Here is a 57,330-nt window from a genome sequence, read left to right on the forward strand (position 1 = left end):
GTAAGCCTAAGACTAAAGAGGGCAAGAATCTCGATAGAAATTGGTGGAGTGGGTTACAAAATACTTATAAGATACTTTGTCAAACTGGGGATAGAGTCAAAGAAGGTGTTAATAAAGGACTTGATAAAATTGACTGGGGAGGTATCCTAAACAAAGCATTAGGACCTATTAAGACAGTGGGCGCGTTTGGAACAGGTTTCTCAATTCAGGTTTTTGAAAACAATGGACTGGTTGCAGAAGAAGGGTCTAGATTTAGAGACTTTTCTGAACAAGGCTGGATTCAAAATAATCCAGGATATAACTTTGGCGTCTTTGCTGGTAAACTGTCTGGTATAATTCAAGCAGGTGGGGAATACTTTGCTTCAGCAACCATATTTACTGGAGGTAACGGACTTAGCATAGCGGCTTCCCCAGCAACAGGAGGAGCCAGTCTTGCAGGTTCTCCAGCAGCTACGGCGACAGCAGCAGCTGTTGCAGTTCATGGGACATTAGTATGGCAATCGAGCATACAAAGTTTTGCGACTGGGAGTAATTACGGGACTTCAAGTAATTCTCCTTGGGAAATTGATAACAGGCTTCCATTTGATAGAGAAACTGTATTAAGTGATAATACTTTTAAAAAGACTTCAAAAAATGTAAAAGGTGCTACAGTATACAAAAAAAATGGCAAGCAATATCACAGAGATACTCTACATAAAGGAAAAGGGAGCCACCTAGAAGTATATGATAAAACCGGGAAACACTTAGGTGAGGGAGATCTACTAACTGGTGAAATCAAGCCAAATACTGCTGATCCAAGAAAGAAATTGCCTAAATAAAATTGATTAAGACTAAGGAAACCATAGCAGGAGTAAATAAATAAGATGATAAAGAAAAAAATTAGATATAGAGATAATGATATTTACTCATTATCTGAAAGTAAACGTTTTTTCATTATTAATGATAATTATAAGGGTTTAGTTTTATATGATTTAAATTTTAACTTCATAAAAAAAATAAGTATTTCTGAAGAGTTATTGATTTATGAATTATATACTTCAAAAATTGATGACAAGATTGTCATTTTTGATGGGGAACATCAAAAATTATATATTTTAGATTTATACCTAGAATCTAATATCGTTTCAATTGATAGAGATGAAATATTCTTGAATTACTTTAAATCTTGTAAGAATTCATTTATGTTAAGAGATAATAAGTTTGAATATCAATTTTCTTTTGATACTGGCCAGGAAGTTTCTCGAATTCAATATAAATATGAACATATTTTATCGATGAATGAAAATAAAATTCTTATAGAAAAAAATAATAAACTGTATATAATAAAGGATAAAAGTGAGTCTTACTTAGATAAAATCTATATTGATGATGTTTTTTATATTATCTCTAAAAATTATCTAATAACTTTTAATGAAGAATGTTTGTTTGTTGAATTAAAAAAGTTTAGAAAACAAATAATTTCAATTAATCCAAACTATTTGTTACGAAAAGTCCTAATTAATGATGATATATTAACTATACTAATGGATAGTAAAAATAATGAAAAAAGCGTTATATTTCAGTTAGATTTATTTGAAATTTTAACAAACAAAAAAACTATACCAATTGAATTGTACTAATTGGTTTTAATACAGATAATATGGGAGTTTAACTTACACAGTTTTTATTTAACTTTGATCCAACAATGATGGAGCCAAATTTGCTTATATAACTCAGGATGGGGTTTCCGTTGTGAGTAGAGAAGGAAAGTTAGTTACAGCATGGGGGAAAGATAATTTTGATGATTCGATGAATAAAATAATAGTAGATTTACTAGGAAAGTAGGAGAGAAATGTATAAAGATTTAGAAAAAATAATAAATAAATGGGATCCTGTAGACTTATTCCCTATGGCACCTAAAGATGAATATAAACAAGAAATATCTGATTTAGTGGATATATGCGAGGAGAATACTGAAATATCAGAAACAGAATTGTCAAAAGTAATAAAAATGATTTTTGAAAATCGTTTTGGAAAAGAAGTGATTTTTAAAAAAAATGAGCTGGAAATAGCTAAAAAAATAATAAGTGTCATCAGATAATTTATAAATTGAATGTAATAAATTATCTATACAGTGATATTTTAGAAGAATATCTACATTCTAATTTATTAAGTATCAACGTTTATTATGTTTTAAGTAATGCCATTGAGAGATTAAAAAAGGGATGCTACAAAAAAGAAGCAGCCCAAGCATACATCGTTGAATAGATTGCAAAGCTTAAACTACTGGGTAGGTAACCGAGTTAACGATGTGGTCAATACTGTCGGTAATGCGGTCAATACTGTCAAGCGAAAAAAAGATAAAGGGATTATAAATTCAATCGCTTACAGTATTGCTAATGCTTGTAGATTGCTTTAAAGGCCTCTGTTTCAAAAAAGGCCTCTGTTTTAAATTTTGGATATAAGCACATCCGCTTTAATCTAATCATTTGACGATACTGTCATCCCGGTCCTCATAGCCTCTATTATCCGATTTTATGAAGTTAGAGTACATCATGGAAATTGCACGTATACCCGTAGGGAAATAGATGAAAAAGAAAAAGTATGAATGTAGAAGAAATCAGTAATGAGTTAGCTAAAATCAATCATTATTTAGAAAAATGTTTATGGATGGATTTTGAATTCGCTAAGATGAACAGTAGTGACATAATTGTTGCTGGTAGAAAAGATATAAGTAGTAATAATTTTTCTATTGATATCAATTTTGGGAGACCTTATTACTTATCAAGTCTATTATCTTGGCATATGGAAATAATGGATTTGTAGTTTCTTTTTATCCAAGTAAATAATTAAATAAGGAGGATATTTATGCATAAACTACTTTCTATCAAAGAAGCAGTTGCAACAAGAAATTTAGAATTGATGAATTTAAATACAAGTACAATTGATTTATGTTTCGATGATTCAGCTGTAACCAGTTTTAAAAATTTTGATTTCATGGAAATTAATGAAGTATACGATTGTAAAATTTATCTCTTTGGGGAGTTAGATGACTCTGGAGAACATTTAAAATACATTAAAGATGTTACAATTGGGAGCAAGGATGTCTCAGAGGTTTCCAATGACAAGGGAGATGTATACTATATTGATAAAATATCTACAATTGATTTTTCTTATAAGGAAAAACTGTTGAATTACAAGTACACTAGAAAAGATATTATTGAAGTGAATGATGTTGTTCATCCAGATTTTGAATGAAAATTTTATTGTGAACTAGATAAAAGGCACTCAATCACAAGACTGATAATAAAGTGATAGAACCTTGACTAGTAAGGTCTAACTCACTAATCAAGTTGCCAATAGCTAACAAAAATTAGTTGTATTTATTGTACAAAATTCAAAGGCCTTTTCTAGCCTTTTTGACTGTTTTTTTGTGTATCCAAAAATTAAAGGAGTGAAAAAAATGGTTCAAACAGAAAGCTGATTTTAGAAATAACACCCTAATGGGATCGTTTGATTTAGAAAAAATGAAATAGAAAGAATCTAATGGAAGTTATGAAGAATTACTATGTAGATGAAGAAAAATTTATATACCCAGAATCCTATAATAAATTAATAGAATTAAACTTGGTGGATTTTGATGTATGGTATTTGATTGAGTCAGGTCAAGCGACTAGAAGATACCATGATTTGAAAGAACGTTATCCTAACAGAAAGTTAATCCCCTTTGCAAGAAGGGATGATAATGATGATATAGCTTGTTTTGAGGTTGGTAAAAATAATAAAATTCAATTAATCCATGATTTCGCTACAAAAGGTTTTGAACAAAGAGGTGAATTTGAAGACTTATGGGAATGGGTAAAATCGGCTGTTTAGACAATGGTTGCATACAATCGAGAGGAAGACATTGTCTAATGAAATAGACCATACAGTGTTGAGTAAGGAAGCTTCTTATGTATGCGCCATGCTCCATGGGACTATGATAATTTAATTGATTATGAAAAAATATGGTTTGAAGATGATGCAGAGTCTGCTTTCGTTTCAAAAAACAAAAGCAATATGGGATTCTTAGTAGAATGTCGAGGTTCATAGAAATCAACTCGGATATGCTACTTAAACTCGTTCTGCTGTAAAGTTAGATTTATGAGGATATATGAGATGATTGTTGTGAAAAAAGTGAGTTGGTTGGATGAGGATTCAGGAGAGGCCGAAGTTTTACTTTCAGATGATTTTTATGCTATTGAGTGCTTTTGTAGTGATTGTGATTTATCAGAAGGCGAGAGATTTACAGATATTATCTATGGATTTAATATTAGAAATATTGTGAGAAGCTCCAATGAAGACTATGCAATAGAATCGGAAAAAGATACTTACCATATTAACGGAAAACTTGTGGATAAGGGAAGTAAGATTTTACAAATAGGAGCGTTTAAAATAGATATATCTGATGGGGCTATTCCTAAGGATATTATGGTAAATGAGTATGTAGAAGTTGATATTCCAAGAATAGATATTTATTAAAAATACAGGATAAAAAGCATTCACTATCTCATTGAACTCGAGTAGTAAACCCTTGACAAGTAAGTGGTACGCCACGAACCAAGTCATCAATAGCTATATCGCAGAAGAAATATAAAAATCGTGTAGGAAGCTATTTCCCACACGATTTTTAACAGTCTTTTTTCTCAGCTTAAAAACTACCGAGGTAGAAGGCAACTTTGTCCCCTTTTTTCAAGTGAATATCTGCTGCTCCCTTATCGGCCATTTTGCCATTGATATCGAACATCCAGTATTTTTTAGCTGTTTCATCTTGTTTTTTACCATCGATTGATGTGATGAAGCCGCTTTTTTCTTCAACTTTAAAGGTGTCTTTGAGCGCTTCAAGTAAGGTTTGATCTTTTTTGATCGTTACCTTTTTTGTTTCGTCTACTTTTTTGTCATTTTCAAAGTCTAAGGTAATCGTTGCTGTATCCGCTGAAGCAGTACTAGGTTTAGTCGCTTCTCCCTTAGTTTGATTGCCACAAGCCGCTAGGCTAAATGCAAACCCTAAAGCTGCAACAAGTGTTGCGCTTTTTTTGAATGTCAATAATGTCATAATTAGTTCATCTCCCTAGAGTTATTGTACTATATTTTGCACATCTGATGAAGCAAAAGGCATCGGATCATGACTGGTATGCTAACTAAAGGCTAGGTCAAACTTGAATTTGGATGATATTGACCCCGCAATCTTCTATTTGTTTGAGCTTATCTGGACTTGAGAAGGTATCAGTAATCAGGTAATCGATATAGGAGAGGTCACAGCTTTTAAAGTTGGCCGACTCGCCTATCTTACGGTAGTCCGCGATACAAATCACGATCCCGCGGGTTTGCTTGACGATCACCTCATTAATTTTAGCTTCATGGATGACGGGTGTCGTTAGACCACGTTCAGCGGAGATGCCGTAGCAGCCGATAATGGCAATATCAGCCTGTATGGCTTCAAAGAAGGCTTGGGCTGACTGCCCAATTAGCGCCTCTTTAGGGAAGCGGACTTCGCCACCTGATAAAAAGACAGAGGATTCCGAGTTATGATCAAGTGCCGCGACCTTGACATTGTTTGTAATGATCGTTACCTGTTTATGAATCAAATATTTGACTGCATCAAGGGCGGCAGAAGAAGAATTGATGAAGACTGTATTGCCATTTTTGACAAAGGAAGCAGCTGTCTTGGCTAAGGCTTCTTTAATCACTTCGATATTTTGGTTATCACACTTGTCAATCTCAAGTCCTGTTTTTGAAATCTTGGCCTTGCCATGACTGCGGTTAACTTTTCCCATTTGGGAAAGACTGGCTAGATCCCGTCGGATGGTTGTTTCGGATGTCTTAAGTGATAAGCTCAGTGCTTTTACGGTATGCGCCTGATCGTCTTTCAGCAGGTCTAGTAAGGTTTGCTGTCTAGCTTGAATGTTACGGATAGCATTTTTCAAAGTGATTCCCCTTTTAAGTTTTTATAAGCCTACGATAGTTATAAAAAAGTATATATGCTCATTTAAGTCCAGTATACGCTTTTTGGAAACGCTTTAAAAGCGGTATTATGGTATGTTAGCTTCATATGAGCTTAAAACGCTAAAACGAGCATATAACGTCCTTTGAAAGCGGTTTCTTTTTTGCTATCATAGTCTTGTAAAGGAAATAACAATCAATCTGAGTGAGACGAAAAGGAGTCGTAACAATGGCAAACAAAATCACAGAGGTGACAAAAGAATCTTGGGTACTCTCAACATTTCCAGAGTGGGGGACTTATCTCAACGAAGAAATCGAGGCAACAGTCGTCAAGCCAGCTACAGTATCCATTTGGTGGTTGGGCTGTACGGGCATTTGGTTGAAATCTGAAGGGGGCACCAATATCCTTTGTGATCTCTGGTGCGGGACTGGTAAACGGACACATGGCAGCGGACAGATGGTAAAAGGCCATCAGATGATGCGCATGAGTGGGGCCCTGAAACAACAACCCAATTTGCGGACCCAACCCTTTGTCATTGATCCATTTGCAGTAAAAGATATTGATGCTTTAGTGGTGACGCATATACATTCTGATCACTTAGATATCAATACGGCAGCGGCAGTTAACAGCAACTGTCCAGATGCTAAATTTATCGGCCCACAAGAAGTGGTGAATATCTGGCTAAAATGGGGTGTTCCAGCTGATAAAACGATTGTTGTCCATCCTGGAGATGAAGTTGAAATTGGAGATGTCACACTCTTAGCACTTGAGGCCTTTGACAGGACTGTCTTGGTGACTGAACCTGATCCTGAGGTGATCCTAAAAGATAAAATGCCACAGGATATGAACGAGCTTGCCGTCAACTATCTTTTCCAAACAACTGGTGGTAATGTCTATCATGCTGGGGATTCTCATTATTCCAACCTATTCGCAAAGCACGGAAATGAGCATAAAATAGATGTTTGTTTAGGCGCATATGGTGAAAATCCACGTGGTATCACGGATAAGGTCACTTCAGTAGATATGTTGCGGATGGCAGAAGCGCTAAATGCTAAAGTTGTGATTCCGGTGCATTATGATATTTGGGCAAACTTCATGGCTGATCCTAAAGAAATCACAGCAATTTGGCAATTTAAAAAAGATCGCCTAAACTATCAGTTCAAACCGTTTATCTGGCAAGTTGGTGGTAAGTTCACCTACCCAGATGACAAAGATCGTTTGGAGTTCAACTTTGATCGTGGCTTTGATGATGTCTTTGCAATCGATAATGACACACCATTCCCATCATTCTTATAAGTAAGGAGAGGTAGACGTATGGCACAACTAGAGATGCTTAGGTATTTGCATGATCACGATTTGGTCAGAATTTCTGATAGACAACCTGAAAACTGGGAAGAAGCGATTCGGATATCCTGTGAAAATCTGATCGATAAAGGAATTATAAATGAGACGTATAGGGAAGAAGTAGTAGCGGCTGTTCATAACTATGGCCCATACATCGTGATTGTACCAGGTGTTGCCATGCCACACTCGACTGATAAAAGTTCTGGTGTTTTTGGTACAGCAATTAGTTTCACAAAATTTAAAGAAAAAATTTATTTTGAAGCTGGTAATGAAGAAAAGCAAGCTACCCTATTTTTTACACTAGCTGCAAAAAATCCAGATGAACATATGACAAATATCGCCAATCTATCCGATTTACTGATGACGGATGGGGTGATTGAAGCGCTTGACAAGATCACCTCTATTTCTGACTTTGAAAGCTTGCTCCAAACGTAGTTGACTAGTAGGCTAGTGCATTTAATGTTCACTAGCCATTAAGGAGAATCGTAACATGGAAAATGTATTTGCTGTAATCATGGTCGTATGGGATTTCTTTGCCAAGAATATCCTAACACAACCTGCTTATTTTATCGGTGTGATTGTGCTAATCGGGTATATCTTGTTGAAGAAACCTTGGTATGAGTGTTTAGCTGGTTTTTTGAAGGCGACAGTTGGCTACTTCATCTTAACAGTAGGATCGGGTGGCTTGGTGAATAACTTTCGGCCCATTCTGGCTGGATTAAAAGACCGGTTCAACTTAGCTGCGACAGTAATTGATCCTTATTTTGGACAAAATGCCATCGATGCAGGGATTATGGAAACATTCGGTCGTACATTTGGCGATGTTATGATTTTACTTTTGATCGCATTTATCGCAAATATTGTGCTAGTGAGATTTCAGAAATATACAAAAATGCGAGCTGTGTTTACAACAGGTAATGTGCAGGTGCAACAAGCAGCGACAGCTTTCTGGCTAATTTTATTTTGCTTCCCTAACTTGGGACGCGTTGAAATATTAGCCGTTATGGGACTTATCTTAGGCCTATATTGGGCTGTCGGGTCAAATCTGACAGTTGGCTATACGCAAGAACTAACAGAAGGGGCAGGCTTTGCTGTCGCCCACCAACAAGTCTTTGGGATTGCGATTGTATCAGCGATTGCTGAGAAATTTAAATCTAAAAAGTCTAAGAAAATCGAAGATATCGAGTTGCCAGGTTTTCTCTCTATTTTTAATGAAAATATGGTTGCGACAGCGATTCTCATGTTATTCTTCTTTGGGATTATTATGACCGTTTTGGGTAAAGGCTATTTTGTAGATCATAAGATTATTTTACCCACACAAAATTTCTTCTTCTACATTATGACGACCTCCCTACAGTTTGCGGTCAATCTAGCCATTCTACAACTTGGTGTTAGAACCTTCGTATCAGAGTTGACAGAGAGTTTCACAGGGATTTCAAATACCTTGTTACCAGGTGCTGTGCCAGGGATAGACGTTGCTGCAACCTTTGCTTTTGGCTCACCAAATGCGGTCACGATTGGCTTCTTGTTTGGTGCCTTAGGTCAATTTTTAACGATTGGTCTCTTGATTTTACTCAAATCACCGACGGTCATCATTGCAGGCTTTATTCCCCTCTTCTTTGACAATGCAGCATTTGCTGTCTATGCCAATAACCGTGGTGGGATAAAAGCAGCCTGTATTTTACCATTTCTGTCAGGGATCATTCAAGTAGGAGGCTCGGCCTTGATTGCGACATGGGTCGGTTTATCAAAATATGGTGGCTATATTGGCATGTTTGACTGGGCGACGGTGTGGCCAGGCTTTACGGTGATTATGAAATTCCTAGGCTACTTTGGGATTGCGGTCGTTGTCCTCATCTTAGTTGTGATTCCACAATTGCAGTATAAAAAAGACCCAGATGGCTATTTCTTAGTCGTTGAAGATTATGATGCCTACGCTGCGCGTAAGTAACCTCTAGTAAGTGAAAAAGTGTCAGGATAATAAAAGGAGAATAAAATGAGAGTATTAGTATCATGTGCCAATGGATCAGGAACAAGTTTGATGATGAAACGTAGTGTTGAAACGGCAATGAAGACCTTAGGCATCAAAATTACAAGTATCCATCACTGTTCTATTTCAGAAGGAAAAGGCCAAGCGGCCAATTATGATGTTGTCTTTACCCCCTTGAATTTTGTGAAGATGTTTGACGGTGCAAAGGCAAAAGGGATTACGATTGTCGGTGTCAAAAATGTCATGAGTGCCAAAGAGATTCAAGAACGGATTGAAACTGAAACAGACTTGACGACACGTGGATAGGAGACCAATATGACAAGACCAAATTTACAGGTTGCCTTGGATCATTCAGATCTACCAAGTGCGATCAAGGCGATAAAAACTGTCGGTGATATCGTTGATATTATCGAGGTAGGAACGATTTTAATCCTCCAAGCAGGAGATCAGGCTGTTCGCTGTATTCGTGCCATGTATCCAGACAAGACGATCGTTGCCGATACAAAATGTGCGGATGCAGGTGGTACCGTCGCCGAAAATGTTCAGAAGGCTGGTGCGGATTGGACGACAGTCATTTGCTGCGCAACGATTCCGACCATGAAGGCAGCAGCTGAAAGAATCGAAGCAGTACAAGTGGAACTATATGGTGATTGGACGTATGCGCAAGCACAACTCTGGCTAGCTGCTGGCATTAAGCAAGTCATTTACCATCAGAGCCGTGATGCCCTTTTAGCTGGGGAGACCTGGGGTGAAAAAGATCTAGCCAAGATTCAAAAGTTAATCGATATGGGCTTTCAGGTCTCAGTAACAGGTGGCTTGGACGTGGATACTTTGAAATTGTTTAAAGGGATGGCTGTCTATACCTTCATAACTGGCAGAGGGATTACCGCAGCACAAGACCCAGCACAGGCAGCAACAGCCTTCCTAGATGAGATAAAAGCGATTTGGGAGGCCTGATATGTTAGGACTTTATGAAAAAGCATTACCCAAAGACATCTCCTGGTATGAGCGACTTCGCTTGGCAAAGACCTTAGGTTTTGACTTTGTTGAACTATCTATCGACGAGACAGATGCGCGACTTGCTAGATTAGACTGGACAAAAGCCCAAAGAAAAGAGATACGTGATGCCAGCTTTGACTTAGACATGCCCATACTATCGATGTGCTTGTCTGCACACCGCAGGTATCCTCTGGGCTCATCTGAGCTGAGTAAGCAAGCGCATGGCCTTGACATCATGCAAAAAGCAGTTGACTTGGCAGTCGATTTAGGGATAAGGTCTATCCAACTTGCTGGCTACGATGTGTATTATGAAGCCAAATCAATCGGCACACGACATAGCTTTATCGAAAACCTAAAAAAATGTGTGGCAATCGCTGCCAATAAATCAGTTGTGCTGTCGATTGAAATCATGGATGACCCCTTCATGAATTCTATCTCTAAATTTTATGAGATTAAGTCGCAAATCCCATCCCCTTATTTGCAGGTCTATCCGGATCTGGGTAATCTATCTGCATGGCCTGAAAATCAAGTCGGGCATGAACTAGAAAAAGGGATTGGTGCCATCAGCCAAATTCATCTCAAAGACACACTTGCAGTCACGGATCAGTTTTCGGGTCAGTTCAAAAATGTTGCCTTTGGCGCAGGCTGTGTTGATTTTATCGGCTGTTTAAAGACATTAAAACGCTTGAACTACTCAGGATCATTTGTCATGGAGATGTGGAGTGAGACGAGTGAGCAGCCGCTAATTGAAATCGAAAAAGCAAAGGCTGTTGTGTTACCATTTTTAAAGGAGGCAGGTTATGCTTAAACAGTTGTCTGAGCTTGATGCCAAAGTCTTGTCTGATATGAAACAACGCGTCTGGCAAGCTAATTTAGCACTAGCAAAAGCGGGATTAGTTGTCCTAACATGGGGTAATGCGAGTGAAATTAATCGTGAGCTAGGGCTTATCGTCATCAAGCCGAGTGGTGTCCCCTATGAGACGATGACAGCTGATCAGATGGTTGTGACAGATTTGGCAGGCAACTTACTCGATCAAGACTCACTCAGACCATCATCGGATCTACCGACGCATGTCTATCTATACCAACACTTCACAGAGGTCAGTGGGATTGTCCATACCCATTCTAAATATGCCGTGATGTGGGCCCAGTCGGGGAGAAATATCCCACCCTACGGGACAACCCATGCCGATACATTTTATGGGCCAATTCCCTGCACACGCCAATTGACTCAATCAGAAGTTGAGGCAGCCTATGAGCGAGATACGGGTAAGGTCATTGTCGAGTGCTTTGAAAAGAATGCCCTTGATCCGCTTGCCGTACCAGGTGTCCTAACCATCGGTCATGGCCCATTTACTTGGGGAGCAACCGTATCAAAAGCGGTCGAGAATGCAGTTGTGTTAGATGAAGTCGCCCACATGGCGCTGTTTACGGAACTGCTTAACAACGATCGTCCTGTCTTACCGAGCTATATGTTAGATAAGCATTATTTTAGAAAACATGGGGCCAATGCCTATTACGGGCAAAAGTGAGTGAATCGCCCTGTTAAAGCCTGTCTCATATTTTTGAGGTGGTTGGGGTAAGTCGCGTGTTGTCGTGTTTCCTATTATAAATCGTAACGTGAGGCGCCTGCCTTGCTTACGATTTTTTGTTTTAATCAGCTAGGAGTTGGTTGATAAGCACTAATCAGCTACCTACTCGTCATGGCTAGCTACCATCACAAAAAGTTAAAATGCGGTCACAAAATCAATTTGTAAAGCGCTTACATTTCATGTAGAATGAGAGGAGTAGTAAAAATAGGGTGAGGAGAACTAAGATGAAAAATAAAGGACTTACAGCTGATTTAGCGTGGCTGAGTGACCAGGAAATATATCAAGTGAATCGCATAGCCGCGCATTCTGATCACACATATTATGAAGCAGATGAGGATACAGCAAGTGATGCCATGAAGTTGACTCAGTCTCTGAATGGCACTTGGCAATTTCATTATGCAGAAACTGTTGCCTTAAGACCTGTAGGATTTGAAACTGTCACCTACGATATCTCTAGATTTGATCATATTAAGGTGCCTGGTCATATTCAGCTGCAAGGCGATGGTAAATTTTGTCATCCCCATTATGTCAATACCATGTATCCCTGGGACGGCGCCGAAGCGCTCAGACCCCCTCATATTCCAACCCACTATAATCCAGTTGGGAGTTATGTCAAGACCTTTGAGGTGGGCAAAGATTTGGCTAACAAGCCAACATTCATTTCCTTTCAAGGTGTTGAGACCGCTTTTTATGTTTGGCTAAACGGTCAATTTATTGGCTATGCAGAAGACTCTTTTACACCCAGTGAATTTGAGCTAACAGATTATTTGCAGGCTGGTGAGAATAAATTAGCTGTACAAGTCTTTCGCTTCTCTTCGGCTAGTTATCTAGAGGATCAGGATTTTTGGCGCTTTTCTGGTATTTTTCGAGAGGTCTACCTGTATGCAAAACCAGCTAGCCATGTCCGCGATTTGTTTGTTAAAACTGATTTAACATCGGATTTTAAGTCAGCATTCCTAACTGTAGACTTGGATTTGGAAGGGGATTATGACACGCAAGTTACTTTGCGCTTAACACGCGCCGGGGAAACCATAGCTCAAACTGACCCACAAGCATCCGATGCTAAACTTAGCCTATCTTTGTCTGTAGCTGATGTGGCGCTTTGGTCGGCAGAAGTCCCAAATTTATATACCTTATTTGTTGCTATTTCAAAGGCTGGTCGTTTGGTTGAGACAGCAAAAACACAAGTTGGCTTCCGTAAGTTTGAGTTAAAAAATAAGCTGATGACCTTAAATGGCAAGCGGCTTGTTTTTAAAGGCATCAACCGCCATGAGTTTTCAGCTAGAACTGGCCGGGCAATTACCGAAGCAGACATGCTTTGGGATATCAGGTTTTTAAAACAACATAATCTAAATGCAGTCAGAACAAGTCATTATCCAAACCAATCACTCTGGTATAAGCTATGTGATAGATACGGTATTTATCTCATAGATGAAGCTAACCTGGAATCTCATGGCTCTTGGCAAAAGATGGGGGCATGTGAGCCGTCGTGGAACGTGCCGGGTAATGATAAAACATGGGCAGGTGCAGTGATGGACCGGGCAGAGTCAATGCTTGCGCGTGACAAAAATCATCCCGCTATTCTGATTTGGTCATGTGGTAATGAATCTTACGCAGGTCAAGTGATTCAAGACATGAGTGACTATTTTAGACATGAGGATCCTTCTCGTTTGGTCCATTATGAAGGGGTCTTTTGGAATCGGGATTACGATGCGACAAGCGACATGGAGAGTCGCATGTATGCTAAAGCGGCTGAAATCGAGACCTATTTAGCAAATGATCCAGAAAAACCTTACATTTCCTGTGAGTATATGCACGCCATGGGTAACTCACTTGGTGGTATGCGCAAGTACACTGATTTAGCTGATGCTTATCCCATGTATCAAGGTGGCTTTATCTGGGATTATGGCGATCAAGCCTTGTATCGCAGATTACCAAATGGCAAAGAAGTCTTATCTTATGGTGGCGACTTCAATGACCGTGTGACAGATTATAATTTTTCAGGAAATGGGATCGTATTTGCTGATCGCACCATCTCTCCCAAGGCACAAGAAGTGAAGTATCTATACCAAAATATCAGCATGACGATTCAGGGCACGTCGCTACATATTAAAAATGACCATCTGTTTGTGTCCACAAGTGACTTTGCTTGCGAGATGACGCTACTAAAAGATGGTCATGTCTGGCGGAAACAAAACCTGTCAGTTGCGGTCGCACCTGGGGATAGCCAAACCATCACCCTAGACTATGGTGACCTATCTGAAGTGCCAGAAGAAGTCGTAGTGCTGATTAGTTTTAGCTTGAAAGCAGCAACGATTTGGGCAGAAGCAGGTCATGAAGTTGCCTTTGCTCAAGCAGTTATCAAGGAAAAAATCATGCCTAGCCTACTTTCGCCTACTGGCATGACAGTCGTCTATGGGGATGTTAATATCGGCGTACACGGTTCCGACTTTAGCGTCATCTTTTCAAAACTATCAGGTGGGATTGTCTCTTTAAAATACGGTGGAAAAGAGTTGATTACCACCCCACCAAAACCTTATTACTGGCGGGCAACCACGGATAATGATCGAGGGAATGGCCATGAGCGACGAAATGCTGCCTGGTTTGCTGCAACGCTTGGGCAAGAGGCGGTAGCCACTTTTGGAGAGCTCGAAGTAGCCCCTGATATCATCGAAACACCGGCAGGGTATCAGTTTAGCTATACCTATCATTTAGCGATAATCGGGACGACTACTGAGGTGACTTACACAATCAAAGCAGACGGTGCTATTTTGGTTGACGTGCACTATCATGGCAAGACAGGTTTACCTGAATTACCAGTCCTAGGCTTAAACTTTAAACTCTTAAGTGAATTTGATCAAGTTGCTTATTATGGGAAGGGTGAGGCTGAAAATTATATTGATCGATCTGATGGTGCCAAACTGGGTATCTATGAGACGACAGTGGAGGCAAACACAACACCTTATTTGGTACCACAAGAATGTGGTAACCATATGGCAACCCGTTGGCTAACGGTTGCCAACCAGCAGGGGCAAGGACTTAAATTCAGTTATACTGGTCAAGCCTTTGAGCATGCTGTCTTGCCTGCCTCGCCTTTTGAATTCGAAAACGCACAACATCAATTTGAATTACCACCTTTTAACTATACGCATGTCAATATTATCGGGCAACAAATGGGTGTAGGCGGTGATGACTCATGGGGCAGTCCTGTATTAGCAGACTATACCATTGATTCAGCAAAAGACCTTATCTATCAATTTCTTATTTCACCACTCTAATCGCTACATTTTATCTTAGGTGAAGGATATCACATAAAAATAAAATAATGTGGTAGTCGTTAAAGTCTTGAAGCGAAAGACTAGATTGCTAATGGGCCAATGCTAGATAGTGAATTGAGGCAAAGCCATCAACTGACCGGTTGATGGCTTTGTTTATTTACTTACAATGATACGCTTAGTGTGACAGTAGGCGCTCAGGTATCCTGACTTAGGTAAGCCTGTATTAAGTAACGAATTCAATATTAAAAGGAATGAAACAATTAATTGGTATGATGTCACAAAAAGTTAAATAAAAGATAAAAAAGATGAAGTAAGCGCTTTCTTAGTGTGTTAAGATTAATCTATAGAAGCAATAAAAAAATTACAAGGAGACTTGATTATGAAAACTTGGAAAAAAGTTTTGGGAACTGCTGTTATGGCAGTAGGTGCTGTGGGCTTACTTGCAGCGTGTGGGTCATCGGATAAAGCAGCAAATAAAGACAAGTCTGATACTGTGACAGTATGGGCATGGGATAAAACATTTAATATCAAAGCGATGGAGGAAGCTGTCAAAGTATACGATAATAAAAAAGTTAAAGTGAAAATCGTTGAAATGACGCAAGATGACATCGTTCAAAAATTAACAACCCAATTAACGTCGGGATCAAAAGATGGTTTGCCAGATATCGTATTGGTTGAGGACTACCGGATTCAAGGATTCTTGAAAACAAATGCAGATGCCTTTGAACCGCTAACTGACATCGTCAAAGAAAAAGATTTTGCTGCCTACAAATTTGGTGTTAATAAAATTGGTGACAAAATCTATGGTGTGCCATATGACTCAGGTGTAACCGGACTCTTCTATAGATCAGACTATCTTTCAGAAGCTGGTTATACGCAAGAACAAATGAACAATCTCACATGGGATGATTACATCAAAGTTGCCCGAGATGTTAAGGCTAAAACAGGTCATAACATCACTGAATTGAACCCTTCTGACCTTGGTCGTGTTCGCATTATGATGCAAGAAGCTGGCGAGTGGTACACAGACAAAGATAACAAAGTCTCTATTGCAGGTAATAAATCTTTAGCTTATGGTATGGGCATTATGTCTACCTTACTCAAAGAAAAACTTGTGACTGAAACATCTGACTGGGCGACTGGTATTAAAGCAATCAACGGCGGTGTTGTTGCAAGTACCCCACAAGGGTCTTGGTACTCATCAACAGTCAAAGCACAAGCAGATCAATCTGGTAAATGGCGGATTGCCAAAATACCTGCACTACCGGCTGGTATGGGTAAAGCACATGCATCTAACTCAGGTGGTGCCCAATGGTACGTCCTTAAAGGTGGTGCAACAAAAGATGCCAAAGACTTTTTGAGCAAAACATTTGCAACAAATACAGACCTAATGGCAACATTAGCTAAAGAAATCGGCCTCATTTCAACGATGAAGAGCGCCATCAATACTGATGCTTATAAAACTGGTGATGACTTCTATGGTGGACAAAAAGTGAGAGAAGATTTCGCGACTTGGACGACTGAAATCCCACAAGTAAACTATGGTCAAAATACCTACCAAATTGAGTCTATTATGGCAGAGTACCTACAACAAGTTGTTAAAGGAAAAGACATCAACGACGCCTTAAAAGAAGCACAAAAACGTGTTGAATCTGAGATTCAATAAGCGATAAAAATCTCATATTGTTAAAAGGCTAAGTAAGTGATTACGTAGCCTTTGTTATTGAAAAAATTATTGGAGATAGATGATGAAAAAAATAAAAAATCCATTAAGAAACGGAAACGGGTTCTTGGTAATTCCAGTAGTCATGATTACCTTACTTGTCTTTGTACCTATGGTCTTTGGGTTGATTACAAGTTTCCAAACTGGAACGCCGATGAATATGACCTTTGATGGTCTGGCAAACTACAAGCGCCTCTTATCTGATAAGACCTTCATTACAGCATTTAAAAACACGGTGCTATACTTGATTATTCAAGTGCCGATTATGCTATTTTTAGCGATTATTATTTCAAATTTCTTGAATGATAAAAAGCTGAAGTTCAAGGGACTATTTAGAACAGCCATCTTCTTGCCTTGTATTACGTCCCTCGTTTCCTATTCGCTAGTGATGAAATCGATCTTTGCCAATGATGGGATTGTCAACGAGATCTTGATGAAACTCCATTTGATTGCAGATCCGATTCAATGGATCACACATCCATTTTGGGCTAAGGTACTGATCATCATCTCTATTACTTGGCGCTGGACTGGCTACAATATGATTTTCTTTCTATCTGGCATGCAAAATATCGATTCTGAAATCTATGATGCTGCAGAGGTCGATGGTGCGTCTAAATGGGATCAGCTGATCAAAATCACCATTCCTAACTTAAAACCCATCATCCTATTTACCTCGATCACATCAACAATCGGGACCCTTCAATTGTTCGATGAAATCGCAAATATCACAAATGGTGGCCCTGCTAATGCAACAGCTACAATTTCTCAGTATATCTATAATTTGATGTTTAAGTTTACACCGCAATTTGGTTATGCGGCAGCGATGGCCTTTGTGGTCAGCATCATCATTATCATCCTATCACTCATTCAAACTAAAGTTGGGGGAGAAAAATAATGTCTAAAAAAATAGCAGCATCCTTTAAATACATCTTCTTATCAGTGATTTCCTTTATTTCTGTATTTCCCTTTATCTGGATGCTTTTAGGGACAACAAATAAGTCTATTGATATCACGACGGGTACACTCAAACTGGGTAACCAATTAATCATCAACTTGCGGCATTTATTTGAGAGTGACTTAAATTTCTCGCGGTCATTGTTGAACTCAGCCTTTATTGCGCTACTCACAACTATCTTCGCCCTCTTAATTTCATCTATGGCCGGCTATGGCTTTGAAATTTATCGGTCAAAAGCAAAAGATAGGATTTTTAATCTGTTATTACTATCAATGATGATTCCTTTTTCAGCTATGATGATCGCCTTGTATCGCATGTTTTCAAAATTATCTGGGACGCCATTTGGTTTGAATACACTTTTTGTCGTGATTGCACCATCAGTGTCAACAGCCTTTCTGATCTTCTTTTTCAGGCAAAATGCCAAAGCATTTCCCAAGTCATTGGTTGAAGCAGCGCGTATAGATGGGCTAGGAGAATTTAAAATTTTCACAAAAATCTATATGCCAGCAGCAAAAAATACCTATGCAGCAGCAGCTATCATCACCTTTATGAGCTCATGGAACAACTATTTGTGGCCTTTGATTGCCTTGCAGTCTCCTGAAAAAAGAACGGTTCCTTTGATTTTGTCAGCGATGGGGAATTCTTATCGCCCTGATTTTGGCATGATCATGTCAGGCATTGTCGTCTCTACCTTACCGATTGCTGTTTTATTCTTCATCTTGCAACGCCAATTTGTTCAAGGGATGCTAGGATCAGTGAAGGGGTGATGAGATGACCTATCAAGAAGAGAAGCGGCTGCTACATGGTGGGGATTATAATCCAGACCAGTGGTTAGCCTATCCAGATATTTTGGCTCAGGACATGGCCTTGATGCAAGCATCAAAAGTCAACACGGTGTCAGTCGGCATTTTCGCCTGGTCTGCCTTGGAACCTAGAGAAGGTGAGTTTCACTTTGACTGGTTAGACAAGATCTTTGATGATGTAGACAAGATGGGCGGTAATGTTATACTTGCCACACCATCTGGTGCACGTCCAGCCTGGATGAGTGCGGCTTATCCAGAGGTTTTAAGAACGACTGAAAAACAAGAGAAACTCGCGCATGGTGGCCGGCATAATCACTGCTTTTCATCTCCGATTTATCGGCAGAAAGTGGCCATTATTAATCGGAAATTAGCAGAACGCTATGGGCAGCACCCGGCCTTGTATATGTGGCATATTTCAAATGAATATGGTGGCGATTGCCACTGTGCCTATTGTCAGGAGAATTTCAGGTCATGGTTAAAGGCCAAGTATGGCACCTTGGCAGCACTAAATGCGGCTTGGTGGGGTGCCTTTTGGAGTCATACTTATACAGACTGGACACAGATTTCGTCGCCATCATCGCTAGGTGAGACGATGGTTCATGGGATGAACTTAGACTGGAAACGGTTTGTGACAGATCAGACGATCGATTTTTATGAGCATGAAATAAAAGAAATTCGCGTTTTAACACCAGATGTACCGATTACAACCAATTTCATGGGTGACGGAGATGCGTTAATCCCATTTCAAAGTCTAGATTATGGCAAGTTTGCTGCGCATGTTGATGTCATCTCGTGGGACTGTTATCCAGCCTGGCATAATGACTGGGGCAGTACAGCCGATTTGGCAGCTAAAGTCGGCTTTATTAATGATCAATACCGCGCATTAAAGCAGCAACCTTTCCTAATCATGGAATCTACCCCAAGTTTGGTTAACTGGCATCCAGTGAATAAGGCCAAACGACCTGGTATGCACTTACTGTCATCTATGCAATTTCTAGCGCACGGCTCAGACTCAGTCATGTACTTTCAGTGGCGGAAATCGCGCGGCTCCTCTGAGAAATTTCATGGGGCAGTGGTGGATCATGATGGACGTACTGAAAATCGTGTGTTCAAGGATGTTACAGCTGTAGGGGATGCCCTAGACAAGCTAGCTAACCTTAAAGGTAGCAATAAGGCTGCTCGGGTTGCGATTATCTATGACTGGGATAATGACTGGGCATTGGCAGATGCACAAGGCTTTTCTGATGCTAGTAAACGCTACCCCCAAACCTTACAAGACCACTATCGTTTTTTCTGGAATCATGATATTCCTGTAGATGTGATCACATCAGATCAAGCGTTAGCCAAATATGATCTGGTAGTGGCACCCATGCTCTATCTCATGCGTCAAGAAACGATGGCTAAGTTAGCTGATTTTGTCGCAAAAGGGGGACACTTAGTTTCTAGCTATATGACGGGCTATGTCGACGAAAATGATCTAGCTTATCTCGGCGGTTGGCCTAAGCCTTTACAGTCTCTTTTTGGTATCAATGTCACGGAAACGGATACCTTATATCCCAAGGATCGTAATGGTCTTTTGGCAGCTGGTCAAGTCTTTGAGGTAACAGATTATTGTTCGCTTTTTGAGGTAAAGACAGCCAAAACGCTCGCGACCTATACAGCAGATTTCTATCAAAATCAGGCAGCAGTTGTCGTCAATCCCTATGGGCAAGGTCAGGCATATTATATCGGTGCACGTACAGGATATGCTTATTTAGCAGCTTTTTATACAGACCTAGTTGAGACATTAGGCCTTAGGAATCAATGGGTCGTGTTATCAGACCCGGATGTATCCGTCCAATCACGTCAAAGCGATGAGATAACCTATCATTTCGTCATGAATTTTTCTGAAACTGATAAAACAATCACTGTTTGTGAACCAACAGTTGACTTATTAACAGGCCAGGCCATCAGTAAAGAAATTAAGTTAAGCCCCTACCAAGTCAGGGTGTTGACATCACGAGATTAAGCCTGTGATCAGACGCATTGACCCTTATGAAAGACAAGAAAAAACTGCTGGTAACATGACCAACAGTAAGGGATTAAGTCGAAAAAGGTGTCTCCCCTAGGACAGATAGGTTTTGCAGGATGTCAGTTAGTTCCTGATCAGCAGCTTCATGATTGACTTGATGTTGCTGATTTCGGAATTGGGAAGGGTTAAGGCCGGTTAGTTTTTTAAAGGCACGGTTGAAGACAATCTGAGAATTAAAGCCAACGGCGATCGAAATATCAAGAATAGATTGGTGTGTCGTATAAAGCAGATTGGCTGCAGCGTTTATCCGAATCTGCTGTAAGGCATTTTGGATGGTTGTATTGTAATAGCTTTTAAATACACGAGATAGATGGCTTCTGTTTACAAACATGTGATCTGAGATATCTGAGACTTTGATGTCATCCGTATAGTTGTTCAATAGATAGGTCATGGTGTTGACCGGCAGTTTTTGATAGGTTAAGACTTTTTCTTTACTTGAGATAAAGTCGTCTGTCATCAGTTTGTTAAAGAAATCTAAACACAGACTCGTCAGTTTTAGCTCACTACTTGGGTTGGCATCTCGAATCTGCAAGGTGTTTTGAATGATATCGATGTAAGTCGAAAAATGATGACTTTGAATGACATGGACGTTATTTGCAAAGGGTGTTTTCTCCAAAAAATCAGCTACCACAGGCCCTTTGATCGCTAGCCAACAGTAACTCCAAGGCGCATTAGCGTCAGAGATATAGCGGTGGATCATATCTGGGCGCACCAAAAAAATATCGCCCTTGCTAAGATGGAACTGCTGATCATCTACTGAAAAAGTGCCCTTACCATCCAGTATGATATGAAAAATATAATGTGTCCGAACAGTCGGTCCATAATTATGAAGGGACATCGTTTGAGAGAAACCAGAGAATCGATACTGGATACCGATGTTAAAATATTGTGTTTCAGGTGCAATGTAAAAAATAGATTTTTCCATAGGGTCAACCACATGCTTTCTTAATTAAATTATAGCATTGGCCCTTGTCAAAATGCAACAATAAGTTAAAAACAAGTGTTGAATCATAAAACGGATCGCCTGATGAAGGACTATACTAGAACTAGATAAAGCAGCGTGAGCTGCAAAAAAAACAAGCATTTATTCAACATGTCAGGATGAGAAAGGGAAGAGAAGATGTCAGTTACAGTTACAGATTTTGGGGACGGCTATCGCCTGATTACACTCGAAAATAGCCACGGGCTTAAACTCTCATGTACAGATTTTGGTGCACGTTTAACAAGTTTGATTAAACAAGAGGTTACCCTAGTTTTAGGGTTTGATAAGGCGTCAGACTACCAACAAACACAAGGGGGAGCGATTTATTTCGGTGCCATCGTTGGTCGCGTAGCAGGCCGTATTGCAGGTGCTCAAGCGACTATTTCAGGTAAGCCTTATCAGTTCACGGCAAATGAAAACGGCAAGGACACCCTGCACGGCGGTGGAGAAAATGGCCTCCATGATAAAAAATGGGCGTTCGAAATTGTTGATGAACAAGTCATCTTTACAACACAGTTAGCAGATGGCTTGCATGGGTTTCCAGGCACACTATCCGTCAAAGTCATCTATTTTTTGACTGAAGCAAATGAATGGGGTTATGAAATTTATGCAACATCTGATAAAGATACGCTTTGGAATCCTTGTCACCATGTCTACTATAATTTATCGGGTGATGCATCACAAACGATTGATCAGCACAAACTTTGGCTGAATGCTAGCCAATATGAGCCACTTGAACAGGGGCTACCGAGCTTGATAAAAGCTGATGTGACTGGAACGGCATTTGACTTCACAAGGGAAAAAGAGATTGGGGATACCTTGCACAGCAAGGATAAACAAGTTAGCGACTATGCTGGATTGGATCACCCCTTCTTTCTTGATGGCGGACGTGACGTCCAGGCGAGCCTAAGGAGTCCTGATGGCAAAATAAAGGTGGAGATGGTGACAAATCAGCCAAGCGTTGTCATTTTTACAGCAAATTTTGGGGCCGATACACCATTAGTTGGCGGCAAACGGTTAGCTGATCATGGTGGGATAACCTTTGAAACGCAAGTCGCACCAGGAGCCGAACAGCATCCTGATTTTGGCTCAATTGTATTACGAGCCGGACAAGCCTATTACAATAAAACAAGTTTTAAACTTACTTAACTTAGGAGACGATTATGGAACAACTACTTGCAACTTTTATCGACAAATTCGGTAGTCATACGCATGCCAAACAGTATTTTTCACCAGGTCGGATTAACTTAATTGGCGAGCATACCGACTATAACGGAGGGCATGTCTTTCCAGCAGCTATCACAATCGGTACTTTTGCGGTAGCTAAGCCACGTCAAGATAAAACAATTCGTGTCTATTCTATGAATTTTCCGGATTTAGGTATCCTTGAATTTACCTGTGATGAAGATCAAAAACGGCCAGACTTAAAGTGGGCCAACTATGTATTAGGCATGCTTGTTTCGCTTAGAAAGATGGGATTTGAAACGCCACACGGTTTTGACTTAGCTATTGAGGGAAACATCCCAAATGGGTCAGGTCTCTCATCATCTGCATCATTGGAAATGCTAGTAGGAGTTATCGCACGTGATCTTTATCATTTATCACTGGCTAGTCTTGATATGGTAAAGGCTGGTAAGGATACTGAAAATAACTTCATCGGTGTAAATTCAGGGATTATGGATCAATTTGCCATTGCATTTGGCGAGCCGGATTCGGGGATATTTTTAGATACAAATACGCTTGACTATGAGATGGTACCCGTTGTGTTAACAGGCTATCGTATTGTGATCATGAACACCAATAAACGCCGGGAGTTAGCTGACTCTAAATACAATGAGCGTAGGCACGAATGTGAAACTGCCCTAAGTCGGCTACAAGAAGTCTTGCCGATTCAGGCATTAGGGGCGTTAACGACTGAGACGTTTGAGCAGCATACTGATTTGATTGGCGATGAAACGCTGATCAAGCGTGCGCGTCACGCTGTCAGTGAAAATGAGCGAACGATTGCGGCTAAAGCAGCCTTAACGTCGGGTAATTTGGAGGAGTTTGGCCAATTACTAAATGCCAGTCATGCCTCATTAAAAGACGATTATGAAGTCACAGGAATTGAACTTGATACGCTAGCTGAAACGGCGCAAGCGCAAGATGGCGTCATCGGAGCTAGAATGACAGGTGCTGGATTTGGCGGTTGTGGTATCGCGATTGTTGAAACAGATAAAGTTGCGCAAGTGACACAGGCAATTCATGACACCTATCTGGCTGTCGTTGGCTATGAACCAGCCTTTTATGCCTGTAATATCGGGAGTGGAGCGCGTGTCTTATGATGATTACAGAAGCATTTGCTAACTTAGCAATCAACTCAGGTGCTTATGATGTGCTGGATACGATTTATCTAACGAATCAATTGCGGCGCTTGGTTGGACAAGATGAGCTGTCGGCTATCACTGTTGCTGATGCTAATCTGTATACAATGATCGACACCTTGACTACCTTGGCTGAGTCAAATGGTCAGTTGACACGACTCGGCTGGACTAAGGATATGTTTGAAGCTGCCTTGTGTGATTATTTAACACCAGCACCATCAGTTATCAATCGAAAATTTGCTGAAAATTATCAAGTGTCCCCTCAACAAGCAACAGCAGCATTCTTCAAAAGTTCTTATGAAAATGATTACATCAAGATGCGACAAATTGCTAAAAATCGTGTTTTTGTCCATCCATCTGTCTATGGCAATCTGACGATTAGTATCAACCTGTCCAAACCCGAAAAAGATCCCAAGGAAATTGCGGCTGCTAAACAAGCGCCACAGACAAATTTTCCTACCTGTCAACTCTGCATGGAAAATGAAGGCTATCTTGGCCGGCTCAATCATCCTGCTAGAAGTAACCATCGCATCATTCGCTTCACGCTAGATGGTGAAGCATGGGGCTTCCAATACTCGCCTTATGCCTATTATCAGGAGCATGCTATTTATTTGAATGAACGGCATCAACCAATGGTCATTAACGGTGCAGCAATACGCAAGATTTTGCTAATTGTTGAAAAATTCCCGCATTACTTTGCAGGCTCTAACGCTGATTTGCCAATTGTTGGTGGCTCCATCTTGACCCACGAGCATTTTCAGGGGGGTGGCGAAAAGTTACCCATGAGTTTTGCACAGACAGATAAACAGGTTAAACTTGATAAATTTAAAACGCTCCAAGCAGCCACGCTTAAATGGCCTATGTCGGTTATTCGTCTGACATCAGCATCGATAGAGGAGCTGGTTGCGGCAAGTAGCGAGATACTCGCTGCATGGGATGATTATTCAGATGCAGCTGTTGATGTGCTAGCACATGGCTTAGATGGCGAAAGGCACCATACGATTACACCGATTGCACGGATGCGAGCTGGTAAGTTTGAGCTGGACTTGGTGCTGCGTGATAATCATACCACATCAAGCTTTCCTGACGGCGTCTTTCATCCGCACCAAGATGTCCAACATATCAAGAAAGAAAATATCGGCTTGATAGAAGTGATGGGCTTAGCCATTTTACCAGCCCGCCTAAAAATTGAATTAGCAGCTGTCAAAGCCTATGTGAGTGGAGAAACAGCTCAGCTAACCGATGTAGCAGCCTACCATCAAGCATGGGCAAGTGAGTTGAAACTAGCCTATACAGGTGGCGATGTCGATCACTATCTGAATACCGCGCTAGGCCGCAAATTCGAGCGGGTCCTAGAAGATGCAGGTGTTTTTAAAAGAGATGCTAAGGGACAAGCTGCTTTTGCACGTTTCTTGACTAGGTTATCAAAAATAAGTGGGACAAAATAAGAAAAGTTAAGTGATTAAGATCAAGTTGTTACACTTGATTTTTTTCTGTTCTTCTTATGTGAAATTAATTTATTAGCCATTTTGGAAACGCTTAATTAAAAATTCGAAACCTTACAAAGGCGTGCTAGTAGGGTGTTTGTGCTTTTTTAAGTTATATTTTTAATTATTTATTCATCAACTTATTATTATTCGGACATAAAAAACATTGCAAAAAAGACAGTTATTAATTGACATTCCATTTTTTTTCTTCTAAAATAACAGTGTAGTTAAGGGGGAGAAGATGTTAGACAAAACAATCTACAAACAAATTTTTAAAGCAAGTTTTGACGCCCCAATCGACGTTGAATTCTGGGATGGTGAACAAGTAAATTATGGTGATGGTGACCCCATTGCTAAAATCAAACTGAATGAAATCATCCCAATCAAAGATATTATGGCCCATGCATCGCTTACTTTTGGTGAAGCTTACATGGATGGTAAAATCGAAATTGATGGTGACTTACAGCAGTTAGTCACGACAGTTTATGAAGCGAAAGATAGCTTTATGAACAATTCTAAATTCTCAAAGCTCATTCCAAAACGCTCACATTCTGAAAAAGTGAGTAAGGAAGATGTGCAAAGCCACTATGACATCGGCAATGAATTTTATCAAATGTGGTTAGACCCAACGATGACTTATTCATGTGCTTATTTTGCCAGTGAAACTGATTCTTTAGAGGATGCACAATGGAATAAAGTGCACCATATTTTAAATAAATTACACGCAAAACCAAATGAAACGTTACTCGATATTGGCTGTGGCTGGGGGACTTTAATTTTCACCGCAGCAAAAGAGTATAATCTTGAAGCGACTGGTGTGACACTGAGTCAAGAACAATATGATTTTGTTACAGCAAAAATAAAATCAGAAGGCTTAGAAGACCGCGTACATGTCTTTCTAAAAGACTATCGTGAGATCAAACAAACCTATAATCATGTGACGTCAGTAGGGATGTTTGAACATGTTGGTAAAGAAAACCTACAAGAATATTTTGAACAAGTAAATAATCGCCTAGCAGATGATGGGACAGCATTAATTCATGGGATTACTGGACAGCACGATGGTGCGGGTGTGGATGCATGGATTAATAAGTATATCTTCCCAGGTGGTTATATTCCAAATATTGCAGAGAATATCGGTCACATTCTCAATACCTCACTCCAACTGGATGATGTTGAGCCGCTTCGTCGTCACTATCAAAAGACGCTTGAGATGTGGACAGAAAATTTCCATGATGTCAAAGCCGCAGTGGTTGAAGCATATGGTGAGCGGTTCTATCGGATGTGGGATTTGTATTTGCAAGCCTGTGCGGCCTCATTTGAGTCTGGCAATATCGATGTTGTGCAATACTTACTCACAAAAGGTGCATCTGGTAAAAATTTACCAATGACACGTTCTTATATTTATCATGCCGATGTGGCACATGGTGTCAAGTAATTTAAAACACTGGATAAAATTTAAACTGAAACTGCTTAAACGGAGCAGTTTTTTTGTTGTCTAAGATAATAACCCTAAAATTGCACCAAATTTGGTACATTTTAACAGGCTGTTTGCTGAATGTGCATGTGCTATAATAGAAGTATCATCATTCAAGAAACAAGAAAGAAGTCCAATGAACGCGTTATTTGATAAATTAATGGATCAGCTAGAGATGCCGGTCGAGATACGTAACAACCCAGTATTTAAAGGTAATATCGAAAAAGTAGAAGTGCATGCGGTTAGCAAAATCTGGCACTTTTATTTGGCCTTTCCAGCCATTTTACCGATTGGCTTATATAAGGAACTTGTCTATCGGCTAGAGATGGCATTTTCAAACATTGCCAAAACGGAGCTAACGATCCTAACGACAGATGCGCGCTATGATGAAGCCCTACTGAATGATTATTTGCCCACTATTTTTGAGCAACCTGGATGTGATACACCGAGCTTTACAGCGATTTTCAAGAAATATAAATTTATTGCTGGTGAGCAGGCAGCGGATGCCCAGATCTTAGTTGGTGAGCTATCAAATTTAACCTATTTTGTGACCCATTATTTTCCAGTGATGGAGAAGCATTATCAGGGATTTGGCTTTACTGACTTGCATATTACGCCAAAAATCGATTATGAGTTAACCGATAGATTAGTCGCTGAGTACGAGAAGAAATCTGAGGCAGCCCTAGCTGATATTCTTGCCAATCAACCAGAGCCATCTTTTTCAAATGAGCCAGCATTTCCGACAGCAAAAGAAGAGAATTTATCGCCTACTCACCTCGCTTTAGGTAAAGAAATCAAAGCAACAGATACCGTTTTCCAAATGCAGGATGTGGTGAATGAAGAGGCCAATGTCGTTTTTGAAGGCTATGTATTTGCGGCTGAGCACAAGGTCTTTAAAAATCGGACCACTGGCAAGGAAAGTCACATGCTTGAAGTCAAAATGACTGACTATAGCAGTTCGTTTATCATCCAAAAATGGGGGAGAAAACCGGAAGAACAAGCCATGTTTGACTTAGTCAAAAAAGGCATGTGGCTAAAGGTTAAAGGCAGTGTTCAGATGGACCAGTACAAGCATGAGCTTGTCATGAGTGTCCGAGACATGGTCGAAATCAAGGCCAAAAATATCCGTAAGGATCTGATGCCTGATGGTCAAAAACGGGTTGAATTTCACGCGCATACCAACATGTCAACGATGGATGCCATTACTGATGTATCGGATTTGGTTGCCCAAGCCGCACGGTGGGGACATGAAGCGATTGCCATTACTGACCATGCTGGTGCACAAAGTTTCCCGCATGCGCACTCAGCAGGCAAGAAAAATGGGGTTAAGATCCTTTATGGCATTGAAGCTAACCTAGTTGAAGACAGAGTGCCGATTACCTATAATGAAGATGATAGTAACCTATCTGATGCGACCTATGTCGTCTTCGATGTGGAAACAACGGGCCTTTCCGCAGTTTATAACAAACTGATTCAAGTTGCCGCCTCTAAAATGCACAAGGGTAATGTCATCGAACAATTTGATGAATTTATCGATCCAGGTCATCCAGTTAGTGAATTTACGACCCAGTTGACTGGTATTACGGATGATATGGTAAGCGGATCTAAGCCGTTAGAAGAGGTGCTAGTCGCCTTTCAAGCATTTTGCCAAGGCAGTATTCTTGTTGCCCATAATGCCACGTTTGATGTGGGCTTTATGAATATCAACTATCAACGCTACGATTTACCGATCATTACACAACCCGTCATCGATACCTTAGAATTTGCCCGTAATCTCTATCCAGAAATTAAACGTCATGGCTTAGGGCCGTTGACCAAACGTTTCCAAGTTTCACTGGAAAATCATCACTTAGCCAATTTCGATGCTGAGGCAACGGGTCGCTTGTTATTCATCTTCCTAAATGATGCCAAAGAAAAATTTAAGATTACGCTACTGAGTGATTTGAATACAAAAGTAGTTGATGAGAATTCTTATAAGCGAGCGCGTGTCAAGCATGCGACCATTTATGCGAAAACACAGGCTGGCTTAAAAAATCTCTTTAAGCTGATTTCTTTCTCAAATGTCAACTACTTTGCAGGTGTGCCTAGGATTCCTAAATCAGTCCTTGAGACCTATCGCGAAGGCTTGATCATCGGGTCGGCATGTTCTGAAGGGGAAGTATTTGAAGCTGTTACCAATAAATCCTTTGATGATGCCCTTAAAATTGCGGACTATTATGATTTTATCGAAATCATGCCGCCTGCCGTTTATCGGCCGCTTATTGCCAAAGAAACGATAAAAGATGAGGTTGAGTTACAGCGCATTCTAAAAGATATGGTAAAGCTTGCGGATACACTAGGCAAACCAGTACTCGCAACGGGTAACGTCCACTATCTCAACCCAGAAGATGCAGTTTATCGTGAAATCATCGTCCGTTCTATGGGTCCGGGTGCTGTGATTAACCGACCTGTCGGTCGTGGTGAACACGCCATGCCAGCACCACTGCCTGATGTCCATTTTCGGACAACAACTGAAATGCTAGATGCCTTTGCTTTCTTAGGTGAAGCAGTTGCAAGACAGATTGTCATCGAGAATACCCAAAAAATGGCCGCCTCTTTTGATGTCCTAACGCCAGTTCGTGAGGATCTTTATACGCCTTATATTCCTGAGTCTGAGGAAAAAATGGCGAAATTAACCTATGAAAAATCACATGCTATTTACGGCAATCCCTTGCCTGATATTGTTGACTTGCGGATCGAAAAAGAACTGAACTCGATTATTGGGAATGGGTTCTCGGTAATCTATCTCATCTCGCAAATTCTTGTTGAACGCTCCAATAACCGTGGCTATCTGGTTGGTTCCAGGGGATCGGTCGGCTCATCTTTTGTCGCGACGATGACAGGGATTACAGAAGTTAATCCACTGCCACCACACTATGTCTGTCCAGACTGCCAGTTTTCTGAGTTCTTTACTGAAGGGCAATATGGCTCGGGATTTGATATGCCTGAAAAAGAGTGTCCTAAATGTGGGCATAGATTAAAAAAAGACGGCCATGATATTCCCTTTGAAACCTTCCTAGGCTTTAAAGGCGATAAGGTGCCCGATATTGACCTGAACTTTTCTGGTGCCGATCAACCCAGCGCCCATTTAGATGTTCGAGAAATTTTTGGGGCAGATTATGCATTTCGGGCTGGCACGATTGGTACCGTTGCCGAGAAAACAGCCTTTGGCTTTGTCAAAGGCTATGAGCGGGATTACGGTCATTACTATCGTGGTGCAGAAATTGAGCGCTTGGCTGCAGGTAGTACAGGCGTGAAACGAACGACTGGCCAACATCCCGGGGGGATTATCGTTATCCCTGGCTACATGGACGTTTATGATTTTAGTCCAGTAGCCTTCCCAGCAGAAGATGTGAATGCAGAGTGGCAGACCACCCACTTTGATTTCCATGCCATCCATGATAATATCTTGAAGCTCGATATTCTAGGACATGATGATCCCACTATGATTCGTAAACTGCAAGATTTATCAGGTATGGATGCCTCGACAATTCCGATGGACGATCCAGATGTGATGAAAATATTTGCAGGGACAGAAGTCCTTGGTGTCACACCAGAACAAATTTTCTCAAAAACCGGGACACTTGGTGTTCCTGAGATGGGGACAACCTTTGTTCGTGGCATGTTAGAAGAGACGAAACCGAGTACTTTTGCAGAGTTATTGCAAATCTCGGGTCTCTCACATGGGACCGACGTTTGGTTGGGCAATGCACAAGAGTTAATCAAACAAGGGATTGCCAACCTCGCCAAGGTAATCGGTTGTCGTGATGATATCATGGTCTACTTGATTCATGCCGGTCTGGATGAATCGATGGCATTCACGATTATGGAACGCGTTCGAAAAGGCATGTGGAACAAGATGGGTGATGAAGAGCGAGATACCTATATCGCTGCTATGCGAGAAAACGATGTACCAGAATGGTATATTGACTCCTGTAGTAAGATTAAGTATATGTTCCCTAAAGCCCATGCGGCAGCTTATATCATGATGGCACTACGTGTCGCCTACTTTAAAGTGCACATGCCCATCTATTATTATTGTGCCTGGTTTTCTATCCGTGCGAATGCCTTTGACCTAAAAGTCATGGGGGATGGCTTAGCTGCTGTTAAAGCCAAGATGGCAGAGATTAGAGGGAAGGGCTTTGAAGCAAGTAATGTCGAAAATGCCCTTTTTGGCACCTTAGAGTTATGTAACGAAATGCTAGAACGTGGCTTTAAATTTGGCAAATTAGATCTCTATCGAAGTGAGGCCAGTGAGTTCATTATCGAAGGAGACACCTTGATTCCGCCTTTTTCTGCGATGGATGGTCTAGGTGGCAACGTCGCCAGACAGCTTGTTAAGGCGCGGGAAGATGGTGAATTTCTTAGCAAAACAGAGCTTAGAAAACGTGCTGGGGTTTCTCAAACCCTAGTTGATAAGATGGATGAGATGGGCATTCTAGGTAATATGCCAGAAGATAACCAATTAAGTTTATTTGATGATCTATTTTAAATAAGGCGTATAGGCGTCAGTTTTGCTGACCTTGAGTAGCTAATTGGGTCATATGTTATGAAAAAAAATCTGTGAGCGCAACTCGCAGATTTTTTGCGTATGAAAAATTAAGGGGAAAAGCAATGGTCCAGAAATTAGCAAAAACACTCTTACAAGAGGCTGTTAGCTTTGGTGCAAGCGATGTCTATATTTTACCTATTGAGACGACGTTTGCTGTTAGCTTTAGACGTTCGGAGAGTCGTAAGCACTATATCACTTGTTCAGCTGCTGAGGGACAAAGTTTAATCTCACATTTCAAATTTACAGCTGGTATGAACGTTGGCGAAAAGCGACGCCCGCAGTTAGGTGCCTGTACCTATGAGATTGGTGAGCGCAGTCTGAGGCTAAGACTATCTACAGCAGGGGATTTTGAAAACCGAGAAAGTCTGGTCGTTCGATTATTGCCAGATCAAGCGCAACCGCTCTTGTTTTGGGATGAAGCGGCATTGCTATCACTAAAAACGGCGGTGGTAAGTCGGGGGCTTTATTTATTTTCAGGACCAGTAGGTTCAGGGAAGACGACATTGATGCACCATGTTGCAAAAACCAATTTTGCAAATAAACAGGTCATTACGATAGAAGATCCGGTAGAACTTGTCAGGCCAGAGCTTTTGCAATTCCAACTTAATGAAGCAATCGGCAACACCTACGATAGGTTAATTAAATTATCTCTGAGACACATGCCAGATCTTGTCATTGTAGGAGAAATTCGAGACAGTACGACAGCTCGTGCTGTCATACGGGCCAGTTTGACGGGATACACGGTATTTTCGACGATTCATGCCAAATCTGTTCGTGGTGTATATGCCAGATTACTCGCCTTAGGCGTGAGCAAGGATGAGCTAGAAAATGCCTTGTCTGGTATTATCTATCAGCGACTCATAGCAGGAAAAGGGGTGCTAACCTATGCAGATAAAAACTTCTCTAATCACAGCCATGACGGCTGGAATCGGCAGATTGAGGCACTGGTTAGGTCAGGATCTATTCGTGCTAGTCAGGCGACGGTCGAAAAAATTATCAGTTAAACAGCAGGTTAAGTTGCTCAAGCTCATGCATAATTTATTGGTGAGTGGCTTTCATCTATCAGAGATGATTCATTTTCTAGATCATTCAAAGCTAGTTGATCAACGCTTCGTGAACACGATGCGAACCTCTCTAGCAAATGGAGAGACGATTTCGCAGATTTTAGCCAGGTTACAGTTTTCAAAGTCAGTCATAACGCAAGTCGCCTTAGCAGATTATCATGGTGATACCCAGCAAACTTTTGCCTTGGTGACCCAGAACTTGGCAAGTCGACTTCGGGTCAGACAAAAAATGATTGCTGTTAGTACTTATCCTGCTATCTTAGTCGTTGCCTTAGTCATCATGGTTACAGGATTGAAAACGTATCTATTACCTCAGCTTGAAACGACTAATCTGGCTGGGTGGTTGCTAGATGGCTTACCAGTATTAGCTATTGCTGGGAGCATAAGCCTAATGCTTTCGTTCTTATTTTTAAAACGCTATATGAACCGAACATCACCCTTAAAACTGTTTCAAAAAATAGCTTGCTTACCTGTCATTGGTAAGTTTATCAAGACTTACTTAACCGCCTTTTATGCTAGAGAGTGGGGAAATTTGATCAAGCAAGGCCTAGAGATGCGACAAATTTTATCACTTATGCTAGTGCAAGATGATCGGTTATTTCGTGAAATAGGCCAGGATTTGTTAGCTGCCATGCAACTTGGCAGGCCCTTTCATGAGCAAATCGCTAGCTATCGTTTTTTCACAGCGGAACTCTCTTTGATGATCGAATATGGGGAGATGAAGTCAACCTTAGGTGAGGAACTCCTATTATATTCAGATGCTTCATGGCAGGTCTTTTTTGACAGGGTAGATACAGCGATGAATTTGGTGCAACCCTTGATATTTTTATTTGTGGGATTGATGATTGTTTTAATCTATGCAGCCATGTTATTACCTATCTATGCGCAGATGGATTTGGGGATGTAAGTAGGAGGTTTAGAAAATGGGAGGAAAAAAGGATGATGCATAAAAAAATGGTAGCCGCTTTTACCTTACTAGAGATGTTGATTGTTTTGATGATCATCAGTATCCTCATCTTGCTATTTGTCCCCAATTTATCATCTCAAAAGACGACGATTAAGGAGACTGGTAACGCTGCTGTGGTTAAAGTGGTTGCGTCTCAGGCAGAATTATATCAGCTTAATCATTCGGGAAAAGTATCTTTGAAAATATTACTAGAAAACGGTAATATCACACAACAACAGGTGGACGCGTACCATGCTTATTATGCACTGGCTAAAAACAAGGGTGAGAAACCAGAAATTCCGGCAGATTAGGGCCTTTACGCTACTTGAGTCCTTGGTCACATTATCCATATCCTGCTCGATTATCTTATTATTTACTAATACTTACCAAGATACGCTCCATGCAGTCCGAGGTCAACTGTTTGTCCTACAGTTTGAAAGCACGTTAAAGCATCAGCAAGCACAAGCCATCACGAGGGCAGAAACGCGGTCGCTATCTGCGACAGATCATGTCGTCAAGATGAATGGTCAAGTCCTCGATACACCAAAAGAGACGCTATTTTCGGATTTTAATATTACCTTTAAAGAAAATGGCAATATCAAATCTATCAAATCAGCTAAGATTATCATTACTTTACCTTATGAAGGGAATAAGCAGGTAATTTATCAGTTGCAGTTAGGAAGTGGTCAATATAAAAAAACAACAAGTTAGGGGATATATCTTGCTGGAGAGCTTACTAACCATGGTGCTACTTGCCATCATGAGCACCGTTGTCTTAGTCGAGATTTCAAAATCTAGGGGCGCACTTGCTAGACAAAATGAAAAGATTGCCGTCTTAAATCTGGCCTTGATGGCATTTGATAGTGGCCAATCAAGCTTAAGTCAAAATGGTGTTACTGTCAAACTAGAAAAAAGAGATAAGAAGCTTGTGGTGACGCATAAGGCACAGGAGGTAGTCAGTCTTGAACTATTGCAAGAAATACCTTAAAGCCTTTACGCTACTAGAGAGTTTGGTAGCACTTTTATCTGTTTCTTTATCCGTTTTGGTCATTCAGGGCATGACGCATTTGATTGTCCAGGAAGTTGCAATCATTCGGCAATCACGAGAGAATGAGTGGCAAATTTTTTGTAATTTACTCAGACGTGAATTCGAAACGACTAGGTTGGAAAAGGTCAGTCAAAATTTTTTATATGTTAGCACAGAAAAAGGGTCTAGACGCTATGGTATGAAGGCAGGCGCGGATGATTTTAGGAAGACGAATGCATCGGGTCAAGGCTATCAGCCCCTGATTTTTGGGGTATCCTCTGTTAGCATATCAGCCAAACAGCAGGTTGTCACGATCAAGCTGACCTTTAAAAAAGGAGAAGAGAGAACATTTATTTACGCATTTTCAAAAAACGAGTAAAGGGTGGTATCATGCTCTATGCCTTATCGATTTCAGTTATTTTTGGCATGATCTTGAGTTTTTATTTGGCAGCGATGGTGGAGAATCAGAACAACTTAATTGCCCAAGAATCTTTTTTATACGCCCAACTCATGGCAAAGCTGACTATAGAAAGACGTTCAGATAAATTGGCCGGTCAGCTCCGCTTTGACAAAGGGGATGTTAGCTATCAGCAGCAAGATAAAGTGATACAGGTAACAGTTACCTTAGTATCTGGTGATCGGTATCAGTTCCGAGTGCTTACTGGGTCGCCTTAACGGCTTGGTATGATGTTTTGCCATTCGTGCATGGCGTGACGCGACTTGTTAAAGCTTACCCATATATCTTGCAGCAACACAACCTTATCCTGAATTAAAGGGAACCAAGGTCATACTTGTGCTTCAGATTGTGATGCACGTTATAAGTTTTCAGACAAAGTACGCTAAATACTCGTATTTTGTCTTTTTTCTTGTTACACTTGAAGTATCAAATTAAGCGGACAAGTAGCGATTTACTAGCAGATAGACTCAGAATATTTGTGGTCATATCAGCAGATAGCGATAATGCCTTGTAAATAGAGAGGGGTGAGGTCAAATCAATCTTGACAAAATTTTGAAGTCAATTAAGCTCAATGAGACGGAGAAACAGATCCTGCAGTATTTACAAGATAATATTGAGGACTTAGGACATATTGGCATCCGGAAAGTTGCGGATGCTAACTGGACGTCACCTTCTTCTGTTTTTCGATTAGCTCAGAAACTAGGTTTCTCAGGTTATAAGGAATTTAGCTATTATTTGACCTCACATACACTAGCTAAGCAAGATGTGACAAGTGAAACCGACATTTTAGCACTGGCTAGAGATATTAGTCTGACACTGTCTTGTAATCAGTCTGCTTTAGACAAGTTGATAGACACGATGGGAGCTCAGAGTTCTATTCTGATGATTGCTAATGGCTACTCTGATATTATCGCTAGCTATTTTGCTAAGAAGTTGACAGTTTATGGGTATCGCGTCATCCAAATCAGCTCTTCTGGTTCCTATACGACTGTCGAAAATAATCTGGCGCATATCACGCATATTATCATCCTAACGCGTAGTGGTGAAACGAGAAGTTTGATAGCCATTCTCAAAAAATTTCCCATACAGGATAAGGTCATCATTTGTTTTACACAAGAAGTCAAAAGTACGATTGCCAAGTTAGCAGATGTTACCTTTGCCATTATTGATGAGAATCAAGGTGACTGGGACAATATCAATTACAGTCAATTTCATCCGATGCTGTTATTTTTTATAGAGCATCTACTCAGCAAGCTCCATCATAAATGAAAAAAAATACCAACTATTGAAAAAAATTTCAAAGTTGGTATTTTTAATTTCTTACTTGTTTGACCATGCTATAATAAGGCGACAAGAAATGAAAGGGCTTACAAATATGGATTATGAAGAAATTGCGCGTGAGATTATTACAAACGTCGGTGGCAAAGAGAACATTGCTAACCTGACACATTGTTTTACTAGATTACGCTTTGAACTCAAAGCGGTTGATCAGGTCAACACAGAGAAGCTGAATCAAGTTGAGGGTGTCATATCGACACTATACAGTTCGGGTCAGTACCAAGTTGTGATTGGCAATAAGGTAGAAAAAGTATTTGATGCTGTTCAAGATAAGCTAGGGCCTGCTCAATCAAGCACAAGCAGCACACACTCAGTTAAAGAACGTCTCTTGATTTTGGTGACACAGATTTTTACACCTGTCGTGCCAGCTATTGCTGCTTCAGGTTTGATTAAAGGTTTACTGACTGCGGCTAAGCTATTACTCCAACGTGTTTTGGGGATAGATATTTCGACATCAGATACCTATAATTTATTATTTATGGCAAGCCAAGTGATTTTTTACTTCATGCCGATTTTTTTAGCTTATACTGCTGCTAAGGCATTAAAAGTAGATAAATTTTCTGCGATGGTTTTAGGCGGTTTCCTAGTCTATCCACAAGTGAATGATATGATGCTGGATTATAAGACAGCTGCCAGTATGTTTGGTATGCCTTTTGTTAAGGGTGCTTGGGGAAGTGGAGATAACTTGCGTGTTTTTTCCTATGTAGAATCTGTTATTCCGATTATCTTGACCGTCGCTGTTTTATATTATTTGGAAAAGGGGTTGAAACGCGTTGTGCCTGATATCTTAAAAATCATACTGGTACCAGGACTTTCGCTGATTATTATGTTGCCAATCATGTTAGGCATAACTGGCCCGATCGGCATCTATCTAGGGAATGGCATTCAGGCAGCTTATAATGCAGTGATGACCTTTAGTCCATTACTGGGTGGTGCACTTATCGGTGGTGGTTGGGGCATCTTTGTCATTTTTGGGGCGCACAGAGCCCTCCTACCGATTGGCTTGAATGATGTGGCCTTAACAGGCAAGCAGAATCTGCTAGCCTTTGCTGGTGCAGCGAATTTTGCCCAAGGTGGTTCAGTCTTGGGTGTTGCACTCAAAACAAAAAATAAAGAGCTAAAGAGTGTCAGCTGGTCAGCGCTTATTTCAGCTGTATTAGTTGGGATCACAGAACCAGCTATTTATGGCGCAAACTTACGACTTAAGAAACCGATGCTGGCTGCAATCATTTCAGGTGCTGTTGGCGGTGCCATCATGGGCCTTGGAAATGTCTATGGGGATGCCTTTGCAAATAATGGTGTCCTAACGATTTTTACCTACGCAGCTTTTGGTATGACGTCATTTATGTATTATCTAGTGGGCTGTCTAGTTGCCTTTATTGGGGCAGTTGGTTTGACTTATCTTTTAGGATTTGAGGATATACCTGATCAAGTAAGTGATAGGCAAGACGAATTGGGTGCTGCAAATCAGGAGGACATGCGCATTACATCGCCTGTTTCGGGCAGGTTAATACCTGTTGAAAGCGTTAATGATCCGGTTTTTTCCAAAAATATGATGGGAAAAAGTGTGGCAATCGTAGCAGAAAAAGGGACTTTAGTCGCACCTGCCAGCGCTCGTGTAACGATGCTTTGCAAAACACAGCATGCCTTAGGGTTAAGGCTAGATAATGGTTTTGACTTACTCATTCATTTAGGGATTAATACAGTTGAACTTAATGGTGCATTTTTTGACATGCAAGTTGCGGTTGGTGATCGTGTCGTCGCTCATCAGGGGTTAGGAACCTTTGATATCGCAAAAATTAAAGCAGCTGGATATGATCCGACGGTGTTGATTGTCCTGACAAATAACGAAAAATTTGGGTTAAAAGGCTTACAAGAAACACAGTTAGTGACAATAGATGATGCAATTTATATCAAGTAAGGAGTAAGGATGTTTCCTAAAGAGTTCTACTGGGGCGCAAGCTCGTCAGCCTTCCAAATTGAAGGCGCCTGGGATGAAGCTGGTAAAGGGTTAACAGTCGCAGACTATAACGCATTTAAACGGCGTCATCTACAAGCTGATACGAAAGTTGCCAGTGATTTTTATCATCATTACAAAGCTGATATTGCTATGATGCAAGCACTTGGTTTAAACATGTATCGATTTTCTATCTCTTGGGCACGTATTATCCCAGATGGGGATGGAGAAGTGAACCAAAAAGGGATTGCCTTTTATAATGCGGTCATCGATGAGCTGATTAAACATGACATAACGCCTTTTGTTACCTTATATCATTTTGACTTGCCCTTTGCATTGGTTGAAAAGTATAATGGTTGGGCAGATAAGCGAACGGTTGATGCCTTTGTCAGATATGCCGCACTATGTTTTCAGCATTTCGGTGATCGTGTGAAAAAATGGCAGATTAATAATGAACAAAACTTGATGGTGCGTGTGAACGAGCGGCTTAACATTTATGAACTTGAAGGTGAAGCAGCCGAACGATTGCGTGTGGTCATGGACCACCATATGTTTTTAGCTTATGCCAAGGCGTCAAACCTGTGTAAAACACGCGTCAAAGATGGGGAGGTGGGGCCAGCTATTTCAGCTACAGTTACTTATCCGCTAACCAACAAGCCCACAGATGTGATGTCAGCTATTTGGAACAATCGTTTAAAAACAGATTACTGTTTAGATACGCATGTTAATGGTGCCTATCCAGCCTATTATCGCAAGTACTTACGAGATACTAACCGAGATCCTACTTTTTCTCAAGCGGACCAAGCGGTCTTAAAGTTAGCAGTCGTCGATTTTATTTCGGTTAACTACTATAAGACCTTGACTAGTCGTTATCTTGTGTCAGATGAAGTTAATCCAATCGGCACAAAGGTAGCGGGATTTAATATCGTTGACTACAATATGCATGGGTATTGGGAGATTGTTAAAAATGAACATCTAGCAGCAAGTGACTACGGCGCAGAAATTGACCCGACTGGCTTGAGAATTGCTTTAAATCAGTATTGGAGAACCTATCATAAACCCCTTATCGTTACGGAGAATGGGTTGGGGACCGCAGATATTTTGGAAAATGGGCAAGTACACGATGACTATCGTATTAGCTATCTTAACGAACATTTACTAGCGATTAAAGATGCCTTGGATGACGGTGTATCAGTTCTAGGCTATAATTGCTGGTCTGTCATCGATCTGCTAAGTTCTCACCAAGGCTTCAAAAAACGATATGGGTTGATTTTTGTTGATCGGACTGATTTTGAACAAAAGGAGTTAAAACGCATACCTAAGGCTAGTTACTATTGGTATCAGAAAGTTATTGCATCAAATGGGGATACATTAGCATAAGCAGGAAATAGCTAATAGCTATTTCCTGTTTTTCATACAGTTCTTTTGTCACCAGTTAGATCAATTAACAGATAGGCAATCAATGCTTCAGTATGGTAAAATAAGGTCTAAGATCGGTTGTTAGATTTTTCTGCCGTATTAAAAAAACTGAGTATGTTTCAGCATCTTGTGTTTCCAGTCACTAAAACTGGTAGAAAGTAAATCATGTCAATTATTGAAGTAGATTATAAAGAAAATGCAGGTAACATTGCTAATTTGCTTGATGCCTACACGCGTGTTCAAGCACCAGAAGCGATTGAGACACCACGAAAGAAGCTAAGCTTTGCCCTAGTTATTGATGATGACATCGTCTCTAGGATTACGGGGTCAATCTCGTTTAATGGCTTACATATCGAGTTATTCATGTCTAGTAACCAAGCGAGAGGAAAGGGATATGGCTCTCAATTATTTGCACACATTGAGAAAATAGCGATTGAAAATGGCTGTCATTATATCGTGTTGGAAACGATGAGTTTTAATGCGCCGAAATTTTATCTGGATAGAGGGTTTGACATTATCAAGCAAGTAGACGACTCACCTATAGATGGAGAAAAAATGTACTTTATGTTTAAATCACTAAGGTAGTCATTCTGTTTTGCTGGTTGTTTTTTAAGATTAGCTTGCTAGAGTTATACTGTTGCTATTCCCTGAAAAGTCAGCTAATAAATATGGTAAAATAGGAATATGGAAATTACAGAAAAGGCACCAGCCAAGATAAATCTTGGCTTAGATGTGATCAGCAAGCGGAAAGATGGCTATCATGAATTAGATATGATTATGGCAAGCGTCGACTTATCGGATCGGATTACAGTGAGAGAACTGCCAGACTCGTCAGACATTATCTTACAATCCAATTCAAGTTTTGTTCCTTTAAATAAAAAGAATCACGTGTATAAAGCAGCAGCTCTAATCAAGAAAAAGTTTCATATCGAGACAGGTGTTGATATTTATATCGATAAAAAAATACCAGTAGCCGCAGGCCTCGCAGGTGGGTCATCTGATGCTGCTGCCACTTTACGTGCCTTGAATCAACTCTGGCAGTTGGGGTTGAACTTGGCTGAGCTGGCGAAATTAGGGGAGGAAATTGGGTCGGATGTCCCCTATTGTGTCTACGGTCAGACAGCTCGTGTGACAGGGCGTGGCGAACATGTCAAGCCAATCACCAATCCTAAAAAACCTTGGGTAATACTTGTTAAGCCTGCCTTTGGTGTATCAACACCTGATATTTTTCGGCATGTCGACTTGGCTACCATCACGCATCCCGATATCGATACACTTGAGGCAGCTGTCGTTAACGCTGATGTAGATAAGGTCTTACAAAATTTAGGGAACTCACTAGAGGATGTGACGTTAGACAAGCATCCTCTGATTTCGAAGATTAAAGCACATTTGATGGCAAGAGGAGCAGATGCTGTTTTGATGAGTGGCAGTGGGCCAACTGTTTTTGCTCTATGCCATCAGGAGAAAAAGGCGCATCGTATCTGTGACAGTATCAAAGGCTTTTGTAATGAGGTCTATCTAGTCAGAATGCTTTGATCCTCTCCGGATCAAGCTGATATCTACCAAGACTACTATCATAAAAAGGCTATCCGATGACGGATAGCCTATTTTTCTTGACATTTTAAATTAGGATGATATACTTAACTGGTAAAGGAAATATAGAAAATGGAAAATAATAAACAAGCACTCAGTCAAAAAATAGATTTATTTTTTGCCAAGATTATGCAACTTGCTGAAAATAAGCAAGAGGTTTTACTAGGCAAATGTGAATCTGGAGCAGGGTTGACAAATACACAAGAACATATTTTGATGTTACTACTACAAGATGAGCTGACCAATGCAGAATTGGCGGACATGCTGAATGTCTCGCCTGCAGCAGTGACGAAAGCGCTGAAAAAATTGCAGCAGCTTAGTTTGGTATGCTCAGAAAAATCGGCATCAGATGCACGGATTGTCCTGTGGCATTTGTCAGAAGAAGGTAGACCGATAGCCAAAGAGCATGGGCATCATCATCAAGCGACGCTTGCGACGTATTCAGAAGTGGTGTCAGAGTTTTCAGATAAGGAACAAGAAACGATCATGGCATTTTTAGAAAAGATGGAGAGGAAGTTTTGATGAGCTATATCAAAGTAAAGGATTTGAGTTTTGTTTATGATGCAGAACCTGTCTTAGCGGGCGTCTCTTTCCAGATAGATGCTGGTGAATTTGTTACCCTGACAGGTGAAAATGGTGCTGCAAAATCAACGCTTGTCAAGGCAAGTTTAGGGATTATCAAGCCTAAGACTGGTGAAATTACGATTGCTAAGCAAAATACAAAGGGCAAAAAATTAAGAATTTCCTATCTGCCACAGCAAATCGCGAGTTTTAATGCTGGGTTTCCAAGCACAGTCAAAGAGTTTGTTGTTAGTGGCCGATTCCCACGTAATGGCTGGTTTAAACGGGTAACAGCACATGACCTGGAGCACGTCGAAAAATCACTTCGTTCAGTTGGTATGTGGGACCAACGTGATAAACGGATGGGTGCATTATCTGGTGGTCAAAAACAACGGATCGCAATCGCCAGAATGTTTGCCAGTGACCCGGATCTTTTTATCCTGGATGAGCCGACGACCGGCATGGATGATGTCAGTCGCTCAGATTTTTATCGGTTGATGCACCATGCTGCGCATAAACATGGTAAAGCAGTCTTGATGATTACCCATGATGCAGCTGATGTCGCAGCTTTTGCAGATCGAAATATTCATCTAGTACGCAAACAAAATACGCAATGGCGTTGTTTCAGTGTACATGAAGAGGGAGCAGAGCTGCCAGCTAATCAAGCAACAGTTAGCAAGGAGAAAGAGGTGATGGGTGTTTAGTTTATTTCAATACGAGTTCATGCAACGTGCCTTTTTCGCAATTGTTGCCATGTCATTATTTGCCCCCCTCTTGGGTGTGTTCTTGGTCCTGCGTCGTCAAAGTTTGATGAGTGATACGCTGAGTCATGTGTCATTAGCTGGGGTTGCCTTTGGGTTATTCATCGGTATCTCGCCGAATCTATCGACGATTGCGGTCGTTATTTTAGCAGCTATTTTACTAGAATATTTAAGAAGACTCTATCGCAATTTTTTGGAAGTGGCGACAGCTATTCTGATGAGTCTTGGCCTATCTTTAGCCTTAATTTTTTCTAGTGCTGGTAGAGGTAAGGGTATTAACTTAGACCAATACCTGTTTGGCTCTATCGTGACAGTCTCACAGACACAGGTTATCTTACTTGCAATACTTGCAGCTGTTGTTTTAGTTGTCTTTGTCTTGTTTATGCGACCGATGTACGTCATGACTTTTGATGAAGATACAGCGCTAGTAGATGGCTTGCCTGTCAGAACGATGTCTGTTTTGTTTAATGTGGTAACAGGGGTCGCTATAGCCTTGATGATTCCAGTAGCAGGTGCCTTGTTAGTATCAGCAATCATGGTCATGCCAGCATCGATTGCCATGCGACTTGGCTTGACCTTCAAACGCGTACTTGCCCTGTCTGTGCTTATCGGCTTTATCGGCATGCTCTCTGGTCTGGTCATTTCTTATGAGAGTGGCGCTCCAGCTAGCGCGACGATTACGCTTGTCTTTGTCGCAGTCTTTATCGTCACACTCCTTGCTCAAAAACTAATGAGCTTGGCTAGAAGCTAAAAGTTTCATGGTAAAACTTACAAATCTTGTCTTATCGTTCTTGTTAGAAATTGTGGCGGTAGTAGTGATTGGCTACTGGGGATTTACTCTTGAAGTGTCAAAAGTAGCGTGCTTCCTAGTTGGCATAGGTCTACCTCTCGTATTTATTTTGATTTGGGGGAGGTTTTGTGCCCCAGCTTCAGCTCATCGGCTATCAGCTCAGTGGCTTATCTGGCTAAAACTGCTGATGTTTGGTCTTGCTGCCTTGTCGCTTTTTTTGAGGAATGGCTTGGTGCCGGCGATTTGTTTTTTTGTCCTTGTTATCCTACATATTGGGATGAGTACACGATTTAAAACGCTATAGAAAAAAACCAGACCGTCATTGTGACGGTCTGGTTTTTTCTATCTGAGTTAACAGAGTTATTTGCTTGCTTAGAAGAAGGTAGAGATGAGCGCTAATATCGCTAAACCACCTTGTGTTAAGATAATTTTTTTATTGCTTGTAAAACTACCGTACAAAGCAACTAGAATGATGTAAATTAAGATCAGTCTGTTTATCTCCATAGATGCACTAGAAAAGAAATTGGCATAGAGTAAGCCGATACCAATCAAGCCATTATAGATACCTTGGTTTTTAAATAAAGCTGTTACAGACTCTCTTTTGAGTTCTTCTTGTGCCATATTAAAGACTTTTCCAGTCGCTTCAGATGTCGTTGCGATACTTTCTAAGTACATGATGTAAAAGAATTCTAAAGCAACTAAAGTGCTCAAAATCATTGATAAAAGTGACATACAGTTTCTCCTTCATAAAAGCTTATAACTCCTGCTTGCTCAGATAAGTCATAAGTATTGGGTGATTATTTAAATTCAGTAACTTTTTCTGCAGGTAAGCGAACAGATGTGTAACCAGCTTCTGCAGCTTTTCCGATAGATACGACCATAACTGGTACGTAACGCTCTTTGTCAAGATCAAACGCTTCAGCTAATTGGTCACTTTCGAAACCACCGATTGGATTTGTATCATAACCATGTGCACGTGCAACAAGCATGAATTGCATTGCAGCTAAGCTTGTATCAACTTTAACAACATCATTCATTTGTGCTGTGGTAAAGTTATCGTAAAAAGGAATGATAGAAGCCAATTGACGATCTCTCACGTCTTGTGGCATTTTGCCTTCTGCTACAGCTTGGTCATAAATTTCTTCACCAAGTGTTTGACATGCCATATCTCCAAAAAAGAGGACCATTGCAGCTGATGTATCATTTTGAAGTGCGTTGAAGCGAACGAGTGGTTTCAAGATTGCTTTTTGCTCTTCACTTTCAACGACGATAAAACGCCATGGTTGCATATTAACTGATGAAGGCGCAATCGTTGTTTCTTGGATCATTTCTAGCATTTCTTCGTGAGAAATTTTAACTGATTCGTCATAAGCACGGATAGATTTTCTACCGAAGGCGATATCAGCGAAGTCGTTATTTTTAAGGTTATGTGTCATTTTATGGTCTTCTTTCATTTTACTAATCTAGTTAAGAGGTCAAGGAGTGTCTCTTCTTCTGCTTGACTTAAGGGAAGGTGAATTTTATTGCTGTTAGCATCATAGTGTGTTTCACAGGATGCTAGTGCTTCATTTGCTTGGGCAGTTGCACTGACGAAGACTTCACGATTATTCGCTTTATTTCTCTCTCGCGTCACGTAGTGTTTGTCTTCTAGTACTTTTAGGTGTCTTGTAACTGCCGCACTGTCTATCTTTAATGCATTTTGCAATGTTGACTGAGGAGACTTACCATGTTCTTTTAGAAACATGATCAATTCATATCGCGTAATGCTAAAGCCAGTTTCTTTTTCAAATTTAGTCGTTATTTCTTGGTTGACCAATTTGATTTGATAAAAAAGTTTACTTATATGTCTTATATTCAAACAATGCTCCTTTCTGTTGACTTGTCAATCGTTGACTAGTCAATTATACGATAGTTACGATTATTTGTAAACTAATTTGATTTGAGATCAGGATAATGTTTAAGGTACATCTAGTAAAGTATGTTAAAATAAGGCTATGACAGAAAATGAACAAAAGAGAGCTAGCTTGAGTCGGTCGCAAAAAAATAGTGACCCAGAGCTAGATCCTAAAGTGAAATCTAAAAAACGACAACTGGTACCAGCACCAATAAAACGGTTTTGGAAAAAATATAATTTAACAAAAATCGCGATTGCTATCGTTCTTTTTGTAGTGCTTGCAACAGCGAGTTACTTACTCTTTTTAGCGAAAACAGCTGATGTGAAAACCCTTAAACAATCGATGGAGGCACGCACTGAAATCATCGATAAAGATGGTAAATCAGCAGGGACGATGTATGGTCAAAAAGGGACGACCGTTAAGTTTGAGGATATATCGGATAATATCAAAAATGCAGTCGTGGCAACAGAGGATAGAACTTTCTATAAGAATAGTGGCATCAATATTAAGCGCACAATCCTTGCTGTCATGACCTTGGGGAAATTTGGTGGTGGGTCGACGATTACCCAACAACTAGCTAAAAATGCCTATTTAACACAGAAACAAACGGTTGACCGTAAGGCTAAGGAATTATTCTTGGCACTTGAAATTAACAAAAAATATGAGAAAAACGACATCCTGACCATGTACCTAAATAACTCTTATTTTGGCAATGGCATCTGGGGTATACAAGATGCAAGTCTCAAATACTATGGTAAATCAGCTAAAGATATCTCAGTAGAGCAGGCTGCGACATTAGTTGGTATTTTGAAATGGCCGGAAGCTTATAATCCGCTTTATAAGGAAGGAAAATTTGCTAAGGATCGTCGTGATACTGTTTTGCAAAATATGGTGAATACAAAATTTATCACCCAGGACGTTGCAACTGCTGGCATGCAGGTTGGGATTACCAGTAATTTAGCAGATGCATATGTTGGCAAAGATGATGACTATAATTATCCGAGTTATTTTGATGCAGTTATCCAGGAAGCAATCAGCAAATATGGGCTAAGTGAACAGGACATTTTAAATAATGGTTACAAGATATACACAGGCTTAGATCAAAGTATGCAGACTGGTATGCAGACAACCTATGCCAGCACAACACAGTTTCCAGTAGCATCTGACGGTGTTAGCGCCCAGTCCGCATCGGTAGCGCTTGATCCTAAGAGTGGAGAAGTTGAAGCGTTAATAGGGCGCGTACCAACGGCTGAACACAATAGTTTCCGAGGCTTTAACTTTGCGACGCAGTCTGGACGTAGTCCTGGCTCAACGATCAAACCCTTGATTGTTTATGCACCAGCTATTGAGGCAGGATGGTCGATTAATAAAACAGTTCATGACCAAGCAACTGACTATAATGGGTGGGCACCATTAAATGCAGATAGACGCTGGCATGGGGATATGCCCTTATATCAAGCCCTTGCCAACTCATATAATATTCCAGCAATCAATACCTTTAAGTCAGTCGGTATTCAAACAGGTATCGCTAAAGGTAAGCAGTTTGGCTTGGACTTAACAAGTAAAAATGACAACCTAACAACTGCATTAGGTGCTGGCGTTGAAACCAATCCATGGCAGATGGCACAAGCCTATGCAACATTCGCAAACGATGGGATTATGAATGATGCCCATCTTATCAAAAAAATTACCAATGCGAGTGGTCAGACAATCGCAACGGCTAAAGTTAAGTCAACACGAGTGATTGATAGTAAAACAGCACAGAAGATGACAAGTATGATGCTAGGCACCTATACAAATGGCACAGGGATTTACGCAGCGCCTTATGGCTACACCCTTGCAGGTAAGACAGGCACAAATGAAGATATCGACCAGTGGGTGATTGGCTACACACCAGATGTTGTGATGACACTTTGGCTCGGCTATGAAAATCCGCAGAGTCCACTACACCGACTAGATGACACATCAGCTGGTACAGCATCTGCTGTTTTCAGAACGATGTCGAGTGCGATTCTACCCGCGACCAATAAGACACAGTTTACAGAAGAAAATGCTTATAGTCTAGCTGGATTAGATCCGGTTACAAGTCCATCAAAAGATCAAGCGACAACAGATGTCGTCAATGAAGCTAAGGATAAAACAAAAGAAATCACAGATAAAGCTAAGGACTTCACAGATAAAGCCGGTGAGAAAGTGAAAGAAGTCGGCGGTAGCATCTGGGACAGGGTTAAGTCATTGTTTGACTAGTCAGCTATTTTTTGATAAAATTATGTGTCAGATATAATGAAGATAGTGTATGGCATAAAAATATAGAAGTGATACGTTGTTAAGGTAACCAGCTTGTAAAGGGGATTACCTCTAGATAGTCTTAAAAGATGATCTGAAAAAAGAGTGAAGTCGGCGCCTTGGATAGGATGACGGGCTTAATTATTTTTTGCAACTGCGTCAGTTAATTGCTAAAGGAGTAGCCATGATAAAAAAATCAAGCCTTGCTTGTACGGTCTGTGGATCTAGGAACTATTCAGTAACTGTTAGTTCAAATGGACGTGACAAACGTCTTGAAGTGAATAAATTTTGTAAAGTTTGTGGGAAGTATAGCCTGCATAAGGAGACCAGATAATGTTTAAATTCATCAATTCGATTGTTGCTGAAATGAAGTTGGTAACTTGGCCAACTCGATCAGAAGCCACTAAAGATTTCGGTATGGTCCTGCAATACTCTGCATTTTTCATGATTTTCATCGTCATTTTTGACTGGCTAGTCAAAAGTGGTGTGACACAAATCGTTAAAATGTTAGTCCCAATGATCAAATAATATGTTATAATAATGGAAATAGGCGATGAGCCTTTTTCTTATACTAAAAATAACGCAGTATGAGTAGTACAGGAACGGATGTCTAAAGTAAACCGGTATAAAAACCGCTATCATAAAGGAGAAAACATGTCAGAAGCATTTGAAGAAAATATTGAACAAGCAGCAGCTCAAGAGCAAACAGTTAATTTCGATCAAGGGTGGTTCGTCATTCAGACCTATTCTGGTTATGAAAACAAAGTGAAAGAGAACTTGCTTGAACGTGCACAAACTTACAATATGACTGATAATATTTTGCGCATTGAGATTCCGACGGAAACTGTCGACAAAGAAGTGAACGGCAAACGTAAAGAAGTAGAAGAAAACTTATTTCCAGGTTATGTCTTAGTTGAGATGAACATGACTGATGAAGCCTGGTTTGTTGTGCGTAATACACCAAACGTTACAGGTTTCGTTGGCTCCCATGGTAACCGCTCGAAACCAACACCATTATTTGAGGAAGAAATTCAAGAAATTCTTCAAGGAATGGGTAAAGTGGTACGCGAAATTACCTTTGACATCTATGTTGGCAAACGCGTTAAAATTATAGACGGTGCATTTTCAGGATTTGAAGGCCCGATTACTGAAGTACATGGGGATAAACTGAAAGTTATCGTGGATATGTTTGGTCGTGAAACACCAGTCGAACTTGATGCACAACAAGTAGATGAATTAGATCATTAATCGGTCAACATAAGTAAATTAAAAAGCTTCCTAAATAATGGGAAGCTTTTTGAAATATTCTGATAATTGTGCTACAATTGGGTAAACGATAATCCCAACAACGAGGTAGGAAATGACTTTAATTTACCAATCAACGCGTGATAAAACCAACAAATTAACTGCCAGCCAAGCCATTCTTCAAGGGCTTGCAACAGATGGCGGTCTCTATGTCCCAAGCCAAATACCAGACGTCGCACTAGATTTTGATCTTCTTAAAGCGTCAAGCTATCAGGAGATTGCAAGCCTTGTTCTGTCTGCTTTTCTTGACGACTTTACGGCAGAAGAAATCGCCTATTGTGTTGACAATGCTTACGATACTAAGTTTGATGAGCCAACCATCGCCCCACTTTTTAAGGTAGGTGGCCAATACAATTTAGAGCTTTTTCATGGTAATACGATTGCCTTTAAAGATATGGCCCTCTCTATTTTACCTTATCTGATGACAACGGCTGCTAAAAAACATGGTGTTGACCGAGAGATTGTCATTTTAACCGCGACATCGGGTGACACAGGGAAAGCTGCCATGGCTGGATTTGCTGATGTCCCTGGCACGAAAATTATCGTCTTCTATCCCAAAGATGGTGTATCAAAAATTCAAGAAAAACAAATGACGACACAAGTCGGTGACAATGTTAAGGTCATCGCTATTGACGGAAATTTTGATGATGCACAGACGACTGTCAAACAGATGTTTAATGATGCAGCCTTGCGTGAAAAAATGTTTGCCAATCACAAGCAATTCTCAAGTGCAAATTCGATGAATATTGGTCGTCTCATTCCCCAAATTAGTTATTATGTGTACGCCTATGCACAACTTGTCAAGACAGGTGCAATCAAAAGCGGTGACCATATTAACTTTACAGTCCCAACCGGTAATTTTGGGAATATCTTAGCAGCCTACTATGCCAAACAAATTGGCTTGCCAATCAATCAGTTGATTTGTGCATCAAATGAAAATAATGTCTTAACCGACTTTTTCAAAACAGGCACCTATGATAAGAATCGTGACTTTTTTGTAACGAGTTCACCATCGATGGATATTCTTGTCTCGTCAAATCTTGAACGCTTGATCTACCATTTGACCGGTGATTCTGATGTTTTAACATCAGAATTAATGCAGCAGCTTAATGAAGCCGGTGAGTACCGGATCACGGATGCTATGTTTAAGCAGTTGGGCGATTTCTATGCTGACTTTGCCGATGAAGCAGAAATTAGCTCAGAAATTTCGGCAACTTTTGAAACAGATCACTATGTAGAAGATCCCCATACAGCAGTGGCAAGTGCTGTCTATAAAAAATACACTTTAGCAACAGGTGATAAAACCCCGACAGTAGTTGTCTCTACAGCAAGTCCTTATAAATTTCCTCGCGTGGTAGTTGACAGTTTGACTAGTACATCAGCGAAAGCAGATGATTTTGAGTTGGTTAAACAGCTAGCTGACCTCTCAAAAGTTCCTCTGCCCAAGGCGGTATCAGATTTATTTGGTGCACCTGTTTTACATCGTACGGTTATCGCGACATCAGATATGCAAAACGCAGTGACAAGCTATCTAGAACTGGACTAGTTTGCATTTTGCACCACATAATATATAGAAGAAAAGAGAAGTTCAGATAGCTGAACTTCTCTTTTCTTCTATACAAATACACTTATTTCTGTTTCAATAAATCACGGATTTCTCTTAGTGTTTCAACTTCTTCAGTTACAATCACATCTTCAACGACTTCTTCTTCTTTTTTGCTAGTCATGAAAAAGTTATTAATCGTTTTGATTAAAATAAAGATAACAAATGCTGTAATCAAAAAGTTCAATACATCATTTAAAAATTTGCCATAAGCAAAAGTTGCGTTGCCGAGCTTGAAAGTCAATTTAGCAAGTGCACCATCTTGAACAAAAATACCGATCAATGGATTGATTAAGTTATCAACCAAAGATTTAACAATAGCAGTGAATGCACCACCAATAATGACACCAACAGCTAAATCAAGTACGTTACCACGTAAAATAAAGACTTTGAATTCTTTTAACATCAATAAAACCTCCTATATAATATAGTCATTATAACATAAAATGATAAAAAAAGAATAAAGACTTGCCAAGTGCACCATTTTCTGTTAATATAGATAAGTACTGCGTAAAGCGCAGTATGTAGCTGTGAAGCGAGAGGTTGTGATACACCCGGACGCGTTGCCACGTGTCCTGTATTAGTTTTCTCGTGGAGCTAGCCTATTCTAAGAAATAGACGAGAGGAGAAAAAATGGCAAACAAAAAAATTCGCATTCGTTTGAAAGCATATGAACATGGTATTCTTGATCAAGCGGCTGAAAAAATCGTAGAAACTGCGAAACGTACTGACGCAACTGTAGCAGGTCCAATCCCGCTTCCGACTGACCGTTCAGTATATACAATCATCCGTGCGACGCACAAATACAAAGATTCACGTGAACAATTTGAAATGCGCACACACAAACGTTTGATCGATATCATTAACCCAACACAAAAAACTGTTGACGGCTTGATGAAACTCGACTTACCAAGTGGTGTTAACATCGAAATCAAACTATAAGAAAGGAACTCTAATGACAAAAGGAATCTTAGGGAAAAAAGTGGGAATGACCCAAATTTTCACCGAAACTGGCGAGTTAATCCCAGTAACTGTCGTTGAAGCTGCAGCAAACGTTGTACTTCAAGTCAAAACAGTCGCAACTGACGGCTACGAAGCTGTTCAAGTTGGTTTTGATGACAAACGTGAAGTTTTGAGTAACAAACCTGCCAAAGGCCATGTTGCGAAAGCAAACACTGCTCCTAAGCGCTTCATTCGTGAATTCAAGAATATTGAAGGCTTGGAAGTGGGCGCTGAATTGACAGTAGAACAATTTGAAGCTGGAGATGTTGTTGACATCACTGGTACGACTAAAGGTAAAGGTTTCCAAGGCGTTATCAAACGTTACGGACAATCACGAGGACCAATGTCTCACGGTTCGCGTTACCACCGTCGTCCAGGGTCAATGGGTCCTGTTGCACCTAACCGTGTATTCAAAAATAAACGCCTTGCCGGCCGTATGGGTGGCAATCGCGTAACTGTACAAAACTTAGTTGTTGTACAAGTTGTCCCTGAAAAAAATGTTATCCTTGTTAAAGGTAACATCCCAGGCGCTAAAAAATCACTTATCACAGTTAAATCAGCTATTAAAGCTAAATAATAAGGAAAGGAGATAAGTTAAAAATGACAAACGTATCATTATTTAAACAAGACGGAACGCAAGCTGGCGAGATCACATTAAACGATGCAGTCTTTGGTATTGAACCAAATGAATCTGTAGTCTTTGATGTTATCCTTAGCCAACGTGCTAGCCTTCGTCAAGGTACTCACGCAGTTAAAAACCGTTCAGCTGTACGCGGTGGTGGTAGAAAACCATGGCGTCAAAAAGGAACTGGTCGTGCCCGTCAAGGGTCAATCCGCTCACCACAATGGCGTGGCGGTGGCGTAGTCTTCGGACCAACACCACGTTCTTACGGTTACAAATTGCCGCAAAAAGTTCGTCAACTTGCACTTAAATCAGTTTACTCTGAAAAAGTTGTAGAAAACAAACTTGTGGCAGTTGATGCGCTCAACTTCGACGCACCAAAAACTGCAGAATTTGTAAAAGTTCTTGAAGCACTTGCAATCGAACGTAAAGTTCTTGTAATCTTCGAAAACGAAGGAAATAAATTCGCTGAATTGTCTGCACGTAACATTCCAAATGTTCAAGTAACAACTGCTAACTCAGCATCTGTTCTTGATATCGCTAATAACGATAAAATTTTGGTGACACAAGCAGCTCTATCTCAAATAGAGGAGGTTCTTGCATAATGTCATTGTACGACGTAATCAAAAAACCAATCATCACTGAAAGCTCTATGCTTGCAATGGATGAAAAAAAATACACATTTGAAGTTGATGGCCGCGCGCACAAACTTCTTATCAAACAAGCTGTTGAAGCTGCCTTTGAAGGTGTAAAAGTTGCTTCTGTAAATACTGTAAATGTTAAACCTAAAGCTAAACGCGTAGGTAAATATACAGGATATACAAACAAAGTGAAAAAAGCTATCGTGACCCTGACGGCTGATTCTAAAAACATTGAAATTTTCGGGGAATAAGAAAGGAGTAATCAGTGGGTATTAAAGTATACAAACCGACGACAAATGGTCGTCGTAACATGACAAGCCTTGACTTTGCTGAAATTACGACTAACAAACCTGAGAAATCATTGTTGGTATCGCTTAAAAGCAAAGCTGGCCGTAACAACCATGGCCGTATTACAGTACGTCACCAAGGTGGCGGACACAAACGTCATTACCGTGTGATTGACTTCAAACGTAACCATGATGATGTGGTTGCTAAAGTTGCAACGATCGAGTATGATCCAAACCGTTCAGCAAATATTGCTTTGGTTGTTTATACTGATGGTGTGAAAACATACATCCTTGCACCTAAAGGTCTTGTAGTTGGTCAAACAATCGTTTCTGGTCCAACTGCGGATATCAAAACTGGTAATGCTTTGCCACTTGCAAACATTCCAGTTGGTACTTTAATTCATAATATTGAATTAAAACCAGGTAAAGGTGGACAATTAGTACGTTCTGCTGGCGCTTCTGCGCAAGTACTTGGTCAAGAAGGTAAATATACACTAGTACGTTTACAATCTGGCGAAGTTCGTATGATCTTGTCTACTTCACGTGCGACAGTTGGTGTTGTTGGTAACGGTGAGCACAGTCTTGTGAACATCGGTAAAGCCGGCCGTAACCGTTGGAAGGGTATCCGTCCAACAGTCCGTGGTTCAGTAATGAACCCGAACGATCACCCACACGGTGGTGGTGAAGGTAAACAACCAGTTGGGCGTAAATCTCCATCTACACCTTGGGGTAAACCAGCACTTGGTCTTAAAACACGTAATAAGAAAGCTAGATCTAGCAAACTTATCGTTCGTCGTAAAAACCAAAAATAATTATCCGCCAGCTCCGGCTTAGCACCGGTAGTGGTCCAATAGCAGTTGAATAAGTAATTATTTGACTTAACATTAAAGGAGAAACCATTACACATGGGACGCAGTCTTAAAAAAGGCCCTTTCGTCGATGATCATTTGATGAAAAAGGTTGTTGCTCAAGAAGGCAACGAAAAGAAAACAGTTATTAAAACTTGGTCACGTCGTTCTACGATTTTCCCTAACTTCATCGGTTACACGATTGCAGTTTATGATGGTCGTAAACATGTACCAGTTTATATTCAAGAAGACATGGTAGGACACAAATTGGGCGAATTCGCACCAACACGTACTTACCGTGGCCACGCAGCAGACGATAAAAAAACACGTCGTTAATTTATAGAGGAGGAAAAAAATGGCAGAAATTACTTCAGCTAAAGCTACTGCTCGTACAGTCCGCGTTTCACCTCGTAAATCACGTCTTGTAATCGACTTGATTCGTGGGAAAAACGTTGCAGATGCTATCGCAACACTTAAATTCACACCAACTAAAGCAGCAAATGAGATTGAAAATGTATTAAACTCTGCAATCGCAAATGCTGAAAACAACTTTGGTCTTGAAAAAGCAAACCTTTTCGTTTCTGAAGCCTACATTAATGAAGGCCCAACTATGAAACGTTTTCGCCCACGTGCGAAGGGTTCAGCTTCACCAATTAATAAACGCACAAGCCACATCACTGTGGTTGTGACAGAAAAATAAGGAGGTAAAATCGTGGGTCAAAAAGTACATCCTATTGGTATGCGTGTCGGAATCATTCGTGACTGGGACGCAAAATGGTATGCTGAAAAAGAATACGCAAGTTACCTCCATGAGGACCTTGCAATCCGTAAGCTTGTTCAAACTAAACTTGCTGATGCGTCAGTTTCAACTATTGAAACTGAACGTGCTGTAAACAAAGTAATCGTTACTTTACACACAGCTAAACCAGGTATGGTTATCGGTAAATCAGGCGCTAGTGTTGATTCACTTCGTGCTGAGTTAAACGCACTTACTGGTAAACAAGTTCATATCAACATCGTTGAAATCAAAAAACCTGACCTTGATGCTCACCTTGTAGGTGAAGGTATCGCGCGTCAACTTGAACAACGTGTTGCTTTCCGTCGTGCTCAAAAACAAGCAATCCAACGTACTATGCGTGCTGGTGCCAAAGGTATCAAAACACAAGTATCTGGTCGTTTGAATGGTGCCGATATCGCCCGTGCTGAAGGTTATTCAGAAGGAACTGTGCCATTGCACACACTCCGTGCTGATATCGACTACGCATGGGAAGAAGCAGATACAACTTATGGTAAACTAGGCGTTAAAGTTTGGATCTACCGTGGTGAAATCTTGCCTACTAAAAAATCAGTGAAAGGAGACAAATAATGTTAGTACCTAAACGTGTGAAACACCGCCGCGAATTCCGTGGTAAAATGCGTGGGGAAGCTAAAGGCGGTAAAGAAGTCGCATTTGGCGAATTTGGTCTCCAAGCTACAACATCTCACTGGATTACAAACCGTCAAATCGAGGCAGCTCGTATTGCGATGACACGTCACATGAAACGTGGTGGTAAAGTTTGGATTAAAATTTTCCCTCATAAATCATATACTGCAAAAGCTATCGGGGTCCGTATGGGTTCTGGTAAAGGGGCACCTGAAGGTTGGGTATCTCCAGTAAAACGTGGTAAAATAATGTTTGAAATCGCTGGCGTTTCTGAAGAAGTCGCTCGCGAAGCATTACGTCTTGCATCCCATAAACTTCCTGTTAAAACTAAGTTTGTAAAACGTGCTGAGGAGGAAACAAATGAAGCTTAATGAAGTAAAATCACTTTTGACAGAACTTCGTGGTCTTTCAGTTGAAGAACTCGCAACACGCGAACAAGGTTTGAAAAAAGAATTGTTCGATTTGCGTTTCCAAGCGGCTGCTGGTCAGCTTGAAAACACTGTCCGTCTCAACGAAGTTAAGAAAACTATTGCTCGCGTGAAAACTGTTCAACGCGAAGCGAAATAATAGATAGGGAGAAACCTTTAAAATGGAACGTAATCAACGTAAAGTTTATCAAGGCCGCGTGGTTTCTGACAAAATGGATAAAACCATTACTGTTGTCATCGAAACAAAACGTAACCACCCTGTCTATGGTAAACGTATTAACTACTCTAAAAAATTGAAAGCTCACGACGAAAATAACTCAGCTAAAATGGGTGATATTGTTCGCGTGATGGAAACTCGTCCTTTATCAAAAGACAAACGTTTCCGTCTTGTCGAAATCGTTGAAGAAGCAGTCATCATCTAATCTAAAAGGAGGAATTTGCTGTGATTCAATCAGAATCTCGTTTGAAAGTTGCTGATAACAGCGGTGCCAAAGAAATTCTTGCAATCAAAGTCCTAGGTGGCTCTGGTCGTAAATTTGCTGGTATCGGTGATGTTATTGTTGCATCTGTAAAATCTGCAGCTCCTGGCGGAGTTGTAAAAAAAGGTGAAGTTGTCAAAGCGGTTATCGTGCGTACTAAATCAGGTGCACGTCGTACTGACGGTTCATACATCAAGTTTGACGAAAACGCTGCTGTTATCATTAAAGATGACAAAACGCCTCGTGGAACACGTATCTTTGGCCCAGTGGCCCGCGAATTACGTGAAGGTAACTTCATGAAAATCGTTTCATTGGCACCAGAAGTACTTTAATACTAAACAAACACAGTCCCCTCACCGAGGGTGTCGCTTGCGACGTAAGAAAATAGGAGAATACTCAAATGTTTGTAAAAACAGGTGATACTGTCAAAATCATCGCTGGTAAAAGCCGCGGTGTAACAGGTAAAGTGATCAAAGCTTTGCCAAAAGCTAACAAAGTTGTAGTTGAAGGTGCTAACATTATCAAAAAACACCAAAAACCTAACAACGAAAATCCAAACGGTGCGATTCTTGAACTTGAAGCGCCAATCCATGTATCAAATGTACAAGTACTTGATAAAAATGGTGTTGCAGGCCGTGTTGGATACAAAGTTGAAGGCGACAAAAAAGTTCGCTACAACAAAAAATCTGGCGAAATCCTAGATTAATAGACACGGAAAGGAGAATATAATGACTAATCGTTTGAAAGAAAAATACACTAGCGAAGTAATCCCAGCGTTGACTGAACAATTCAACTACACATCTGTTATGGCTGTGCCAAAAGTTGATAAAATCGTCCTCAACATGGGTGTTGGTGATGCTGTAAACAACTCGAAAAACCTTGATAAAGCTGTTGCTGAATTAGCCTTGATCTCTGGTCAAAAACCATTGATCACAAAAGCTAAGAAATCAATCGCTGGTTTCCGTTTACGTGAAGGCGTAG

The 57,330-nt window shown here is 40.5% G+C and carries 66 protein-coding genes (1 of these 66 only partly in view); 59 read left to right on the plus strand and 7 right to left on the minus strand.

Annotated features, from left to right (window positions below; genetic code table 11):
* The 7 genes from RU86_RS12105 to RU86_RS07870 all read left to right on the plus strand — a co-directional run.
* The coding region (locus tag RU86_RS12105) for a hypothetical protein (RefSeq protein ID WP_218839037.1) at positions 1-818 on the plus strand (818 nt) is incomplete at its 5' end.
* 45 nt (positions 819-863) lie between these two features.
* Positions 864-1,619: a hypothetical protein gene (locus RU86_RS07845; RefSeq protein ID WP_096814839.1), complete on the plus strand. Its 756-nt coding sequence runs from the start codon at positions 864-866 to the stop codon at positions 1,617-1,619.
* Between the two features lie 212 nt (positions 1,620-1,831).
* Positions 1,832-2,080, plus strand: a complete 249-nt coding sequence (locus RU86_RS07850; RefSeq protein WP_096814840.1) for a DUF1871 family protein — start codon at positions 1,832-1,834, stop codon at positions 2,078-2,080.
* A 503-nt stretch (positions 2,081-2,583) separates the two neighbouring features.
* Positions 2,584-2,805 carry a hypothetical protein gene (locus RU86_RS07855; RefSeq protein WP_096814841.1) on the plus strand — a complete coding sequence of 74 codons (222 nt, stop codon included), beginning with the start codon at positions 2,584-2,586 and terminating at the stop codon, positions 2,803-2,805.
* A 42-nt stretch (positions 2,806-2,847) separates the two neighbouring features.
* Positions 2,848-3,237, plus strand: coding sequence for a hypothetical protein (locus RU86_RS07860; protein ID WP_096814842.1), 390 nt, complete (start codon positions 2,848-2,850; stop codon positions 3,235-3,237).
* A gap of 288 nt (positions 3,238-3,525) precedes the next feature.
* Positions 3,526-3,855 carry a hypothetical protein gene (locus RU86_RS07865; protein WP_245810503.1) on the plus strand — a complete coding sequence of 110 codons (330 nt, stop codon included), beginning with the start codon at positions 3,526-3,528 and terminating at the stop codon, positions 3,853-3,855.
* A gap of 282 nt (positions 3,856-4,137) precedes the next feature.
* A complete protein-coding gene (locus RU86_RS07870) occupies positions 4,138-4,500 on the plus strand; it encodes a hypothetical protein (protein ID WP_096814843.1) in 363 nt (120 codons plus the stop codon).
* 169 nt (positions 4,501-4,669) lie between these two features.
* Here RU86_RS07870 and RU86_RS07875 read toward each other — a convergent pair whose 3' ends face one another.
* Entirely contained in the window at positions 4,670-5,074 is a 405-nt protein-coding gene (locus tag RU86_RS07875; protein ID WP_096814844.1) for a DUF4430 domain-containing protein, read from the minus strand.
* A gap of 97 nt (positions 5,075-5,171) precedes the next feature.
* Positions 5,172-5,945 carry a DeoR/GlpR family DNA-binding transcription regulator gene (locus RU86_RS07880; RefSeq protein ID WP_096814845.1) on the minus strand — a complete coding sequence of 258 codons (774 nt, stop codon included), beginning with the start codon at positions 5,943-5,945 and terminating at the stop codon, positions 5,172-5,174.
* Positions 5,946-6,190: 245 nt separating this feature from the next.
* Between RU86_RS07880 and ulaG the strand changes: the two genes are divergently transcribed.
* The 12 genes from ulaG (at position 6,191) to RU86_RS07940 (ending at position 20,654) form a co-directional block, all read left to right on the plus strand.
* The gene (ulaG, locus tag RU86_RS07885) at positions 6,191-7,258 is read left to right on the plus strand and encodes an L-ascorbate 6-phosphate lactonase (protein ID WP_096814846.1); all 1,068 of its coding nucleotides are present in this window, start codon (positions 6,191-6,193) and stop codon (positions 7,256-7,258) included.
* 33 nt (positions 7,259-7,291) lie between these two features.
* Positions 7,292-7,741 carry a PTS sugar transporter subunit IIA gene (locus tag RU86_RS07890; RefSeq protein ID WP_096814887.1) on the plus strand — a complete coding sequence of 150 codons (450 nt, stop codon included), beginning with the start codon at positions 7,292-7,294 and terminating at the stop codon, positions 7,739-7,741.
* Positions 7,742-7,796: 55 nt separating this feature from the next.
* Positions 7,797-9,257 carry a PTS ascorbate transporter subunit IIC gene (gene ulaA / locus RU86_RS07895; protein WP_096814847.1) on the plus strand — a complete coding sequence of 487 codons (1,461 nt, stop codon included), beginning with the start codon at positions 7,797-7,799 and terminating at the stop codon, positions 9,255-9,257.
* Positions 9,258-9,302: 45 nt separating this feature from the next.
* Positions 9,303-9,602 (plus strand): PTS sugar transporter subunit IIB, encoded by a 300-nt coding sequence (locus RU86_RS07900; protein ID WP_096814848.1) that lies wholly within the window; start codon positions 9,303-9,305, stop codon positions 9,600-9,602.
* 9 nt (positions 9,603-9,611) lie between these two features.
* Entirely contained in the window at positions 9,612-10,253 is a 642-nt protein-coding gene (locus RU86_RS07905; RefSeq protein ID WP_096814849.1) for a 3-keto-L-gulonate-6-phosphate decarboxylase UlaD, read from the plus strand.
* 1 nt (position 10,254) lies between these two features.
* Positions 10,255-11,103: an L-ribulose-5-phosphate 3-epimerase gene (locus tag RU86_RS07910; RefSeq protein ID WP_096814850.1), complete on the plus strand. Its 849-nt coding sequence runs from the start codon at positions 10,255-10,257 to the stop codon at positions 11,101-11,103.
* Positions 11,096-11,827, plus strand: a complete 732-nt coding sequence (locus RU86_RS07915; protein ID WP_096814851.1) for an L-ribulose-5-phosphate 4-epimerase — start codon at positions 11,096-11,098, stop codon at positions 11,825-11,827. The genes RU86_RS07910 and RU86_RS07915 overlap by 8 nt, the downstream gene beginning before the upstream one ends.
* Before the next feature lie 284 nt (positions 11,828-12,111).
* On the plus strand, positions 12,112-15,165 hold the full coding sequence (gene lacZ, locus RU86_RS07920; RefSeq protein WP_096814852.1) for a beta-galactosidase, LacZ type: 3,054 nt from the start codon (positions 12,112-12,114) through the stop codon (positions 15,163-15,165).
* A gap of 379 nt (positions 15,166-15,544) precedes the next feature.
* Positions 15,545-16,831, plus strand: coding sequence for an ABC transporter substrate-binding protein (locus tag RU86_RS07925; RefSeq protein ID WP_096814853.1), 1,287 nt, complete (start codon positions 15,545-15,547; stop codon positions 16,829-16,831).
* A 79-nt stretch (positions 16,832-16,910) separates the two neighbouring features.
* The gene (locus tag RU86_RS07930) at positions 16,911-17,783 is read left to right on the plus strand and encodes a carbohydrate ABC transporter permease (RefSeq protein ID WP_079504651.1); all 873 of its coding nucleotides are present in this window, start codon (positions 16,911-16,913) and stop codon (positions 17,781-17,783) included.
* Positions 17,783-18,610: a carbohydrate ABC transporter permease gene (locus tag RU86_RS07935; RefSeq protein WP_079504653.1), complete on the plus strand. Its 828-nt coding sequence runs from the start codon at positions 17,783-17,785 to the stop codon at positions 18,608-18,610. Before RU86_RS07930 ends, RU86_RS07935 begins: the two co-directional genes overlap by 1 nt.
* Before the next feature lie 4 nt (positions 18,611-18,614).
* Positions 18,615-20,654, plus strand: a complete 2,040-nt coding sequence (locus RU86_RS07940; RefSeq protein WP_096814854.1) for a beta-galactosidase — start codon at positions 18,615-18,617, stop codon at positions 20,652-20,654.
* Between the two features lie 73 nt (positions 20,655-20,727).
* Here the strand turns inward: RU86_RS07940 and RU86_RS07945 are convergent, their stop codons facing one another.
* Positions 20,728-21,642 carry an AraC family transcriptional regulator gene (locus RU86_RS07945; RefSeq protein WP_143468101.1) on the minus strand — a complete coding sequence of 305 codons (915 nt, stop codon included), beginning with the start codon at positions 21,640-21,642 and terminating at the stop codon, positions 20,728-20,730.
* Positions 21,643-21,837: 195 nt separating this feature from the next.
* Between RU86_RS07945 and RU86_RS07950 the strand changes: the two genes are divergently transcribed.
* From RU86_RS07950 to RU86_RS08050, 21 genes are all read left to right on the plus strand, one after another.
* Positions 21,838-22,848, plus strand: coding sequence for an aldose epimerase family protein (locus RU86_RS07950; protein WP_096814856.1), 1,011 nt, complete (start codon positions 21,838-21,840; stop codon positions 22,846-22,848).
* Between the two features lie 14 nt (positions 22,849-22,862).
* The gene (locus RU86_RS07955; RefSeq protein ID WP_096814857.1) at positions 22,863-24,023 is read left to right on the plus strand and encodes a galactokinase; all 1,161 of its coding nucleotides are present in this window, start codon (positions 22,863-22,865) and stop codon (positions 24,021-24,023) included.
* Entirely contained in the window at positions 24,020-25,510 is a 1,491-nt protein-coding gene (locus tag RU86_RS07960; RefSeq protein ID WP_096814858.1) for a UDP-glucose--hexose-1-phosphate uridylyltransferase, read from the plus strand. The genes RU86_RS07955 and RU86_RS07960 overlap by 4 nt, the downstream gene beginning before the upstream one ends.
* A gap of 280 nt (positions 25,511-25,790) precedes the next feature.
* Positions 25,791-26,987 (plus strand): SAM-dependent methyltransferase, encoded by a 1,197-nt coding sequence (locus RU86_RS07965; protein ID WP_096814859.1) that lies wholly within the window; start codon positions 25,791-25,793, stop codon positions 26,985-26,987.
* Positions 26,988-27,162: 175 nt separating this feature from the next.
* Positions 27,163-31,557: a PolC-type DNA polymerase III gene (locus RU86_RS07970; protein WP_096814860.1), complete on the plus strand. Its 4,395-nt coding sequence runs from the start codon at positions 27,163-27,165 to the stop codon at positions 31,555-31,557.
* Positions 31,558-31,679: 122 nt separating this feature from the next.
* The gene (gene comGA, locus RU86_RS07975) at positions 31,680-32,621 is read left to right on the plus strand and encodes a competence type IV pilus ATPase ComGA (protein ID WP_096814861.1); all 942 of its coding nucleotides are present in this window, start codon (positions 31,680-31,682) and stop codon (positions 32,619-32,621) included.
* A complete protein-coding gene (comGB, locus tag RU86_RS07980) occupies positions 32,503-33,588 on the plus strand; it encodes a competence type IV pilus assembly protein ComGB (RefSeq protein ID WP_096814862.1) in 1,086 nt (361 codons plus the stop codon). The genes comGA and comGB overlap by 119 nt, the downstream gene beginning before the upstream one ends.
* A gap of 32 nt (positions 33,589-33,620) precedes the next feature.
* Entirely contained in the window at positions 33,621-33,938 is a 318-nt protein-coding gene (gene comGC / locus RU86_RS07985; protein ID WP_096814863.1) for a competence type IV pilus major pilin ComGC, read from the plus strand.
* Positions 33,880-34,338 carry a competence type IV pilus minor pilin ComGD gene (comGD, locus tag RU86_RS07990; protein ID WP_179296250.1) on the plus strand — a complete coding sequence of 153 codons (459 nt, stop codon included), beginning with the start codon at positions 33,880-33,882 and terminating at the stop codon, positions 34,336-34,338. Before comGC ends, comGD begins: the two co-directional genes overlap by 59 nt.
* 10 nt (positions 34,339-34,348) lie before the next feature.
* A complete protein-coding gene (comGE, locus tag RU86_RS07995) occupies positions 34,349-34,615 on the plus strand; it encodes a competence system putative prepilin ComGE (RefSeq protein WP_143468103.1) in 267 nt (88 codons plus the stop codon).
* Positions 34,590-35,033: a competence type IV pilus minor pilin ComGF gene (gene comGF / locus RU86_RS08000; protein WP_245810504.1), complete on the plus strand. Its 444-nt coding sequence runs from the start codon at positions 34,590-34,592 to the stop codon at positions 35,031-35,033. Before comGE ends, comGF begins: the two co-directional genes overlap by 26 nt.
* An 11-nt stretch (positions 35,034-35,044) precedes the next feature.
* Entirely contained in the window at positions 35,045-35,329 is a 285-nt protein-coding gene (gene comGG, locus RU86_RS08005) for a competence type IV pilus minor pilin ComGG (protein WP_096814866.1), read from the plus strand.
* 334 nt (positions 35,330-35,663) lie between these two features.
* The gene (locus tag RU86_RS08010; protein WP_096814867.1) at positions 35,664-36,380 is read left to right on the plus strand and encodes a MurR/RpiR family transcriptional regulator; all 717 of its coding nucleotides are present in this window, start codon (positions 35,664-35,666) and stop codon (positions 36,378-36,380) included.
* A gap of 106 nt (positions 36,381-36,486) precedes the next feature.
* Positions 36,487-38,370 carry a glucose PTS transporter subunit IIA gene (locus RU86_RS08015; protein WP_096814889.1) on the plus strand — a complete coding sequence of 628 codons (1,884 nt, stop codon included), beginning with the start codon at positions 36,487-36,489 and terminating at the stop codon, positions 38,368-38,370.
* A gap of 9 nt (positions 38,371-38,379) precedes the next feature.
* Positions 38,380-39,786 (plus strand): glycoside hydrolase family 1 protein, encoded by a 1,407-nt coding sequence (locus tag RU86_RS08020; protein WP_096814868.1) that lies wholly within the window; start codon positions 38,380-38,382, stop codon positions 39,784-39,786.
* A 204-nt stretch (positions 39,787-39,990) separates the two neighbouring features.
* Positions 39,991-40,410, plus strand: a complete 420-nt coding sequence (locus tag RU86_RS08025) for a GNAT family N-acetyltransferase (RefSeq protein ID WP_096814869.1) — start codon at positions 39,991-39,993, stop codon at positions 40,408-40,410.
* A 99-nt stretch (positions 40,411-40,509) separates the two neighbouring features.
* Positions 40,510-41,361 (plus strand): 4-(cytidine 5'-diphospho)-2-C-methyl-D-erythritol kinase, encoded by an 852-nt coding sequence (ispE, locus tag RU86_RS08030; RefSeq protein ID WP_096814870.1) that lies wholly within the window; start codon positions 40,510-40,512, stop codon positions 41,359-41,361.
* Positions 41,362-41,490: 129 nt separating this feature from the next.
* Positions 41,491-41,940 (plus strand): zinc-dependent MarR family transcriptional regulator, encoded by a 450-nt coding sequence (locus RU86_RS08035; protein WP_096814871.1) that lies wholly within the window; start codon positions 41,491-41,493, stop codon positions 41,938-41,940.
* Entirely contained in the window at positions 41,940-42,683 is a 744-nt protein-coding gene (locus tag RU86_RS08040) for a metal ABC transporter ATP-binding protein (RefSeq protein WP_096814872.1), read from the plus strand. Before RU86_RS08035 ends, RU86_RS08040 begins: the two co-directional genes overlap by 1 nt.
* Complete coding sequence (locus RU86_RS08045) at positions 42,676-43,491, plus strand: metal ABC transporter permease (RefSeq protein WP_096814873.1); 816 nt, start codon at positions 42,676-42,678, stop codon at positions 43,489-43,491. Before RU86_RS08040 ends, RU86_RS08045 begins: the two co-directional genes overlap by 8 nt.
* Before the next feature lie 7 nt (positions 43,492-43,498).
* Positions 43,499-43,834: a YrdB family protein gene (locus tag RU86_RS08050; RefSeq protein WP_096814874.1), complete on the plus strand. Its 336-nt coding sequence runs from the start codon at positions 43,499-43,501 to the stop codon at positions 43,832-43,834.
* 68 nt (positions 43,835-43,902) lie between these two features.
* Here the strand turns inward: RU86_RS08050 and RU86_RS08055 are convergent, their stop codons facing one another.
* The 3 genes from RU86_RS08055 to RU86_RS08065 form a co-directional block, all read right to left on the minus strand.
* Positions 43,903-44,262, minus strand: a complete 360-nt coding sequence (locus RU86_RS08055) for a DUF1304 domain-containing protein (RefSeq protein ID WP_047914722.1) — start codon at positions 44,260-44,262, stop codon at positions 43,903-43,905.
* 65 nt (positions 44,263-44,327) lie between these two features.
* Entirely contained in the window at positions 44,328-44,966 is a 639-nt protein-coding gene (locus RU86_RS08060) for a nitroreductase family protein (protein WP_096814890.1), read from the minus strand.
* A 14-nt stretch (positions 44,967-44,980) separates the two neighbouring features.
* The gene (locus tag RU86_RS08065) at positions 44,981-45,388 is read right to left on the minus strand and encodes a MarR family winged helix-turn-helix transcriptional regulator (RefSeq protein WP_096814875.1); all 408 of its coding nucleotides are present in this window, start codon (positions 45,386-45,388) and stop codon (positions 44,981-44,983) included.
* 136 nt (positions 45,389-45,524) lie between these two features.
* Here RU86_RS08065 and RU86_RS08070 point away from each other — a divergent pair, with 136 nt between their 5' ends.
* From RU86_RS08070 to thrC, 5 genes are all read left to right on the plus strand, one after another.
* Entirely contained in the window at positions 45,525-47,672 is a 2,148-nt protein-coding gene (locus RU86_RS08070; RefSeq protein WP_096814876.1) for a transglycosylase domain-containing protein, read from the plus strand.
* Positions 47,673-47,895: 223 nt separating this feature from the next.
* A complete protein-coding gene (gene rpmG, locus RU86_RS08075) occupies positions 47,896-48,045 on the plus strand; it encodes a 50S ribosomal protein L33 (protein ID WP_079504697.1) in 150 nt (49 codons plus the stop codon).
* Complete coding sequence (gene secE / locus RU86_RS08080) at positions 48,045-48,239, plus strand: preprotein translocase subunit SecE (protein WP_096814877.1); 195 nt, start codon at positions 48,045-48,047, stop codon at positions 48,237-48,239. Before rpmG ends, secE begins: the two co-directional genes overlap by 1 nt.
* A 126-nt stretch (positions 48,240-48,365) precedes the next feature.
* Positions 48,366-48,959: a transcription termination/antitermination protein NusG gene (nusG, locus tag RU86_RS08085; RefSeq protein WP_047914726.1), complete on the plus strand. Its 594-nt coding sequence runs from the start codon at positions 48,366-48,368 to the stop codon at positions 48,957-48,959.
* 112 nt (positions 48,960-49,071) lie between these two features.
* Complete coding sequence (thrC, locus tag RU86_RS08090) at positions 49,072-50,562, plus strand: threonine synthase (protein ID WP_096814878.1); 1,491 nt, start codon at positions 49,072-49,074, stop codon at positions 50,560-50,562.
* Between the two features lie 82 nt (positions 50,563-50,644).
* Here the strand turns inward: thrC and mscL are convergent, their stop codons facing one another.
* On the minus strand, positions 50,645-51,025 hold the full coding sequence (gene mscL, locus RU86_RS08095; RefSeq protein ID WP_047914728.1) for a large-conductance mechanosensitive channel protein MscL: 381 nt from the start codon (positions 51,023-51,025) through the stop codon (positions 50,645-50,647).
* Positions 51,026-51,252: 227 nt separating this feature from the next.
* On the opposite strand from mscL, the gene rpsJ reads away from it, so the two are divergent.
* The 14 genes from rpsJ to rplE all read left to right on the plus strand — a co-directional run.
* The gene (gene rpsJ / locus RU86_RS08100; RefSeq protein ID WP_096814879.1) at positions 51,253-51,561 is read left to right on the plus strand and encodes a 30S ribosomal protein S10; all 309 of its coding nucleotides are present in this window, start codon (positions 51,253-51,255) and stop codon (positions 51,559-51,561) included.
* 13 nt (positions 51,562-51,574) lie between these two features.
* Entirely contained in the window at positions 51,575-52,198 is a 624-nt protein-coding gene (gene rplC / locus RU86_RS08105) for a 50S ribosomal protein L3 (protein ID WP_047914729.1), read from the plus strand.
* A gap of 23 nt (positions 52,199-52,221) precedes the next feature.
* Positions 52,222-52,848 carry a 50S ribosomal protein L4 gene (rplD, locus tag RU86_RS08110; RefSeq protein ID WP_047914730.1) on the plus strand — a complete coding sequence of 209 codons (627 nt, stop codon included), beginning with the start codon at positions 52,222-52,224 and terminating at the stop codon, positions 52,846-52,848.
* The gene (locus RU86_RS08115; protein ID WP_003138097.1) at positions 52,848-53,135 is read left to right on the plus strand and encodes a 50S ribosomal protein L23; all 288 of its coding nucleotides are present in this window, start codon (positions 52,848-52,850) and stop codon (positions 53,133-53,135) included. Before rplD ends, RU86_RS08115 begins: the two co-directional genes overlap by 1 nt.
* 14 nt (positions 53,136-53,149) lie before the next feature.
* Positions 53,150-53,983: a 50S ribosomal protein L2 gene (gene rplB / locus RU86_RS08120; RefSeq protein WP_047914731.1), complete on the plus strand. Its 834-nt coding sequence runs from the start codon at positions 53,150-53,152 to the stop codon at positions 53,981-53,983.
* 93 nt (positions 53,984-54,076) lie between these two features.
* Positions 54,077-54,355 carry a 30S ribosomal protein S19 gene (gene rpsS / locus RU86_RS08125; protein ID WP_003138095.1) on the plus strand — a complete coding sequence of 93 codons (279 nt, stop codon included), beginning with the start codon at positions 54,077-54,079 and terminating at the stop codon, positions 54,353-54,355.
* Positions 54,356-54,374: 19 nt separating this feature from the next.
* Complete coding sequence (rplV, locus tag RU86_RS08130) at positions 54,375-54,719, plus strand: 50S ribosomal protein L22 (protein ID WP_003138094.1); 345 nt, start codon at positions 54,375-54,377, stop codon at positions 54,717-54,719.
* 12 nt (positions 54,720-54,731) lie between these two features.
* Entirely contained in the window at positions 54,732-55,385 is a 654-nt protein-coding gene (rpsC, locus tag RU86_RS08135) for a 30S ribosomal protein S3 (protein ID WP_047914732.1), read from the plus strand.
* Entirely contained in the window at positions 55,385-55,813 is a 429-nt protein-coding gene (rplP, locus tag RU86_RS08140) for a 50S ribosomal protein L16 (protein ID WP_047914733.1), read from the plus strand. Before rpsC ends, rplP begins: the two co-directional genes overlap by 1 nt.
* The gene (gene rpmC / locus RU86_RS08145; protein ID WP_047914734.1) at positions 55,803-56,009 is read left to right on the plus strand and encodes a 50S ribosomal protein L29; all 207 of its coding nucleotides are present in this window, start codon (positions 55,803-55,805) and stop codon (positions 56,007-56,009) included. Before rplP ends, rpmC begins: the two co-directional genes overlap by 11 nt.
* 22 nt (positions 56,010-56,031) lie before the next feature.
* Positions 56,032-56,292, plus strand: a complete 261-nt coding sequence (gene rpsQ, locus RU86_RS08150; protein WP_047914735.1) for a 30S ribosomal protein S17 — start codon at positions 56,032-56,034, stop codon at positions 56,290-56,292.
* Positions 56,293-56,312: 20 nt separating this feature from the next.
* Positions 56,313-56,681, plus strand: coding sequence for a 50S ribosomal protein L14 (gene rplN, locus RU86_RS08155; RefSeq protein ID WP_003138089.1), 369 nt, complete (start codon positions 56,313-56,315; stop codon positions 56,679-56,681).
* A 68-nt stretch (positions 56,682-56,749) separates the two neighbouring features.
* Entirely contained in the window at positions 56,750-57,055 is a 306-nt protein-coding gene (rplX, locus tag RU86_RS08160; RefSeq protein WP_047914736.1) for a 50S ribosomal protein L24, read from the plus strand.
* 22 nt (positions 57,056-57,077) lie between these two features.
* Positions 57,078-57,330: the 5' end (the start) of a 50S ribosomal protein L5 gene (rplE, locus tag RU86_RS08165; RefSeq protein ID WP_047914737.1), read on the plus strand. It continues 290 nt past the right edge of the window; the window shows 253 of its 543 coding nt (coding positions 1-253); the start codon lies at positions 57,078-57,080; the stop codon falls past the right edge of the window.

Source organism: Pseudolactococcus piscium (assembly GCF_002441695.1).
GTDB lineage: Bacteria > Bacillota > Bacilli > Lactobacillales > Streptococcaceae > Pseudolactococcus > Pseudolactococcus piscium.

Excerpts from the sequence above, each read along its gene's own strand:
- RU86_RS07845 (WP_096814839.1), top strand. The coding sequence starts at position 864 with ATGATAAAGAAAAAAATTAGATATAGAGATAATGATATTTACTCATTA.
- RU86_RS07850 (WP_096814840.1), top strand. The coding sequence starts at position 1,832 with ATGTATAAAGATTTAGAAAAAATAATAAATAAATGGGATCCTGTAGAC.
- RU86_RS07855 (WP_096814841.1), top strand. The coding sequence starts at position 2,584 with ATGAATGTAGAAGAAATCAGTAATGAGTTAGCTAAAATCAATCATTAT.
- RU86_RS07860 (WP_096814842.1), top strand. The coding sequence starts at position 2,848 with ATGCATAAACTACTTTCTATCAAAGAAGCAGTTGCAACAAGAAATTTA.
- RU86_RS07865 (WP_245810503.1), top strand. The coding sequence starts at position 3,526 with ATGGAAGTTATGAAGAATTACTATGTAGATGAAGAAAAATTTATATAC.
- RU86_RS07870 (WP_096814843.1), top strand. The coding sequence starts at position 4,138 with ATGATTGTTGTGAAAAAAGTGAGTTGGTTGGATGAGGATTCAGGAGAG.
- RU86_RS07875 (WP_096814844.1), bottom strand. The coding sequence starts at position 5,074 with ATGACATTATTGACATTCAAAAAAAGCGCAACACTTGTTGCAGCTTTA.
- ulaG (WP_096814846.1), top strand. The coding sequence starts at position 6,191 with ATGGCAAACAAAATCACAGAGGTGACAAAAGAATCTTGGGTACTCTCA.
- RU86_RS07890 (WP_096814887.1), top strand. The coding sequence starts at position 7,292 with ATGCTTAGGTATTTGCATGATCACGATTTGGTCAGAATTTCTGATAGA.
- ulaA (WP_096814847.1), top strand. The coding sequence starts at position 7,797 with ATGGAAAATGTATTTGCTGTAATCATGGTCGTATGGGATTTCTTTGCC.
- RU86_RS07900 (WP_096814848.1), top strand. The coding sequence starts at position 9,303 with ATGAGAGTATTAGTATCATGTGCCAATGGATCAGGAACAAGTTTGATG.
- RU86_RS07905 (WP_096814849.1), top strand. The coding sequence starts at position 9,612 with ATGACAAGACCAAATTTACAGGTTGCCTTGGATCATTCAGATCTACCA.
- RU86_RS07910 (WP_096814850.1), top strand. The coding sequence starts at position 10,255 with ATGTTAGGACTTTATGAAAAAGCATTACCCAAAGACATCTCCTGGTAT.
- RU86_RS07915 (WP_096814851.1), top strand. The coding sequence starts at position 11,096 with ATGCTTAAACAGTTGTCTGAGCTTGATGCCAAAGTCTTGTCTGATATG.
- lacZ (WP_096814852.1), top strand. The coding sequence starts at position 12,112 with ATGAAAAATAAAGGACTTACAGCTGATTTAGCGTGGCTGAGTGACCAG.
- RU86_RS07925 (WP_096814853.1), top strand. The coding sequence starts at position 15,545 with ATGAAAACTTGGAAAAAAGTTTTGGGAACTGCTGTTATGGCAGTAGGT.
- RU86_RS07930 (WP_079504651.1), top strand. The coding sequence starts at position 16,911 with ATGATGAAAAAAATAAAAAATCCATTAAGAAACGGAAACGGGTTCTTG.
- RU86_RS07935 (WP_079504653.1), top strand. The coding sequence starts at position 17,783 with ATGTCTAAAAAAATAGCAGCATCCTTTAAATACATCTTCTTATCAGTG.
- RU86_RS07940 (WP_096814854.1), top strand. The coding sequence starts at position 18,615 with ATGACCTATCAAGAAGAGAAGCGGCTGCTACATGGTGGGGATTATAAT.
- RU86_RS07945 (WP_143468101.1), bottom strand. The coding sequence starts at position 21,642 with ATGGAAAAATCTATTTTTTACATTGCACCTGAAACACAATATTTTAAC.
- RU86_RS07950 (WP_096814856.1), top strand. The coding sequence starts at position 21,838 with ATGTCAGTTACAGTTACAGATTTTGGGGACGGCTATCGCCTGATTACA.
- RU86_RS07955 (WP_096814857.1), top strand. The coding sequence starts at position 22,863 with ATGGAACAACTACTTGCAACTTTTATCGACAAATTCGGTAGTCATACG.
- RU86_RS07960 (WP_096814858.1), top strand. The coding sequence starts at position 24,020 with ATGATGATTACAGAAGCATTTGCTAACTTAGCAATCAACTCAGGTGCT.
- RU86_RS07965 (WP_096814859.1), top strand. The coding sequence starts at position 25,791 with ATGTTAGACAAAACAATCTACAAACAAATTTTTAAAGCAAGTTTTGAC.
- RU86_RS07970 (WP_096814860.1), top strand. The coding sequence starts at position 27,163 with ATGAACGCGTTATTTGATAAATTAATGGATCAGCTAGAGATGCCGGTC.
- comGA (WP_096814861.1), top strand. The coding sequence starts at position 31,680 with ATGGTCCAGAAATTAGCAAAAACACTCTTACAAGAGGCTGTTAGCTTT.
- comGB (WP_096814862.1), top strand. The coding sequence starts at position 32,503 with ATGCAGATAAAAACTTCTCTAATCACAGCCATGACGGCTGGAATCGGC.
- comGC (WP_096814863.1), top strand. The coding sequence starts at position 33,621 with ATGATGCATAAAAAAATGGTAGCCGCTTTTACCTTACTAGAGATGTTG.
- comGD (WP_179296250.1), top strand. The coding sequence starts at position 33,880 with ATGCTTATTATGCACTGGCTAAAAACAAGGGTGAGAAACCAGAAATTC.
- comGG (WP_096814866.1), top strand. The coding sequence starts at position 35,045 with ATGCTCTATGCCTTATCGATTTCAGTTATTTTTGGCATGATCTTGAGT.
- RU86_RS08015 (WP_096814889.1), top strand. The coding sequence starts at position 36,487 with ATGGATTATGAAGAAATTGCGCGTGAGATTATTACAAACGTCGGTGGC.
- RU86_RS08020 (WP_096814868.1), top strand. The coding sequence starts at position 38,380 with ATGTTTCCTAAAGAGTTCTACTGGGGCGCAAGCTCGTCAGCCTTCCAA.
- RU86_RS08025 (WP_096814869.1), top strand. The coding sequence starts at position 39,991 with ATGTCAATTATTGAAGTAGATTATAAAGAAAATGCAGGTAACATTGCT.
- ispE (WP_096814870.1), top strand. The coding sequence starts at position 40,510 with ATGGAAATTACAGAAAAGGCACCAGCCAAGATAAATCTTGGCTTAGAT.
- RU86_RS08035 (WP_096814871.1), top strand. The coding sequence starts at position 41,491 with ATGGAAAATAATAAACAAGCACTCAGTCAAAAAATAGATTTATTTTTT.
- RU86_RS08040 (WP_096814872.1), top strand. The coding sequence starts at position 41,940 with ATGAGCTATATCAAAGTAAAGGATTTGAGTTTTGTTTATGATGCAGAA.
- RU86_RS08050 (WP_096814874.1), top strand. The coding sequence starts at position 43,499 with ATGGTAAAACTTACAAATCTTGTCTTATCGTTCTTGTTAGAAATTGTG.
- RU86_RS08055 (WP_047914722.1), bottom strand. The coding sequence starts at position 44,262 with ATGTCACTTTTATCAATGATTTTGAGCACTTTAGTTGCTTTAGAATTC.
- RU86_RS08060 (WP_096814890.1), bottom strand. The coding sequence starts at position 44,966 with ATGACACATAACCTTAAAAATAACGACTTCGCTGATATCGCCTTCGGT.
- RU86_RS08070 (WP_096814876.1), top strand. The coding sequence starts at position 45,525 with ATGACAGAAAATGAACAAAAGAGAGCTAGCTTGAGTCGGTCGCAAAAA.
- rpmG (WP_079504697.1), top strand. The coding sequence starts at position 47,896 with ATGATAAAAAAATCAAGCCTTGCTTGTACGGTCTGTGGATCTAGGAAC.
- secE (WP_096814877.1), top strand. The coding sequence starts at position 48,045 with ATGTTTAAATTCATCAATTCGATTGTTGCTGAAATGAAGTTGGTAACT.
- nusG (WP_047914726.1), top strand. The coding sequence starts at position 48,366 with ATGTCAGAAGCATTTGAAGAAAATATTGAACAAGCAGCAGCTCAAGAG.
- thrC (WP_096814878.1), top strand. The coding sequence starts at position 49,072 with ATGACTTTAATTTACCAATCAACGCGTGATAAAACCAACAAATTAACT.
- mscL (WP_047914728.1), bottom strand. The coding sequence starts at position 51,025 with ATGTTAAAAGAATTCAAAGTCTTTATTTTACGTGGTAACGTACTTGAT.
- rpsJ (WP_096814879.1), top strand. The coding sequence starts at position 51,253 with ATGGCAAACAAAAAAATTCGCATTCGTTTGAAAGCATATGAACATGGT.
- rplC (WP_047914729.1), top strand. The coding sequence starts at position 51,575 with ATGACAAAAGGAATCTTAGGGAAAAAAGTGGGAATGACCCAAATTTTC.
- rplD (WP_047914730.1), top strand. The coding sequence starts at position 52,222 with ATGACAAACGTATCATTATTTAAACAAGACGGAACGCAAGCTGGCGAG.
- RU86_RS08115 (WP_003138097.1), top strand. The coding sequence starts at position 52,848 with ATGTCATTGTACGACGTAATCAAAAAACCAATCATCACTGAAAGCTCT.
- rpsS (WP_003138095.1), top strand. The coding sequence starts at position 54,077 with ATGGGACGCAGTCTTAAAAAAGGCCCTTTCGTCGATGATCATTTGATG.
- rplV (WP_003138094.1), top strand. The coding sequence starts at position 54,375 with ATGGCAGAAATTACTTCAGCTAAAGCTACTGCTCGTACAGTCCGCGTT.
- rplP (WP_047914733.1), top strand. The coding sequence starts at position 55,385 with ATGTTAGTACCTAAACGTGTGAAACACCGCCGCGAATTCCGTGGTAAA.
- rpmC (WP_047914734.1), top strand. The coding sequence starts at position 55,803 with ATGAAGCTTAATGAAGTAAAATCACTTTTGACAGAACTTCGTGGTCTT.
- rpsQ (WP_047914735.1), top strand. The coding sequence starts at position 56,032 with ATGGAACGTAATCAACGTAAAGTTTATCAAGGCCGCGTGGTTTCTGAC.
- rplX (WP_047914736.1), top strand. The coding sequence starts at position 56,750 with ATGTTTGTAAAAACAGGTGATACTGTCAAAATCATCGCTGGTAAAAGC.